Source organism: Brucella thiophenivorans, from assembly GCF_002252445.1.
In the GTDB taxonomy this organism is placed as follows: Bacteria; Pseudomonadota; Alphaproteobacteria; order Rhizobiales; family Rhizobiaceae; genus Brucella; species Brucella thiophenivorans.
Genome location: NZ_NNRJ01000012.1, coordinates 1 through 55,598, shown reverse-complemented (window position 1 = coordinate 55,598; position 55,598 = coordinate 1). Strand labels below are relative to the sequence as shown.

The following is a 55,598-nucleotide window of genomic DNA, read 5'->3' as shown; positions in this document are numbered from 1 at the left end:
GCTCGCCTGAAGTGACTTCCGGTGGCGGTGGTGACGGTGTGGGGCGTGCGGCGGCTGAAAGTGCACGTCGCGCTGTGGCACGCTGCGCACCTTATAATCTGCCAGCAGATAAATATGATTCATGGTCGGAAGTGATCGTTAACTTCGACCCAAGCGAAATGTTCTGATCAGCCTGACTGGTCGCTCCTAACGAATGCCAAGGACAAAAGAGGTCCCAGAAGATATGAAAATAGGCATCATGAAAACAAAGATCCGCGCAGCCTTATCGGCTTTTGCCTGTGTGATCGCTGCAAGTCTTGTTTCCACCATGCCTGCGCATGCGGTGGTGGAAATCAACATCAACAAGGGTGTGGTCGAGCCATTGCCGATTGCGGTCACCGATTTTCTTTCGGGAGATCAGCTCGGGGCAAATATCACGTCGGTGATTGCAGCCGATCTTGAACGTTCGGGCCTTTTTGCGCCGATCAACAAGGCTGCATTCATCGAAACAATTTCCAACCCGGATGCATCGCCGCGCTTTGAAGACTGGAAAGTTATCAATGCACAGGCGCTGGTAACCGGCCGCATCACCAAGCAGCCCGATGGGCGGCTCAAGGCTGAATTCCGTCTTTGGGATACATTTGGTGGTCAACAGCTGATCGGCCAGCAGTTTTTCACCACACCGGATAATTGGCGCCGCGTTGCGCATATTATTGCGGATGCGATTTATGAGCGCCTGACGGGTGAAAAGGGCTATTTCGACACCCGCGTTGTATTTGTCGACGAATCCGGTCCAGCGCAGAAGCGCGTCAAGCGACTTGCGATCATGGATCAGGACGGTGCGAATATTCGTTACCTGTCCGATGGACGCGCTATGTCGCTGACCCCAAGGTTCTCACCGAACCGTCAGGAAGTCACTTACATGTCCTTTGAAGGTGGCTCGCCGCGCGTTTATCTGTTGCAGCTTGAAACCGGACAGCGTGAATTGGTCGGGAATTTTCCCGGCATGACGATTGCACCGCGCTTTTCACCCGATGGTCAGAAGGTTGTTATGAGCCTTTTGCAGGATGATGGGAGCGCCAATATCTACACGATGGATTTGCGCAATCGTTCGACAACACGCCTCACCAGCAGTCAGGCGATTGATACAAGTGCATCCTATTCGCCAGATGGTTCGCAGATTGTCTTCTCGTCGGATCGTGGCGGACGTCCGCAGCTCTATGTCATGGGTGCTGATGGTTCCAATCCACGTCGCATCTCGTCTGGTGATGGTAGCTATTCCACGCCTGTATGGTCGCCACGCGGCGATTTGATTGCCTTCACCAAGCAGTCTCAGGGTCAGTTTTCGATCGGTGTTATGAAAACGGATGGCACAGGTGAGCGTTTGCTGACTTCGGGTTTCCATAATGAAGGTCCAACATGGGCTCCGAATGGTCGCGTGTTGATGTTCTTCCGCAAGGCTGCGGGTGCCGGTGGTCCGAAGCTTTTCACCATTGATTTGACTGGCCGCAATGAACGCCAGATCCAGACTCCGAACTTCGGTTCTGATCCTGCCTGGTCGCCACTGCTTGAGTAATTTGTTCTGTGTCAAAAACAGGTCTGGAGGCACGTAGCATTGGCTGCGTGCCTTTTTCATGGCTTTTTGCCACAATTATAGCCTTTGGGCCGTGTTTCTGCCGCATTTAGCCATCAAGGCCTAAAAGCAGAATTGCAGTTGGAAAAAACCTCTGCATACGGCCGTAAGAAATCGTTAACCATACTTCTTGAGCCTGCCTTAACCTAAATATGATTATTGGTTGGTTACGCAGGAACATCAAATCTTAAGGAGCTCCGGCCCATGCGCCGTATCCAGTCGATTGCACGTAGCCCTATCGCTATTGCCCTTTTCATGTCGCTCGCCGTTGTTGGTTGTGCGTCCAAAAAGAACCTTCCGAACAATGCCGGTGATCTTGGCCTTGCTGGCGGTGCTTCTACACCCGGTTCCGCACAGGACTTCACTGTGAATGTCGGTGACCGCATTCTGTTCGATCTCGATTCTTCGCTGATCCGTGGCGATGCACAGCAGACTTTGTCGAAGCAGGCTCAGTGGCTTCAGCGCTATCCGCAGTATTCCATTACTGTTGAAGGCCATGCTGACGAACGCGGTACACGCGAATACAATCTGGCCCTCGGTCAGCGTCGCGCAGCTGCAACCCGTGACTTCCTGGCAGCGCGTGGTGTTCCTACCAGCCGTATGCGCACGGTTTCTTATGGTAACGAGCGTCCAATCGCTGTTTGCGATAATAACTCGTGCTGGTCACAGAACCGTCGCGCCGTCACCGTGCTCAACGGTGCAGGTAGCTAAGTATAAGCAAATAGCCGAACCTAATCCAGAAAAAGCGGCCTTCGGGTCGCTTTTTTTGTTTCAGGGGCCAACTTATTAGGAGCTTCGACAAATTTTGGACGAACTCACAACTACATAATTCCTCAAATTCAAGAGAATTGAGAAATTATGTAGCCAAATTAAAATGTTAGAGCGTCCTTTGTGCGCCAACAGGCGCACGGCGCACTGATGTGATAGGGAAAGCATCTTTGCTTTTTATGGATTTTCTCTAAAAGCTGAGAAGGGCCGTGAGAAATCGGGTGTTCATTTGATATTCAGGCATCAGATCTCAATATGAGCACGAACATGATCACCGCGGTCGAAAGGTTTTAGGGCACATGAGCGATAGGGGCAAAAGGGAATGAGGAAACCAATGAGAAAAGTGACGCTGGCAATTGCCATGCTGCCGCTTTTGGCAAGTGCCCCGGTTCTGGCGGCACCTGGTTTTTCACAGCAGGGGACTATTCAGCTCGCGCAGGCGGGTGATCCAAGTGGCGGCCAGTTTTCGCAACAGGTCTGTAATCTCGCACATCAAAATGCGCAGTCCTATGCCCGTATCATGCAATTGCGCGATAATATGCTGAAAATTCAGCGCGAGAACGAAACCCGCTTTCAGTCGCTTGAAAAAGGTAAGGGTGGTGCGCAAAATCGCGTTGCGATCGGTTCGACCGCGATCCTTGATGATGCCATGCGTGACAGTGGCGGCACAGGCGGGGAGGGTGGTTATCAAAGCCCCGGGCTTCAGCAGGAACTGATTCGCAATCTCACGGGTAAGGTTGAGGATGTCGATGCGCAGATTTCGTTTACCAACGAGCTGTTGCAAAAGACGCAGGAAGACAATGATTTCCGCTTTGAAGAGCTGGAAAAGAAACAGGGCGTTGCGGCCCCTGCAAAATCAAATATCTCACAGAATGCCGCTGTGACGCCACCACCGGGCAGTGATCTTTGTGCGCAGGGCATGGGCAATCCTGTCAGCATTTCTGATATGCTTGGAAATCGTGCAGAAGCTATGAATTTTCAGGTTCTGGAATTGCAGGACCAAATGCAGAAAATGCAGGAAGAAAACGAACGCCGCTTCCAGAAGTTGGAAGGTAGTGATCGTGCCGATGCAGGCGGTGCAGCCGGTGACACCACGCTCGCAGATGCGACACCAGCCGGAGGCCCCGATGACGGGGTTTCCGGAAGCGCTCTACCAGATGGCCAAAACGGCAATTTCGGTTCTTCTTCACAGACGGCGACCAATGATACATCGGGCGCCGATTCCATGGCTATTGGTTCGGGCACTGCCTCACAAGGTGGCCCACAACGTGGGGAGCCACCAAGAACGCTTGGCTCTATCCAGTTTGATAACAATGGCAATGTAATCGGCGAAACGATGAATGCTCAACCGCGCCCGGTTGAGCAGGGTGCAGCCCTTCCGGCAGGCAGCGATACGGTGGCGTCTCTGCCGACCGATGATAATCCGAATTCGCTTTATCAGGCCGCTTATCAATATTTGATGTCGGGTGATTACAAGGCTGCAGAAACCGGTTTCCGTGAGCATATCAAGCGCTATCCAGCCGATCCGACCACTGCCGAGGCACGTTATTGGCTGGGTGAATCATTGTATGGTCAATCGCGCTATCCTGAGGCCGCAACCGTTTTCATCGATACGCAGCGCGATTATCCCGATTCAAAACGTGCGCCTGAAAACATGTTCAAGCTTGGCCTGACGCTTGAAAAGATGGACAATAACGATGTTGCCTGTGCGACATTCAGACAGATTCCCGAGCGCTATCCGAATGCAGCACCTGCCGTTTTGAAGCGGGTTACGGATGAACGCGCGCGCATTAAATGCTGATTGTGGAGATCATTTGTGGGGCTTTCCCCGATCGATATTTTTAAACCTTTCCAACTAGAGCATGCCAAGGGAATTGTTGCTGCTGTATCAGGTGGCAGTGATTCACTCGCATTGCTCTTTTTGTTGAAAGCCTATCTCGCGACGCTCACGAAACCGCCGCCGCTCACTGTCGTGACCATTGATCATCGCTTGCGGGCCGAATCGGCCAAAGAGGCGCAAGATGTAGGCCAGCTTTGCAAGACGCATGGGCTTTCTCATCGTGTTCTCACATGGGACGAAGCCAAGCCCACAACAGGCATTGCTGCAGCGGCACGCTCTGCGCGGTATCGCCTGCTGGTTCAGGCAGCTCACGAAGTGGGCGCAGATATCATCGCCACTGGCCATACAAGGGACGATCAGATTGAAACATTTTTAATGCGCAAAGAACGCAGTTCGCATGCGGAAGCACGTGGATTGGCTGCCATGGCTTCACACTCGCGATTGGAAAATTCCGTCGAACTGATCCGGCCTCTGCTTGAGCAGTCGCGTTCAGACTTGCGTGATGAGCTTTGCAAAAGGAGCGTTGTCTGGATCGATGATCCCAGCAATGTGAATACGAGTTACGAGCGTCCGCGGGTGCGTGCAACGTCAGCGGCACAGGTTGATCCCGACATAGTCTTGGGAAACATTGCCTTGGCGCGTGCTGCGCGAAAGCGTGACAATGCTATTTTGATCGCTGCTCTCACAAGTTCTGATTGTCTTCACATGGATCCGCTTGGCACGATTTTGGTCGATGCAAATATTTACGCAGCTTTGCCGGAAAATATCCGTCGGCTTTTATCGGGTCTGCTTGCCTCTCTTGCCGGTGGACGCCGCTTTCTTCCGGGTGATGCTGAGCGATCCCGCATTGAGAGGCTTTTGTCAGGGCAGGATAAAAACAGTCGATTGACGGTTTTTGGTACACTTGTGGAACTGGGGATGAGGGGCCACCCCCATCGGTTTCGACGTGAACGGCGCAATCTTCCCGTCATGCGTATCGAGCCGGGACAGACGATTATCTGGGATGGGCGTTTTCGCATTCTGAATGAAGGCAAGGCTTCATTTGACGTCGCGGCGCCTGACCGCAAAGAGCTCGGAGATTTCGCCAAAGACGCCGGATTGGAAATTACTTCTGCACAGCGCGAAGCCTTGCTCGTTTCGCCTGCTTTTTATGAAGAGGGCAAAGTTTTGCGGCTTCCAATGATCGACGGGCAGAAATTGCCTGCGGGAATCAGCGTTGAGAGACACTTCGCGTTGTTTGATCATGTGCTGCCGGGGTATGATTTTGGCTTGGCAAATGCCTTTGAGCAGCGGTTTGGACGAGAATGTCCTAATTTTTATAAACCAGTTTTATAAGAATCGAAGACTGGGGGGCTCTCCCGCCTTGGCAAGGCCTTCCTTCGATCCTATGTTAGGATCAAACATAGTCCCGCTCTCGCGGGCTGGCCGTGGTATCGATTGGACCTGTTATGAATCCGAACTATCGCAACTTCGCCCTCTGGGCGATCATTGCCCTACTGCTGATCGCGCTGTTCAACCTGTTCCAGAGTCCTGGCCAGCGCACAAATTCCCGTGAAGTTTCCTATTCTCAGTTTATAGACGACGTTTCCAACGGGCGTGTGAAGGCGGTTACCATAACTGGTGATCGGATCAGCGGCACGCTTTCTGACAATGGTTCGACATTCCAGACTTATTCACCGGGCGATACCGGACTGGTTTCGCGTCTTGAAGAAAAAGGCGTGGCCATCACCGCGCGTCCTGAAAGTGACGGTTCCGGCTCGCTTCTCGGCATTCTTCTTTCATGGCTCCCCATGATCCTCATTCTCGGTGTGTGGATTTTCTTCATGCGCCAGATGCAGGGCGGTTCGCGCGGCGCGATGGGCTTTGGCAAATCCAAGGCCAAGCTTCTCACCGAAGCGCATGGACGCGTGACGTTTCAAGATGTTGCTGGTGTTGAAGAAGCCAAGCAGGATCTTGAAGAAATCGTCGAATTCCTGCGTGATCCGCAGAAGTTCCAGCGTCTGGGCGGCAAAATTCCACGCGGGGTCCTGCTCGTTGGCCCTCCCGGAACTGGTAAGACCTTGCTGGCGCGTTCTGTTGCAGGCGAGGCCAATGTTCCGTTCTTCACGATTTCTGGCTCTGACTTCGTTGAAATGTTTGTCGGTGTGGGTGCAAGCCGCGTCCGTGACATGTTCGAGCAGGCCAAGAAAAATGCGCCTTGCATTATCTTCATCGACGAAATCGATGCGGTCGGTCGTCATCGTGGTGCAGGCCTCGGCGGCGGTAATGATGAACGCGAACAGACCCTCAACCAGTTGCTGGTCGAGATGGATGGTTTTGAAGCCAACGAATCAATCATTCTGATTGCTGCTACCAACCGTCCTGACGTTCTTGATCCAGCACTGCTGCGTCCGGGCCGTTTCGACCGTCAGGTGGTGGTTCCGAACCCGGATATTGTTGGCCGTGAGCAGATCCTTAAAGTGCATGTGCGCAATGTTCCGCTTGCACCCAATGTCGATCTCAAGGTTGTCGCACGTGGCACGCCGGGCTTCTCCGGTGCCGATCTTGCTAACCTCGTCAACGAATCTGCCTTGATGGCCGCACGTCGCAACAAGCGCCTTGTGACCATGCAGGAATTTGAAGATGCCAAGGATAAGATCATGATGGGTGCGGAACGCCGCTCCGCTATGACGCCGGAAGAAAAGGCCAATACCGCCTATCATGAAGCGGGCCATGCTATCGTTGCAATTAATGTGCCGAGCACGGACCCTGTTCACAAGGCAACAATTATTCCGCGCGGCCGTGCGCTGGGTATGGTGATGCAGTTGCCTGAAGGCGACCGTTATTCGGCAACCTATACCTGGATGGTGTCGCGTCTTGCGATCCTGATGGGTGGGCGCGTTGCTGAAGAACAGAAGTTCGGCAAGGAAAATATTACCTCAGGTGCTTCCTCTGATATTCAGCAGGCCACCAAGCTTGCTCGTTCGATGGTGACGCAGTGGGGTTATTCCGACAAGCTTGGTCGTGTGGCCTATGGCGAAAATCAGGAAGAAGTGTTCCTGGGCCATTCGGTTTCACGTACGCAGAATGTTTCGGAAGCAACAGCGCAAATCATTGATGCCGAAGTACGTCGTCTCGTTGATGAAGCCTATGCGGAAGCAACCCGTATCCTGACCGAAAAACGCGAGGATTGGATTGCGATTGCTGAAGGTCTTCTTGAATATGAAACGCTTAGCGGCGACGAAATCAGGGAGCTGATTGCGGGCAACAAGCCATCGCGCGATCAGGGCAGCGATACGCCATCACGCGGTTCGGGCGTTCCGAAAGCTGGTAGCCCGCGTAAGCGCAAGGGTGACGAACCGGGCAGTGAACCTGGCATGGAGCCTACCCCGCAGCCGCAATAAGCGCTTGGAAAACAATTACAAGAGCCGGGCATATCGTCCGGCTCTTGTCGTTTTAAGATGAGCTTGCCTGAAAGGCTCGGTTAAGGATTTGGGCGCATCATAAGCAAAGTGCATCGGCCTACCGCCCGTGCAGCAGATTTTCCCCGAAAGGTGAAATTGCAATGATGCGTCGTTTTGAGATAATAGCTTGATAACTTCGCCGCTTCATGATGCGGCCCGACGACCATCGCTGTTTCGCATTCTGAATGAACGACACTATTTGATTGCTTCGAGATAGCTCTATGGCGCAACGCAAGGCTAAGAATATGACACGCAAATATTTTGGAACCGATGGCATTCGCGGCAAGGCAAACAGCTTTCCGATGACGCCGGATATTGCCATGAAAGTTGGCATGGCTGTCGGGCATATTTTCCGTCGCAAGGGGCAAGCCTCGCGCGTGGTGATCGGCAAAGATACGCGTCGTTCAGGCTATATGCTGGAAAACGCGCTTGTTGCAGGCTTCACCGCTGCTGGAATGGATGTGTTTCTGCTGGGGCCTATTCCAACACCTGCTGTTGCCATGCTCTGTCGTTCTTTGCGTGCGGATATAGGTGTGATGATTTCCGCTTCGCATAATCCTTTCTACGACAATGGGATCAAGCTTTTCGGCCCTGATGGCTTCAAGCTCTCCGATGAGATTGAGCTTAAGATCGAGAGCCTGATTGACAGCGACTTGTCTTCACATCTTGCAACCCATGGCGAAGTGGGTAAGGCCAAGCGCGTCGATGGCGATATTTATCGCTATATCGAATTTGCTAAGCGCACATTGCCGCGAAATATTTCGCTCAATGGTCTGCGCGTTGTAGTCGATTGCGCCAATGGGGCTGGTTACAAGGTGGCACCGGCGGCTCTGTGGGAGCTTGGCGCCGAAGTCATCACCATCAATGATGAGCCGAACGGCATTAACATCAATGAGGATTGCGGTTCGACGCACCCGATTGGCCTGATGAAGAAGGTGCATGAAGTTCGTGCCGATGTTGGCATTGCGCTGGATGGTGATGCGGATCGTGTTCTGCTGGTCGATGAAAATGGAACCGTAATTGATGGTGATCAGCTTCTGGCGGTAATTGCCGAATCATGGGCGCGCTCTGATCGTTTGCAGGGCGGTGGTATTGTTGCGACGATTATGTCCAATCTCGGCCTGGAGCGCTTTTTGTCCGATCACAATATGACTTTAGCCCGTACCAAGGTCGGAGATCGCTATGTGGTTGAGCATATGCGGGAGCATGGTTTCAATGTGGGTGGTGAACAATCTGGCCATATTGTTTTGTCGGATTTCGCCACGACCGGCGATGGACTGGTGTCTGCGTTGCAGATTCTTGCGGTGGCGCAGGAAGAAAACAAGCCATTGAGTGAACTCTGCCGTAAGTTTGAGCCGGTGCCGCAGCTTCTCAAAAATGTGCGTACCTCTGGCGGCAAGCCACTTGAAAACAAGAAGGTCAAAAGCGCGATTGATGAAGCCACGGACCGTCTTGGTACGCAGGGTCGTCTGGTCATTCGTCCATCAGGAACCGAGCCGCTCATCCGCGTGATGGCAGAAGGCGACGACCGCGTACTCGTAGAAAAAGTCGTTAATGACATCATTAACGTGATTTCTTCGGAAAATGCTGCGGCCTGATCAGATTTCAGTACGATAAACAAAAAAGCGCGGAATTTTCCGCGCTTTTTTATTGCCGGAATCGGCACGTAACTAATTTAGATAACCTTAATAAACACAGTTAAAAAACAAGGTTAAGTTGTATTTAACTTTTCATCTTTAGCGTGCCTCTCAGAATTCGTGTCCGACGCGGTTGCGGCGTGACAGATTGATGGGACAGATGAATGAACAGTCTTATTAAAAGCTTTTGCAGCAGCCTTGCGGTATCGGCAGCGGTGGTGGCATTTGCTCCAGCAGCGATGGCCGCAGATTATGTCGAACCAGTACCGGAAGTGATTATGACTCCGCCTGCGGTTGGTGGCTGGTATCTGCGCGGGGATATTGGATATTCTGCAGCAAAATTCCGTGGTGCGACCTATACTTTGCCGGGTGGTGGCAGTTGCGGCTCATGCAATGGTGGTCAGCCGCAAATTCACGGCGGCAAGCTTAAAGGTTCATTCCTGCTTGGCGGCGGTGTTGGCTATCAGGTTACAGATTATTTCCGCACCGATTTGACGCTCGACTATATGACGCGCTCAAAGTTTACCAGCGACCGTGACGAAAGCCATATGTCGGCCTTGTCGCTTCTGGCCAATGCCTATGTTGATCTTGGTAATTTTGCAGGCGTGACGCCTTATGTGGGTGCCGGTATCGGTGGCACGCGCGTGAAATGGGCTGACCTTGTCGACACGCAAAACGGTGGTGCCCTGCCGGGCGATGCTAACTGGCGTTTCACCTACGCTCTTATGGCGGGTGCTTCGGTTGATCTGACGCATAATCTCAAGCTTGATGCCGGTTATCGCTATCGTCACGTCAATGGCGGGCAGATGTTCAACGCCAAGTATGGTGTTGGCGACGGCTACGACAAGGGCATGCATATTCATGATGTCCGCGTTGGCTTGCGTTACGCTTTCGGCGGCTAATATTCAGATATTAAGATGAAAAGCCTGGGAAACCGGGTTTTTTCGTTTGGAATAAAATATCTTGCGATTCGTCTTGTGAAATTTTTGCTTTTCGATATTTTCATCAGCGGGCCACGCCTCCCCAACGAGGCGCGTGCTATCTGTGAGGATAGGAAACAAAATGACGACGATTGCGAAGCCGGCAGTTCGCCCGGCTAACCCTAATTTTTCATCTGGTCCCTGTGCAAAACGCCCCGGCTGGTCGCTTCAAGCGCTTGCCGATGCGCCGCTTGGCCGTTCGCACCGTGCGAAAATCGGCAAGAACAAGCTCAAAGAAGCCATCGACCTTACCCGCGAAATTCTCGGTGTTCCTGCTGATTACCGCATCGGCATCGTGCCTGCATCCGATACGGGTGCGGTCGAAATGGCCTTGTGGTCGCTGCTCGGTGAGCGCGGCGTTGATATGGTCGCGTGGGAAAGCTTCGGCTCGGGCTGGGTCACAGACGTGATCAAGCAGCTCAAGCTGGAAGATACCCGCAGCTTTGCAGCACCGTATGGCGAACTGGTTGATTTCGATCAGGTCGATTTTGATCGTGACGTGGTGTTCACATGGAATGGCACTACCTCGGGCGTGCGTGTTCCCAATGCTGATTTCATCCCGTCAAACCGTAAAGGCCTGACCATTTGCGATGCAACATCGGCTGCGTTTGCACAGCGTCTCGATTTTGCAAAGCTTGATGTCGTCACTTTCTCCTGGCAGAAAGTGCTGGGCGGTGAAGGTGCGCACGGCATTCTCATTCTTTCCCCGCGCGCGGTTGCGCGTCTGGAAAGCTACAAGCCTGCATGGCCTTTGCCAAAGATTTTCCGCCTCACTTCTGGCGGCAAGCTGATCGAAGGTATATTCCTCGGCGAAACCATCAACACGCCGTCGATGCTTTGCGTTGAAGATTATCTTGATGCGCTGAGCTGGGCGCGTTCGGTCGGTGGTCTTGACGGTTTGGTCGGACGTGCGGATGCAAATTTTGCCGTTCTTGATGCATTTGTCGAGAAAACGCCATGGATTGCCAATCTGGCGCAAAAGCCAGAAACGCGTTCCAATACATCCGTATGTCTGACGATTGTTGATCCAGAAGTGAGTGCACTTTCAGAAGATCAGCAGGCAGCATTTGCCAAGGGTATCGTCTCGGCGCTCGAAAAAGAAGGCGTTGCCTTCGACATCGGTGCGTATCGGGATGCACCGTCGGGCTTGCGTATCTGGGCAGGGGCTACGGTTGAAGCTTCTGATCTTGAAGCACTCACGGCATGGCTCGACTGGGCTTTTGCCGCGCAGAAAGCTGCACTTAAAGCTGCCGCATAAAAGCAAGCGATGACAGCGTTGTGGCCGGAGTTGGGACGGCCATAGCCTGCGTCTTATTATCGTACAATCCGAAGGAGGCCCTTATGGCACCTCGCGTACTCGTATCCGATAAATTGTCGCCTACCGCCGTTCAGATTTTCAAAGACCGCGGCGTTGAAGTTGATTACCTGCCAGATATTGGCAAGGACAAAGAAAAACTGCTCGAAGTCATCGGCCAGTATGATGGTCTTGCTATCCGTTCCGCTACCAAGGCAACGGAAAAGCTGATCGCAGCAGCAACCAAGCTGAAGGTCATCGGTCGCGCCGGTATTGGCGTGGATAATGTTGATATTCCGGCAGCGTCGCGCCGTGGTATCATTGTGATGAATACGCCTTTCGGCAATTCCATCACCACGGCAGAACACGCCATTGCATTGATGTTTGCAGTTGCGCGTCAGTTGCCCGAAGCCGATGTTTCCACCCGCGCTGGCAAGTGGGAAAAGAACCGCTTCATGGGTGTGGAAATTACCGGCAAGACGCTTGGTGTTGTCGGTTGTGGCAATATCGGCGCTGTGGTTGCAGCGCGCGGCATCGGCCTCAAGATGCATGTTGTTGCGTTCGATCCGTTTCTATCGGAAGCGCGGGCGCAGGAACTTGGCGTCGAAAAGCTTGAGCTGGATGAACTTCTGGCGCGTGCCGATTTCATTACCTTGCATACGCCACTGACTGACAAGACACGCGGCATCATCAATGCCGACGCACTGGCTAAGACCAAGCCGGGCGTCCGCATTATCAACTGCGCACGCGGCGGTCTGATCGTTGAAAAGGATCTGGTTGCAGCGCTGAAATCCGGTCATGTTGCCGGTGCTGGTATCGATGTTTTCGAGACTGAGCCAGCAACAGACAACGAACTGTTCAATCTGCCCAACGTGGTCTGCACACCGCATCTTGGTGCTTCGACTTCCGAAGCGCAGGAAAATGTGGCGATCCAGGTGGCCGAGCAAATGTCGGATTATCTGGTCAAGGGTGCTGTTTCCAACGCGATCAACATGCCGTCGATCACGGCTGAGGAAGCGCCGCGTCTCAAGCCTTTCGTCAAGCTCGCAGAAGTTCTGGGTGCCTTTGTCGGTCAGGTGACGGACGAACCTATTCAGGAAGTGGAAGTGCTTTTTGATGGAGCGACTGCCGCCATGAATACGCGCGCTCTGATAAGCGCGGCGCTTGCCGGTCTTATCCGTCCCCAGGTGGCCGATGTGAATATGGTTTCAGCACCGATCATGGTGAAGGAACGCGGAATCATCGTTTCCGAAATCAAGCGTGACAAGTCGGGCATTTTTGACGGTTATATCAAGCTGATCGTGAAGACGACCGAACGCGAGCGATCAATTGCGGGCACGTGTTTTTCGGATGGCAAGGCGCGGTTTATCCAGATCAAGGACATCAACCTTGATGCGGAAGTTGGTCCGCATATGCTTTATGTGACCAATGTCGACATTCCGGGCATGATCGGTCTGCTTGGTACGATCTGCGGTAAACACAATATCAACATCGCAAACTTCGCTCTTGGACGCGATCATCCCGGCGGGAATGCCATTGCGATGCTCTATGTCGATGAAAGGATTCCACAGGCAGCACTTGACGAACTGATTGCTCAAGAGGCAATCAAGGCAGCAAGACCTTTGGAATTCAACATCGAGGAAGCTTGAGCGATATGACAGACGGGATTGAACAGGCAGAATGGCGACGCCTGCAAGCGCAGGACATTGCAGGTGTAACAGCAGTGGCCAATATTGTTCATCCCGACTTCTTCGAGGATGAGGTGGTCTTCCGGGACCGCTTCAAAATTTATCCGGCGGGCTGCTTTGTGTTGGCTAAGGGCGGCGAAATTCTTGGCTATGGCATCAGCCATCCGTGGCAGCTTGATTCTGTTCCGGCGCTTAACTCTGTTTTGGGTCACCTGCCAAAAGAAACCAGCACCTATTATATTCATGACATTGCGCTGCTGCCGACGGTTCGTTCAGGCGGACAAGCGTCGCGCGTTGTCGAACTGATGGCCGCTCAAGCTGAGCGTGATGGTTTTGCGACCATGGCACTTGTTGCTGTTAATGGCTCACAGGGGTTTTGGGAAAAGAAGGGCTTCATCGCTCGCGACGTGCCTGCTCTTGAAGAAAAGCTGAAAGGCTATTCTGACGAGGCGATTTATATGGCGCGCGTCGGCTAGATCATCGATATTCCGGCTATGGCAGACTGCAAATACCGTCATTCTGTGCTTCCGATGCTGATTTACCCAAAAGTACACCCCCGCTTTCGGTTCTCAAAGAACAGCATTTTCGTCGCGCCATAGCTGGAATCTCAAATGATCGGACGCTGTTTTTCCACGTTATCGTGAAAATATTCGCATTTTTTGCATGTAAGGAGTCGCGCAAGCGGAATTCAGTCTGTATAGAGACGAGGGATCAGCACCTCGCGTCAAACAGTCGGGGCTGCTTGCGATCCTTGGGTTATACATTACGGCTGAAATGCCGGACCGAGGAGTTTTCTCAATGGCTAATGTAGTTGTCGTCGGGTCGCAATGGGGCGACGAGGGCAAGGGAAAGATCGTGGACTGGTTGTCCGAGCGCGCCGATGTAATCGTGCGCTATCAGGGCGGTCATAATGCGGGTCATACGCTTGTCATCGATGGCGTCAGCTACAAGCTTTCGCTGCTGCCATCTGGACTTGTGCGTGGCAAGCTGAGCGTGATCGGCAATGGTGTGGTGGTTGATCCGCATCATTTCGTACTGGAAGTCGAAAAACTGCGCGCACAGGGCATCGAAATTACGCCTGACGTGCTGCGCATAGCAGAAAACGCTCCGCTGATTCTCTCGGTTCACCGCGAACTCGACGCGATGCGCGAAGGCGCTACCGAAGGTCTCAAGATTGGCACCACCAAGCGCGGTATTGGCCCTGCTTATGAAGACAAGGTTGGCCGTCGTGCAATCCGCGTTATCGACCTGACCGAGCCGGACACACTTGAGCCAAAGGTTGAGCGTCTGCTCACCCATCACAATCTGCTGCGTCGCGGCATGGGTCTTGAAGAAATCTCGGTTGCGACGATTCTTGAAGAACTGACTTCGGTTGCCGATAAGATTCTTCCTTATATCGATCAGGTCTGGCGCGTTCTCGATGAGCGCCGCAAGGCTGGTGCGCGTATTCTGTTCGAAGGTGCGCAGGGTGCGCTGCTTGATAACGACCACGGTACTTACCCGTTCGTCACTTCGTCGAACACGGTTGCCGGTCAGGCCGCAGCGGGTTCGGGTCTCGGCCCGACAGCCATTGGCTACGTGCTTGGCATTACCAAGGCTTATACAACCCGCGTTGGTGAAGGTCCGTTCCCGACCGAACTCAACGATGAAATCGGTGAATTCCTCGGCACCAAAGGCCATGAATTTGGCGTGGTGACGGGACGTAAGCGTCGTTGTGGCTGGTTTGATGCGGTCATTGTTCGTCAGACGGTCCGCACATCCGGTATCACAGGCATTGCGCTGACCAAGCTCGACGTTCTCGACGGTCTTGACGAAATCAAGATCTGCGTTGCTTACGAGCTTGATGGTAAGCGCATTGATTATCTGCCGTCCTCAATGGGTGCGCAGGCCCGTGTGAAGCCGATCTATGAAACCCTGCCAGGCTGGTCGGAAACGACTGCTGGTGCGCGTTCATGGAACGATCTTCCAGCACAGGCAGTCAAATATGTTCGTCATATTGAAGAACTGATCGGTGCGCCTGTGTCGATGCTGTCGACAAGCCCGGAACGCGAAGACACAATTCTCGTTACGGATCCATTTCAGGATTAATTAAGCTAAACGTTGTTTGTGCTAAGAATAAATCACCCGGTTTGTCATCGTGGCGGACCGGGTATTTTTTTAAGGTTTTTTTGCGATCATTTTGAAAGGGTTCACTTAATCGTGCTGCAGACCTTTGCTTTCTATTGATTATTGTGATTATTGAGACATTTACTGCATTTCGAACTTGCGGAAACTGGGTAAGGCGGCATGGCGGATTTTGTAGCGGTTCTGAAAAAGACAATCGACGCGCAGGCAGACAAATCGCCTGAGCTGCGCCAGCGTGTCTATGCAAAGGCACGCGGAACGATTGAACAGAAGCTTGTGACGGCAAATGCCTCGCAGGCTGTTGCTGTTCGCCAGCGCAAAATTCTTGAAGATGCTATTGAAGAAGTAGAGGCATTTTACGCTCCGCCAGCTCACGCGCCTGTGGTTGAAGAGCCGCAGACCGATGCGCTGGAAGATTTTCTGCACGAATCAACGCGTTCATCCGCGTCACCTTCCTATGATGATGAGGCTCCGGTTTCAACGGACCGCCGCGCCTCCGACAATCATGCTGATGATGAACGTGAGGACGCGCCCGTCTATTCCCGCCGTCATGACGACTGGGCCGTGGAACGTGACCGGGATGGTTCGGATGAGCAGACCTATTCTCGCCGCACAGAATATACCGATGTTGATCGCCCAAAGGCAAAGCGTTCCTACACGGCACCGATCATTGGGCTGATTGCGCTTCTGGCTGTTGGCGCAGGCGGCTATGTCGTCTGGAGTAATAAAGATAAGTTGCAGGAAATGGCGTCCAGCCTTGGCCGCAGCGATGCGCCTGCAACTGGTGATACGACCACCCAGCCGGAGACGCCTCCGGCGGCAACTGAGCAACCGCAGAGCGCGCAACAGCCATCCTCTGAAGAACAAAAGATGACGCAGCGTCTCATGCCGGATGGCAGTGAAGTCGATGATGGCCCATCGGGCGGTGATGCTGGCATTGGCGAAGGCAAGTCGCTCGCGGCTTCCACCCCAACCACTGAGCAGACCAACACGCAAAATCCGACGCAGCAGGCTGTGGCCGTTGGTCAGCAGGCGCTTCTTTACGAAGAGCGTGGCGGCACGGAAACCGGCTCGGTTGAGCGCGGCAATGTGGTTTGGTCCGAGATTGAAGAAAGCCCAAGCGAAGGTGAACCGGCAGCACCTGCCATTCGAGCAACCGTCTCGATGCCCGAGAGCAATCTTGATCTGAAAATGACGATCCGCAAGAATACGGATCAGTCAATTCCAGCCAGTCATCTGATCGAGATGGTGTTTACGGTGCCTGAGAATTTTTCAGGTGGTGTGGTTGATAATGTTCAGCGCATCACGTTCAAGGACACCGAACAGGCTGCAGGCAATCCGCTGATTGCGGTGCCTTCCAAGATTGCGGATAATTTTTTCATCATCTGGCTCAACGATGCGAAGACCGCGCAGGATACCAATCTTTCGCTGATGCGCCGTCTGCAATGGATCGATATTCCGGTTTCTTATCGTAATGGCCGTCGCGCTCTGATCAGCCTTGAAAAAGGCGTGGCTGGCGAAAAGGTCTTTAATGACGTTCTGGGCGCAAGCTAAAACTTTTAAAAACAAGAATCAAAAAAGGCCGCTTCAAGCGGCCTTTTTCGTTTAGAGGCACATGCCTTGATTACTTCTTTTCAGAGAAAGCCTTAATCGCCTTCGCGACTTCGTTCTGCGCTGTTTCAACACTGTCGAAACCGTTTAGCTCTACGACCTTACGGCCTTCTGGAAGCTGCTTGTAAACGCGGAAGAAGGCTTTAAGGCGCTGGAGTTCGATCTTTGGCAGATCGGACAGTTCCTTGATATCGTCATAAGTTGGGTCGATTTTCGAGGTTGGCACAGCAACAATCTTGTCGTCTTGTTCGCCGCCATCGATCATCTTCAGCACGCCGATCGGACGAACCTTGATGATTGCACCTGGAACGATCGGCTCACGGGTATAGACGAGCGCGTCAAGCGGATCGCCGTCGCCAGCAAGCGTGCTGGTGATCGAGCCGTAATTCGCAGGATAGATCACGGGCATCGACTGGTAGCGGTCAACGATGATGTGGCCGGTCTTGTCGTCGATTTCGTATTTGGTGAAGCTGCCCTGAGGAATTTCAATCGCGGTGTAGAATTCTTTGCCGTCTTGCTCCTTCTGAGGATAGTCAAGGTATGAGACATATTCAGACGCAGAAACGGCAGTCGCAGCGGTGAGGGCGAGGGCTGCGGCAAGCAGGAGCTTTTTCATTGGGAGACCTTCAGGTTTTGGTGAAATACGTCCAGTTGCCTAAAGCCATTCCATTACAGTTATTTGACGGATTTTTATCGATTGGATGACAGAAACCAAACTGCCGCAAAATGGTGTGATCCATCTGCGGCAGTAAAATCCAAACATGTAAGATTTAAGCGTGCGCATCCTCGACATGGTTCAACGCTTTCTGCTGTTTGTAGGCAGCAGCCTTCACTGCGGCCTGCACCTTTTCAAAAGCGCGCACTTCAATCTGGCGCACGCGTTCGCGGCTGATACCGAACTCACCGGAAAGGTCTTCCAGCGTCATCGGGTCTTCCGACAAGCGCCTAGCCTGAAAAATGCGACGTTCGCGTTCGTTGAGCGTATCCATCGCCTGTTCAAGCAAAGAGCGACGGCTTTCCAGCTCATCCTGTTCGATCAGAATCTGCTCCTGGCTGCTGCTGTCATCGACAAGCCAGTCCTGCCATTCGCCCGATTCACCTTCGGCTGCGCGCAAAGGCGCGTTCAGTGAGGCGTCGCCAGAAAGTCGGCGGTTCATGGAAACTACTTCGGCTTCACTGACCTGCAGCTTGGTCGCGATCTGCTTGACCTGATCGGGATTGAGATCGCCGTCATCAAGCGCCTGAATCTTGCTCTTCATCTTGCGGAGATTGAAAAACAGGCGCTTTTGATTGGCGGTCGTTCCCATTTTCACAAGGCTCCACGAACGCAGGATATATTCCTGGATCGAAGCCTTGATCCACCACATTGCATAGGTGGCAAGACGGAAACCGCGTTCCGGTTCAAAGCGTTTAACTGCCTGCATCAGGCCGACATTGCCTTCGGAAATGACTTCCCCGATCGGCAGGCCATAACCGCGATAACCCATGGCAATTTTTGCCACGAGACGCAAATGGCTGGTCACAAGCTTATGTGCGGCTTTTGGGTCCGTATGTTCATGATAACGCTTCGCCAGCATGTACTCTTCCTGCGGCTGAAGCATTGGAAAGCGGCGAATTTCTTCCAGATAACGGGTAAGGCCGCCGTCACCGGAAGTAATGCTGGGTAAATTAACGTGGGCCATAGAGCACCCTCCTTTATAGATTCAGGCTCCCTTCTGGCGAACCTGTCGCGCTGGCTGCCTCCTGCACTTCCTGCGCGAACTTACATATATAGGCATGATTTTGGCGAAAACACGATCTTTAAACTCATGAAACAATGTGTCACTAGAATGTGAACGCCAGCGGAGATTTGCATATCTGCTGGCTGTTTCAGAGCCTGTATTATTTACAGTTTCATTTAGAGTGCTGACGGAAATTTTCCAGAAGATGCTCCATATCTTTGGGCATTTCGGCTTCAAAGCGCATGAGTTCTTCGGTTGTGGGGTGCGTGAAGGCGAGCAACCATGCATGCAATGCCTGACGGTGAAAGCCGTTTACGGCGTCTTTCAGCGGTTCTGGCAGCTTGTTGGCTTTGGTCTTGTACGAGCCACCATAATCCATGTCGCCCACCAGTGGGTGGCCGATATGGGCCATATGAACACGAATCTGATGGGTGCGGCCCGTCTCAAGGCGGCATTCAACCAGTGACGCAAGCGATGTGGCATCTTCCTGCGGCGCGAATTTTTCAATCGTCGTATAATGGGTGACGGCGTGACGTGCATCTTCACGCTCTGCTTTTACGACAGCCTGCTTGGTGCGGTCGCGATGCGAGCGGCCAAGATGTGCGTCAATCACGCCTTGTGGACGCTCAGTCATACCCCACACAACTGCGAGATAGGCGCGTTCCAGATCGCCGGTGCGGCCATGGTCAGCAAATTGGTCGCTTAGATGGCGGTGAGAAAGGTCATTCTTCGCAACCACCATCACGCCGCTGGTGTCTTTGTCAAGACGATGGACGATACCCGGACGCCGAACGCCGCCTATCCCTGACAAGCTATCGCCACAATGATGTATGAGGGCATTGACCAGTGTTCCCGTCCAGTTGCCGTTGCCCGGATGGACAACAAGACCTGCGGGTTTGTTGATGACGATGAGATCATCGTCTTCATAGAGAATGTCGAGTGGAATGTTCTCGCCTTGCGGCTCCGCTGGTTCAGGCTCTGGCAGCACGATGGCAATCTTCATGCCCCCGCGCAGCTTTTGCTTAGCACCGCTGGCAGGAACATCATCGATGGTTACATGGCCATCAGCAATCAGGGACTGGACGCGACTGCGGGAGAGTTCCGGCCCCAATGCTGCGGCCAGCCACTGGTCTAATCTTTTGCCTGCAGCATCCGTGTCGGTAATTAGTTCTTTCAATTGTCTCTTCCCTTCGTTATCACGCGCCCACGCGGGTGCATGAACCGGAGTCATTTAATGCAGGATCCACACTATCCGAGATATCAGAATCAACAGGATTCTGGCTATCAGGACTATCAGCAGGGCTATTACCCGGACCAACAACAGCCGGAACCCCCGCTTGATCCAGCGATGGAGAAAGTCCGTCGCAAGATGATCCGTCTGCTTGCGGTTTCCATTGGTGTTATGTTGATTGGTCTTATGGCTGTGCTTGTCGCAGTTGTCTACAAGATCAATCGTGCGCCCGATACAACAGAGACTGAAGCTGCACGTTCAGAGATTCCGGGACTGGTTGCACCACTGCCGGTTAAACCGGAGCCGCCAAAGCTTATTGAATCACAGATTGATCTTGCGCCTGGCACACGTCTGTTATCACAAAGTCTGTCGGGCGATCAGCTCTCGCTGGAAACCCTGCTGCCTGATGGCGGTACGGAACTCATAATTTATGACTATCGTGAATCGCGTATTCTCGGTCGTATAAAGCTCGGCAACGTCGAATAGTTTGTGATGAGGGCGGTTTTTTCCCGCCCTTTTCAGTTGTTATCGCTGCCATTGTGTTTTGGGATTGCCAATCCTATAACAGCATTAGCATTCTGCGCCCATCGTCTAGCGGTTAGGACGGCGCCCTCTCACGGCGCAAACAGGGGTTCGATTCCCCTTGGGCGTACCAATAAAATCAATCACTTAGATCGGTTACGCAGAAAGTTGTCTAATAACCGTCAAATAAGCGGTTTCTAGGAAAGCACTCATTGTCGTCTGATACGGCGGTCTGGAAAAGCTTTCTGCGACAATCTGTCATTAATGCCCAATCGCGAAAGTCTCAGTTTTTAGTGAATGCGCCTTAACTGCGCGTAGGGTTGTCTCCATAATTGGATATACCTTCTCCAGGTTTCTCTCGCGTAGTGATGTCAGATTAATCGGTGAAGCCTCGCGTGCGCGTGCGTATTGGTCCACAAATTCAGCGCTGTGTGATAACCACTTGAAAACCGTAGTGCGAGACGGGAAGCTTTCATATGCGCAAATGGTCCGCAAGCTATCCCCGTCTGCAATACGCTCGCATATCTGATCAGCCAGTTCCTGACGGAATATTGCTGGCCTTCCTACTGACGAGGCTTCATCACTCATCACTTACACCACGTCTTTGTCAGATAATCGTTGAATGAGCAGTGACGCTCGTAAGGTAATGCGCATGAGGCAAGGAGGATACACGCAGAGAGAGCGGGAAACTTTTCGGTCATCCGCGACCCTCTTGATTTAATGTGTGGGTCAAGGTTTACTCCCGAAAAAGGGGAGGCGGGAATGAAGCTATTTACTTTAACTGCGATGACAGCAGCATTATGGTCATTACCAACACTTGCAGCAGTCGACTGTGATAAGGCCGACGATCAAGTCACGATGAACCAATGTGCCAGTGATGAATTAGTTAAAATTGATAAGCTACTAAACGGAACCTACAAAAAAATTGAGCAGCGGCTCGCTGACGATCCAGACACGAAGAAACTCTTGATATCTTCACAGCGTGCATGGATAAAATTTAGAGATGCTGAATGTGATTTTGCGGCATCAGGAACCGCTGGCGGAAGCATATACCCAATGATGGTTGTAATGTGCAGGACCCAACTAACTTCAGAACGCAACAATCAACTATCCGACTATTTGAGATGCGAAGAAGGCGACCTTTCATGTCCGGTGCCATCTGAATAGTCACTCTCTGTCAAAAAATGGATATGAGCACCTGCGCTAAACCTTAATTGGCAGCGCAGGTTTGGCCAGCAATTTAAAACGTCAGGCACGACATAATCATAACTGACTGAGTGGATCTGAAACACGCCTGGACTGCAATCAACAGCCGATGCCGGTGCACTCATGCAAAGAACAGCCGCGAGCATAGCAGCGCAGCCGAAGAACAGACTTCGGAACAGCTTCATGTGATTTCCTCGATTTTGTTGCTGAAAGAGCAAAAAGCCCCGCGTGAGCGAGGCTAAACTGTGGTTTTATTTATTTTTGTATTGCTGTTTAATGGCAGTCTGTCTAAACGCCCCGGATGGATACGTTACTCAAAAGATCAATCTACATTTCATCGGCAGTAGCTGGAATTTACCTAACTTGGGCAATCGCGACAGGCTCGTTAGTACAGTCATTGTGACCGCATTCGATATATTAAACATATATTCACCTCCACAAATGCAAGTTAATCGATAATCCTTGCATCACTGGAGATATGGAGTGCCTAACAGAGCCCCTTCTCGGAAGTTCTTGACCATACTCTGCGTCATATGCGGTGCAATACTACTCGTGGTTCTTTCCAAACGAGCATATGACGCTTACCATGGCATTGACCCTACTTGGGGCAATACCGAACGTGGTTTGCAGCCGGGCAGGAAGACAACCCAATAAAATATGGCTTGATAGCTTGGCTTGACGCATGCCCCGCATATAACCAGTCTTCCCTATGTCATTAGGTGACGATGTGGCTGGCACCGAATTATTTGCTTCCGTCAATCAATTGTGTAGGTTCAGATTCACCAATCACATTAAGGGATAGACAATGTCACACGTCATCAAATCTGAGATTGAGCACATCAAAGCTAAGATCGATGAGGTTAAGGCTAAAATTCATGCACGTTCTGGTCTATCCGACCACGAACGAGAAGAGCAGGATGCGGAGTTGCGCATTCAGCTAAATGATATGGTGACCCAAATTAATGCAATTCTTCCGCATTAAACCGTCACACAAGCGGCTCGAGAGCTGCTGACCTTTGGACATGAAAGACAGTGCTGCACCATGTTCATGTGGCATGGCTGGGTTTGACCGGCTTTCTCCACTGGGGAATGTTTGATCCGTCAGATTTGAGCGATACGTCCGGCCTGCGTCTCTTGTGCGTCCGGCGCTCATGATTGCTGATTTACAACATGGCCCTAACTGCGTCCGCAATACTCAATGCGACTGCATCCTGCCTTTGGCTTTTTAGCTTTTCGATTTATTTGCGTTCTTCCAAAAGCTTGATGAGGCGCTCGTGCGTTTTTTTCATATCGTAGAGATGCTCTATAACGATGCCAAGGCAGATCAACACCAAGCCGGATAAGCACAAGCTAATCCCGCAAGACAGGAGAACAAGCCTGTCAGTGCCAGTTGTCGCGACACCAAATACAAGAATTGTCGCGCCGGGTATCAATGCGAGTATTCCAATTATCTTTATGAAAAGGCCCATCTAACCCCGTACTTTCCCGCAAGTTGTTAAAAGTGTGCATAATAGTGAAAATGTCGCCCTAGTACAGGTCAGTGCGACAGATACAAGTTTCAGCCTAAAAGCGAAATCCAAACATCAAGTAAAGTTAGGGGCAAATAAAAAGCTGTAATTAGTGCATAGTGTTTTCGCTGACGAGTTAAGAACGCCAGCACTGGCAGAACAATCATTGGGATGTCGGTGAGTGCCCATACACCGTTTATTGGACTATTTAGAAAGACAACATTTAATACGAAGGCGAACAGTAAAAAGCCTGTAAATGACAGAAGCGCAAATCGTCCATCTTTCTCGAAATATATCCGAAGGCTTACTGTTTCATCTTCGCTCCGGCTAGGAAGTATCAACGCTGCTGTTAAAAACAGCATTAGCGTCATCAATACGATGAAAACAAAATCGGTGAATCGGTATGTCGGGCGAAGTGTCGGTAGCTGATTAATCGCCCACCAATATTCCAACTGAACAATAAATAAGACACCGCTCCAAGCCAGCGGCACCCAGTCCACAGGTGATGTTCTACGGATACGAAAAACTGTTACCAATCCCAGTAGAAGGCGCGTTACCGATAGGCCTAGCACCAACGATAAAACCGTCGCAACAATCGGAAAGTTATTCATTATCGACACCTAATTGCCACAAGCTGGCAGAGGGGTGCCGGGTGGTCAAGCACAAGTTTATGGGTTTCGGCTTAGATCGAACGTGGGTCTGCATAAAACTATGCGTCCCCCTCCTTAAAATTCAGGAGACCTTTGCTAGCATCTTGCCTGCGGTCCAAATCTAGTTACTACTAACTAGATTGGCGATGAGGGGTTCATATGCAGCCGTTGGATATACTTTGGGTCGGTCTCGGAGGCGGGCTTGGCTCGGTGTTTCGGTGGTGGGTTGGTAAACTGGCTGGCGAAAGCTATCAGGGGAAATTCCCGCTTGGAACATTCTTGATCAACGTGACAGGCGCTTTTGCCATAGGTTTTCTGTCGGTGTTGTTTTCCGTCGAGTGGTATGAGCGATTTGGCGATATCTTGAAAGCTGGCATTCTAACCGGCTTTCTCGGCGGATACACAACATTCAGTTCGATGCAGCTCGATGCAGTGAAGCTGGCGCGGGAGCGATACCAAAGCCTAGCAATCGTGTATCTTTTCGGATCTGTTTTTGCCGGTTTGGCCGCAGCAGCATTCGGTGGCTTGTTAGCAAGCTGGATAGGGTGAGGGTGTCGCGATGATTAATACAATCATATTCGTTTTCGTCGGCGGCGCTGTGGGTGCCATGCTCCGTGAATTTCTAATGTTGGGCGTCCCAAACCTTTCAGACGGCATTCCGATGTCAATCCTCGTCGCTAACGTCGTCGCCTCTTTTCTGCTCGGACTTACGACCAGCCTTTATCAGAAAGGCACGCTCAGCCAAGGCGTCAACACATTGGTAGCGACTGGCATAATGGGCGGGCTTTCGACCTTCTCCAGCTTTGTTTACGGGGCATATGTCCTCATGTCAGGATCGACAGCCGGAATGATGTCAGCGTTGCTCTATTTGGCGCTGAGTATTGTTCTCGGTTATATCGCCGTCGTTCTAGGATTGCGCTTGGGTAATCGTGATTAGGCAATATCGTGCCCAGTGAGGTGAGTTTCCTAAGCGAAGCGGAGTGAAAAATGATTTTGATGTCAACATAAGACAACAGGCATCACCTCGAAACGGCCTTGCCGGTGTATGCCTTCCGGCATTGCTCCTCGCAGAAAGGGCTTCCAGATTATTGCAAATGATTAATCGCTCATGACCACCTTCGAAAAACAAATCGCGATTTTCTCGTTGGCTCCGAGGTCCTTCGCAAATTTCACCAGCTGAGATCCATCGCCGTCATCAGCCATACCGCCCCAGACATCTTTAAACGTCTGCTTGCCGGAGGAGTTGTCAAAGAAAAAATAGCCGGGGTCGGCCACAGGCGTTGAGGCATAAACTACAGTCCAGTCACCCGACTGCATAAAACTGTCAACTTCGACCTTGGCTGGTTTGACCTTTTCTTTGAGGCTTTCAGAGATAAGTTTCGCGTATTCAGTCTTTCGCTCTTTCGTTAGTGCTTGATCTACTCCTGTGCAATCCACTGCTGCGGTAGCCGGGTATATGAACAATGAGCCAGCCAAGACAATTAAAGCGAACCTAGTGATTGTGGACATATTCCGCCCTCCTAAAATTCCTTTAAAGCGAACAGACATGAGCCTAACGCTTGTTAGGTCTGAAGAGCAATTGGAAAACCAAGCCAAAACAAAAAACCCCGGCGATGAGGCCGGGGTCTGGTTTATAAAGGGTATTATAGTTTTCGTCGGTGGTTCATTTAATACCGGATCTCTTTCCAGCCGATAAAAGCTAACACATAAGATAGTGCAGCAAGAATAGCCGCTTCAATTATTAGAAACCAAATCATGATGCGTCTTCAAGCCTGAACTAGGCCGCCTCCTGATTTTTTGCCCTTCATCCATGGAAGCGCGACTTCTGGTTCTTCGAGAATTCCGGTCTTCTTGGCGAAACCTCGAATGGCGCTCTCTACTGCTTCCACTGGTTTGATGCCATCGTGGCTATCGCAGCACGCTTTCCAAGCGGTTTCATAAATGAGGCCACGGTCGTATTCGGGCCATTCATAAAGAAAATCTAAAGCATCCCCGATGCTGGCAATTTCTCGAACAAGGTAAGGGCCGTCCTTCACAAAAACAGGACTGTCAAACAAACGGTCGCTCATCGAAACCTCCATTTGATCGAACGTTAAATGTTGGAATGACGGTTTCGATTTAGTTACCAATCTATCGGTTTCAAGACCTTCACAATCACAATAATCGTAAAACAGAATGGTTCAATGCATTAACGTGGCCGGGCAGCAGCTTGTCGAGCATGGGAAGCACCTCAGAAAGCTGGCTGCGACTTTTCCAGTGTATCGATACGCGCACGAACAAACGCCGGTGTGAGCAAACCATTCATCAGGCGTCTACGGCACCCGTCCAGCACGCGCTCATGCAATCTTCTCAAATCTGAGCCGAACACGGTCGCTAAAAATTTATTGGCCTCCTGCTGTGATGCTGGAACCGCAAAAGGCGTGTTTTCATCTTCGCCGTTTGCTGCGAGTGCATACCCGTTTTTTTTCTTTGCCGGGAAGTCGGGGGAGCTTGCTACAGCGCTTTTTATTTGCGCGCTTCGCTCCCCCTCAACGTCACCCATAACTGGAGAACCGTCGCTCACTTCATAGCCGTTTATTACAGGTAATCCTGTAAGGTATTCCTTAAAGGTAATTGGTGGCATTTTCTGCCCACCTTGGTGGGCATATATTGCCGTCCTTGTCATTTTCAGGGTGGGCAACTTCTGCCACCCTTGCAGGCTCAAGGTGGGCATTATTTGCCATGCTGGATTGCGGCCTATTGCGTACATTCTGATCGGCTTTAATTTCGCGCTGGCGTTCTTCCAATTCCGGAATATGCATCTGAACTCGCTCATGATGCGGGTTGTCGATGCGATAAACCGTGATGCCATTGCTGCGGCCAACCGGAATGAGATAGTTATCCAAGATGAACTTCGGCACTAACACTTCGCCAGTGGTTGCCTATCGGCAATCCCTTACGAGCGTTCGGCGTTGTAAGCGAAGATTCTTGAAGCGTCTTGGACATGTGTTTCCAAAAGTCGTCTAATAACCGTCTAATAAGCAACCGCGCATAGTGACGGTCAACTACGACGTTAAATTATAGATATCCGGAACACAAGAAAAACAAAAAGGGTTCAAACAGGGTAGTGACGGTCAATGGTGAAAAGTGAAATTCTTGACATTCGCCCTCTCACGGCGCAAACAGGGGTTCGATTCCCCTTGGGCGTACCAGAATTCAAAATGCCTTGGGGAGATGTTCTCCTTTCCAGTTGCGAATATTTGCAACTGGGGCGTTGTGGGTGCATAATTGCACCATGAGTGAATCGCACAAGAAACCCGATTATGAGCAGGAATTGAGGCAGGCCGGTATCCGCATCACGCGGCCGCGTCGCATCATCCTCAACATATTGACCGAAACGGAAGATCATCCCGATGCGCTGGAAATTTTTCGGCGTGCGGTTAAAATTGATAATAGCATTTCTCTGTCGACCGTTTATCGGACGATGAAGCTTCTAGAAGAGCTTGGCGCTATCCATCGCCATGCCTTTGCCGGCGGCCCATCGCGCTTTGAGCAGGCAAGCGGTGCACATCACGACCATATTATCGATATGGATTCAGGTGAGGTTGTCGAATTCAGTTCAGAGAAAATTGAAAAACTGCAGGAAGAAATCGCCCGGTCGCTGGGCTATAAGATTGTGCATCACCGTCTCGAACTTTATTGTAAAAAAATTGAAACCTGATGGAACCAAAGTTTTCGATCATCGTTATTGGTTTAGAAGACTGTGATATGCCCCCGCAAATGGTCTTCATCAGCTGACTTCGATCTCCCCGTTCGGAGTTGGTAGCGAGAATGCCGCACAGACGCCCCCGTTATGTCGCTGGCGTTCCGCATTTTCAAGTAAAGCCGTTGTGGTCAAAACCATGACGGCTTTTCTTTTATGATTTTGTTTCAACGAAGTAAGATCAGATCATTTCGGAAGTATAAAGACGGATAGTATCGATTTCATTCGTTCAGAAAGAAGCAAGCTCTAACCGTCAAATTGTTCTGCTGGGACGCGCAGGGAATAGACTGCGCCTGCTCCATCAACGCGATATTCCGCCTTACCATTCACGGCTGACGGCACAATGCGCTGCAAAACTGCACTGCCGAAGCGCGGATCGTGCTGAAAGACTTCCGGCATGGCTGGATTTGTCTCTTCCCAGTGAAAGACCAGCTCATCTTCGCCTGTGTCTGTCTGGAGGATTTTTGCAGAAATGATTACGCGTCCATAGGGGATAGACAGCCCCCCAAAGGATGTCGCGTTGATGATCAGCTCATGCAATGCGAGGCCGACATGAAGGGCTGCCCCCGGAAACAGGTAGGGATTATCGCTTTCAACGGTTAGTCGTTCGTCATTGATGTCGATATATTTTTCTATCTGCGAATGAACGAGGTCCAGAAACAATGCACCGTGCCAGTTGGAATCTGTAACCAGATCCTGTGAATGGGACAGCGACTGGATGCGTCCGCGGAACTTGAGAAGAAAATCATCGACAGAATCAGTGAAGCGCGCTGTTTGCGTTGCGATGCTCTGCACAATGGCGAGAAGATTTTTCGAGCGATGGCTGACCTCGCGCAAAAGCGTCTTTAAAACTTGCTCGCGGCGTTTTAGCTCACTTATTTCGAGTGCTGTCGTAACCAGGCCAATGATCTCGCCACTGGAATCACGGTCGCAGTCGATGTGGAAATCGATCCAACGAAGCTTATCGCCATCATTGATGGCGAGTTCAACATTCTGCGCTGTACCTGTATCAATTGCGGTGCGCTTTGCGTGTTCCAGTCTTGACATCGAAGTGGAGAAAATAAAATCGCAATCGTTTCCGCCCGCTTTCCATTTTTCCTGCCAATAGCTTGGAATATTCTCACCCCATGCATAGAGCATATCGAGCGTCTGATAGAGTACGCAGATATTGCTATTGCGCACAGCACCCAGCAATGCGCGTAGACGTGCTGCATCAGGCTCTGTTTCTTTAAGGGGGGATGGGGTTAACGCGGTCATGAATGCCTCAATTACCATGCGTTGTAGATTGAAAATAGCTGGGTGAATGACAAAAACTTGGCTGATAAAAATGAGAATGGACAGACATTGAGCTCAATGGGTTCTGATTATCTTTAATATAAATAATCGCGCCGTTGGCTGAGGCTATACAACGGCGCGACTTTTCACGATATTTGTCCAAGTCAAAAACTTGCGCTTTTATGCCTTGCGGATGGCCGACGCGATGAGAGATATAACGAGTAGCGCAAGGAATACGAAGAATAGTATCTGCGCAATACCCGCTGATGCACCGGCGATACCACCGAAGCCCAGAGCGCCTGCGACCAGAGCAACTACAAGAAATACGAGAGCATAATAAAGCATTGTGGATCTCCTTTTCATTTATTGAAAGGGAAACGCCTGATTGATGCTTTTGGTTCCTTGAATTAGACAACTTGAAGGTCCAGACCGCAAATAAATCGCGCATTTAAGAGCATAATTATCTTTTGACGCCAACGCCCCCGCAACGAATCGTTCTTTGCGAGGGAGTTAATTTGCGCGATGACTTTTGCCTCAGGCTGCTACCTGAGCGGCTTCTTCAAAGAACAGTGCCTGACTAATGAGCGCCTTGACCATGTCCGGGTTGAACGGTTTGGTTACAAGGAAAGTCGGTTCAGGCCGCTCGCCGGTCAAAAGCCGCTCGGGGAAAGCAGTGATGAAGATCACAGGTATCGTACCATCCTGCAAAATTTCGTTAACAGCATCAATGCCGGAGCTTCCGTCCGCGAGCTGAATATCTGCTAGCACCATGCGAGGCTTTTCTTTTTTATAAAGAGCGAGCGCCTCATCTTTCGTGCGTGCAATTCCAACGACTTCGTGGCCTAGGCTTTCAACCATCTGCTCAATGTCCATCGCGATGAGAGGTTCATCTTCGATGATCATGATGCGGGTCGCAACCTGCTTGGAAATTTCCGTTGAAGCCGATGTCAAAACGCGACCAAATTCATGATCGTCAATTTCGAGAATTTCCGCAGCTTCCTTATCGTTGAAGCCTTCAACAGCGACCAGCAAAAACGCTTGTCTGGGCAGAGGCGAAATGTAGGAAAGATTGCGAGCCGCCTGTTTTTCCCACGCAAACTCAGAAGCAAGTTCTGGAATTTCGACAGAGGCCGTTTTGTAAAGATTACAGAACAGGCGATACAGCGCGATCCGGTCGGCTGACGATGGCGGGAAAATGCTGATGTCCGCGATCAGGGCTTCCAATGTCGCTGCCACATAGGCATCGCCTGATGCCTGCGAGCCGGTCAAGGCGCGCGAAAAACGGCGAAGATAGGGAAGGTGCGGCGCAATACGCGTCGATAACGTCATGGTTCTTAGACTCCTCGCTGCCGCGATTTTTGTTTTTTTACATTAGCCATTCGAGCTAACAGTCTCTTGGTAATGCTATAGAACACGGCATAATGGTACTCAAACGTCGCAGATTGAGAAAAGTTCCGTACAAATGAAAAAATGAAGGGAACTTTTTCAGATCAGCTGCATTTAGACTACTGAGTAATAGCATGATGATATTGAAACACGGCTAGATGCCTGGATTGAATAAGAGATGACAGAGAAGAAAAACCCTCAAGCGAACGGGACCGAAGTGCGGTTCGACGGGCGCGTCCGAAGGGACATTTTGGGGCCGAACTGTGAAGTCGGCCTCAAACTCAAGGCGCTTTATACCTCTATACAAGACGAGACAATTCCAGATCGTTTTCTCGATCTATTGGAAAAACTCGATCAGGCTGAACAGGAGAGTACGCGTGAGCACAGCATCGGTTCCGTCGGCTGAGGAGTTGGCGCAATTCAAGCGTGAGCTTCTGGCGTCTCTGCCGAGTTTGCGTGCGTTTGCGGTATCGTTGATCGGCCAGCATGATCGTGCTGACGATCTTGTTCAGGATACGATTATGAAAGCCTGGGCAAAGCAGGAGTCCTTCGAACTGGGGACTAACATTAAGGCTTGGCTGTTCACCATCCTGCGCAATGAATTCTACACCCAGATGCGAAAGCGTGGCCGTGAGGTTCAGGATACGGATGGTGTATTCAGTGAACAACTCGCTGTGCATCCCTCGCAGTATGGCATGCTTGATTTACAAGATTTCAAGGCAGCACTCGAACAATTGCCTGACGATCAGCGTGAAGCAATCATTTTGATCGGTGCATCAGGGTTTGCCTATGAAGAAGCGGCTGAAATTTGCGGATGTGCTGTCGGCACAATAAAAAGCCGGGTCAGTCGCGCGCGTACACGTCTTCAGGAAATACTGCAAATTGAAGGTGATGCAGACTATGGGCCGGATGCAAATTCATCCCGTGCAACACTGAGAAGCTTTGCCTGAAGCTTTCGATTTTTACGCATGTCTTTCATATCAGAGTAGCGGGAGCAGAAGTCAGTCAAGTGGACTGATTTCCCCGCGAATGCGGTTCCGACTTTTGGAACGCACGCTTTCCCACTTGAAGATTACGTTCTATTAATATTTGCTTGTGAGTTCAGTACGAAAGATCCGAGGAGTCTTTTGTGCTGGTTGGAGCGCGTCCTGTTAAATGGAATCGTTGGAACGGCTCTTTCTTTTTCTTTTACGCATTATCCGACGCAAAAAGCCCACGCACTTTTGCTGGATATGCTCTAGTCACTATGAATTATTGTGGATTTACCGTTGTCATCAGCATTTTCAAATCGCCCTCTCAAAACTTCGATGCGCCCGATTGCTTTCATCGTGTCGCTTAGTCTTGTTTTGTTATCGGCCTTGATAACGCTGTTTCTCTCTTATGGGGTCAACAAGCAGGTTGTCGATATTTCGAGAAACTTTGAGCTGCGCGAGCAGGTCAACAGGGTTACGCGCATTGCGTATAATATCGAGATGAGCCGTCGCGGGTATCTTCTCACGCTGGACCAAGACTATCTTAATCGTTACGAGCAGTCGATTGCCAATATTGACGGGACGCTCTCCAACCTTGCCCTCATGACTGAAAATAACCCTCAGCAACATGCGAGGGTGATCGAACTCCAATCATTGGTTGAGCGCGGGCAGAACGATGTTCGTGAAACGCTGAATTTGGCTAAGCAAGGCAAAATTAGCGAAGCGACTGCACAATTGCGCAGTAACGAAGGTAAAAATCTCAGGGATCAGCTGGCGGCAACTGTAGCGCAGTTTGTTGCCACCGAGGGACAAGAACTTGCACAGCGGAACGCCAATATTGATCGAATGCGTTCTTTGTTAACGGCGACCTCTATTGTTGCGCTCGCTTCTGCCGTCATGCTGGGTTTCTTACTGTTTTCGCGTGTTCAACGTTCCGCACGTCTGCTGTTTGAGGGGCAGTCGGCATTGTTATCGCAGAAAGAGCTTCTGGAACATCGTGTGCAGGAGCGTACTGCTGAACTGGAAAATGAACGAGCTATCGCTGAACGGGAACGCAATCGTGTTGAGATACTTTTACAGGATTCCAATCACCGCATCGGCAATTCGCTGGCCACTGTTTCTTCGCTGCTGGGATTGCAATTGAGACAGACGCGTAGCGAAGAAGCGCGCGCGGCCCTAACTGCGGCGCGGGATCGCGTACAAACAGTTTCAACAGCACATCGCAGGCTGCGTCTCGGCGAGGATATGGAATCGACGCGCATTGACGAATTTCTGGAGACGGTCATTGAGGATATTCGCGAGGGAATCGCTGATGAACGCCAAATTATTTTTAAAACAGATTTTGAGCCGCTCGATCTCAAATCACGCGATGTCACGACAATCGGTATTATTTTAGGCGAACTCATCACCAATGCGATTAAGCATGCTTTCAAGGGTCGGCAGGGCGGCGAGATTTCTGTCAGCTTCAAAACCGACCATGAAAGCGGAAAGCCAGCACTGATTGTGGAAGATAACGGTATTGGCTGGCAGGGGAATGATACAGATAGCACCAAAGAGCAGAATGGCTTGGGTACACTGGTTGTCGAGCAGCTTTGCATGCAGTTTGGTGAAAAGCCAGTCTATGCAACATGTGCGGATGGTTCCGGCACGCGGGTGATCGTTCGCCTGTCGTCACTGGCACATGCGGATGTCGATCAGGAAAGCCAGGCTTAGCAATTTATAACAGCCCCCAACGTTCTATCGGGAGCTGCCAGTACCGTTTGATCAACGTTTTTTCTTGTCTGAAAGCAGGCTTACAAGCGCAATACCTGCCAGTGGCAATGCAACTGCAAGAATCGGACGTTTCAGAATAGAAGGAACCGTTGCGATTGCAGCCGTTGCCATCAATGCCGATTTATCAGCCGCTATGCGCTGTTTGCGTTTTTTTTCTTCTGCTGCCGCCTGAATTTTCAAAACGGCAAGAATAAGCAGCGCAATGATGAGCGAAAGCCCCGCAAGGATAAGCGCCGCAATCGGGCCACCATAATTTTCGGCCAAAGCGAGGAAAGCTGCGACGCAAAGAAATACAACGGCAATCAGACCGAAGACCGCGATTATCGCTCCAAAGATTGCTGCACGTTTGGCTCGACCGGTGAGGAGCTTAAGCTCATCACCAGCAAGGGATGCAACGACTGGCGCCAGAAGTTTCAGCATGGCGCGTATCAGCGGCGCGAGAGAAGGGCTAGCAGATAGCCAACGCCAACTGCTGTGGCGAGCGAAGCAATCGGTCGGGCACGAACAGTTTCAGTCAACTGGGCCTCGACGTCCTGGGCCTTGTTCTTCAGATCGTCGACAACGTCTTCGCCCTGAATATAAGCGCTTCTATAGGTTTCTTTGGCCGTCCGCTTTGCGTCGCGGACGCTCTGGGATCCGAGATTTGCGAGCGTTGCAGCGATCGCGGCAATGTCTTCTTTAAGTTGTTCGACCTGAGACTGAAGATCGTCGGTTGTCGAATCCGTCAACGCTTCTTCGATCTTTTCCTCGATCTTGGTCGTATTGGTTGCTCCGCGCGCCATTTCAGGCCTCCTGTTCGATAACTGGTCTGCAACACGTGTTGCTCGACCGGGATAACGTTGTTGAGGCCCAATGGTTGCATGCTAAGGCGTAAGTCAGCAACTCAATCCATGACTATCTGCAAGTCATGGTAAATATCGGTGGAATCACCTGTGGCAGACGCGCTTAGCCTTAAGCGAAAAAGAGATAGCCTGCACAAACAACAATTAAAAAAGCCAGTCCGCCGTAATAGGATGGCTTTAAAGATTGGGCCTGTATAGGCAATGGATCGTCGTTACCAGCCATAGCCATACGAGCAGCGTTTTCAAGCGCCTGAATGTCTTTAAGCATCATGAGCGTTTCCTCCCGAATTCCCTGCAGTCCTTCGCGATATGTAGGAATGCTTGGGCTGTCCATTCCAGCATATCACGCCTGATTTGAAGGTTTTATGCAAGTGTCAACCGGATAAGCGATTGCGTGATTATTGGTTCCTCCTTTTTTGCGATTTTTTTGTTGGGGCTTAAAAATAGCTGCATTTTCAAAACATGACTTGCATCATCATGTTAATGAGAGTTAAGAAAAGGCCTCAAGCGGCGTGGCAGTCTGCATGATCAACCTGTCATGCGCGCTCGGACCTGAACAATCAAAAGGCGATCAAAATGACTGGTTTCTGGCGAAAGGGCTTCATGGCCGCAGCAATGGGCATGGGGCTGCTGGCATTTGCGGGTTCTGCATCTGCACAGGAGGCAACTCCGCCTGCGACCAATAATCCGGCTGCAACAAGCCCATTGCCAGCTCCTCCTGCGCCTGCTGTAAGCGAGCCAGCCGCGACTAGTCCGGCACCGGCAGCACAGCCTGTCGAGCAGCCAACCGCTGAACCTGTCATAGCTGAGCCCGTGATCGCGACCGAGGCAACGCCTGCTTTTGTCTTGCCGCATGACCTTTCACCATGGGGCATGTTCATGGCTGCCGACTGGGTGGTGAAAGGCGTGATGATTGGTCTTGCTATCGCATCGCTTTTAACCTGGACAATCTGGATTGCGAAATCGCTTGAACTGGCGGGCGCACGCAGCCGCGCCAAGCGCGCATTGAAGGTCATCGGTCATTCGGCGACATTGTCCGAAGCCGTCCGTTCTCTTGAGGGTGCAAAGGGGCCAGCCTCTATTCTGGTGCGCGCTGCCGAAGATGAAGTTCGCCTGTCCGGTCCTGCATTGGCGCGTGCCGGTGGCGAAGGGCTTAAGGAACGTGTCACTTCGCGACTGTCGCGCATTGAAGCAAAAGCTGGGCGCCGCCTTTCAAAAGGTACCGGCATTCTCGCAACCATTGGTTCGGTTGCGCCCTTTGTCGGTCTGTTCGGCACCGTGTGGGGCATCATGAATTCATTTATCGGCATCAGTCAGGCACAGACGACCAACCTTGCCGTCGTTGCTCCCGGTATTGCGGAAGCGCTGCTTGCCACGGCGATCGGCCTCGTCGCCGCTATTCCTGCGGTAGTGATTTATAACGTTTTTGCCCGTGCGATCACTGGCTATCGTTCGCTGCTTGCCGATGCTTCGGCAGGTGTTGAGCGTCTTGTGAGCCGTGATCTCGACTTTAGAACAGCCGGCGTGCGTGAAGGCGCGCTGCACGCAGCGGAGTAGTATCATGGCTGGCAAAGTTCGCGAAGGCGGTGGAGACGATCTGGAACTGAACCACGAAATCAACGTGACGCCGTTCATCGACGTTATGCTGGTTCTGCTGATCATCTTCATGGTTGCAGCACCGCTCGCAACCGTTGATATCAATGTGGATCTGCCTGCGTCGAGTGCAACGCCTGCGCCGCGCCCGGATAAACCGATCTATGTGACGCTTAAGGAAGACCTCTCGATTAACGTTGGTAACGACGTGGTTGCGCGCGAAGGGCTTGGCCCGAAGCTTGACGGTGTATCCGAGCAGAACAAGGACGCGCGCGTGTTTCTGCGTGCTGACAAGGCTGTTGGCTATGGCGAATTGATGCGTGTAATGAACCTGCTGCGTGAAGCGGGTTATCTCAAGATTGCGCTGGTTGGTCTTGAAACAGTGGGTGCCGCTCCTGCTGCTGATGGTTCAGTGCCCGCATCGACACTAGGGCCAGAATCGGCACCGGCTGGTCAGGGAGCTGAATAAATGGACAGACTGCCGCCCGAACATCCCCCAATTAAAAATGTGGCATCGATGGATAGCCATCATCATTCCTTTTGGCATGATGCAGGGCGTTGGATCGGTGCGGGGATTATTGTCTTAAGTGTACATGCCGCGGGTGCTTATGCGGTGAGCCTGAATCAGGACGAAGATCAGCCGGATGGCGCGCAAGTTGCCGCGATGGTGGTGGAGTTTGCGCCTGAGCCGGAAGCTCCGATGGAAGAAATGGTCTCTGAAGCACCACAGCAGGAGACGGCTGCAGAGCCTGTTGAAGAGCCTCAACCGGAACCTGTTGTGGAAGAAATCAAGGAACCAGAACCGGAACCTGAGCCTGAAGTTATCGAAGAACCGGAAGAAGTCATTCCTGATATTGTCGAAGCACCGAAGCCAGAAGTTGCAGTCCCTGCTCCTGTTGAAAAGCCAGAGCCAAAGATTGAGAAGCCTAAGGAAAAGAAGCCGAAGGTAGAAAAGCCAAAGCCGGTCAAGAAAGTCGAAAAGCCGAAGCCTAAGAAGGCGGAAAAGGCTCCCGAAACGCGTGAGGCGAGTGCGCCACGTATGGATGTGGATTCGGGTTCCAAGGCTGTTGCTAATCGCCGTGGCGATAACAATGCCTCTGCTGGTGTCAGTTCCAATAAGTGGCAATCCAAGCTTTATTCGCATCTGCTGCGTCGAACGCGTTCTTTGCAGCGTCAGGCTGGCAGAGGCGTCAAAGGAACCGCACAGGTTGCGTTTGTTGTTGATCAGTCGGGAAATATTCTCTCGGTGAAACTGGCACGCTCATCGGGCAACCCGACTGTTGATGAATTAGCAGTACAGGCCACACGCAATTCTTCGCCTGTGCCTGCTCCTCCAGCAGCGATTGCTAAGCCGCGTATGCCGATCACGGTGCCAATCCAGTTCAAATAGGCGTCGACAATTGATCGAAATAATAAAACCGACCCGTGAAAACGGGTCGGCTTTTTTTGATGTGCGATTTTTTTATTCCGATGAAAGCGCAACGGCGGGAAGCAGCCGTGAAGCTTTGCGGGCTGGCAGGAAGCCAAATACAAGACCAGTGGCAAAGGCACAGGCAAAAGCCAGCAGAACCGGGCCTGCACTATAGCCGATTGTCAATCCGGCCAGACCTGCAAGAGTTGCAGCGCCCAAACCGACAACCACGCCGATAGCACCACCGATTGCCGAGACGGTCAGAGCTTCGGTGATGAATTGCAGAAGAATATCACGTCGGCGTGCACCCGTTGCCATACGAACACCAATCTCGCGTGTGCGTTCGGTGACGCTCACAAGCATGATATTCATCACGCCAATGCCGCCAACCAGAAGTGAGATTGCTGCAACCGACCCGAGAAACACCGTTAGCGTCGAGCCCATGGCCGCAGCATCGTCGCGAATGGACGACATGTTGTTGATCATCGTATCGCGCTGCTTGTGTCGCTGGTCGAGCAAGTCCTGAATCTGATCCTGTGTGGTGTTGATAAGATCCGAATCCTTCACCTGAACCGTGATGGTGCGGACATATTTCTGGCCGAACAGTCGCAGATTGCCCGTTGAAAGCGGCACGATTACAACATCGTCTTGATCAGAGCCGCCAAAGCCTGCACCTTTCGTCTCCATCGTGCCGATCACCTGAAACGGAATTTTCTGGATCAGAATATATTGTCCAATCGGATTTGACCCATCTGGAAACAGCGTTTTTTCGATTGTTTTTCCAATGACTGCAACAGGCGCATAGCTGTCCATGTCATAGTCTGTAATGAAATCGCCGCTTTCGATTTTCCAGGATTTTGCCGTCGAGAAAGCGGGAACCGTTCCATTGGCCTGCGACTGATAATCGACATTTCCACGTCTTAGCGTCACGCTGCCCGTCACTTCCGGCACCGCAGATTTTACATTGGGTAATTGGAGGATAGCATCTGCATCTTCGGGGATAAGTGTTGCTACAGAGCCTGAACCGCGGAAGCCCGGCATGGATGGCCGGATGAGTATGAGATCTGTGCCCATCGCATTGATACGATCAAGGATCGAATTCTGTGCGCCGGTGCCAATCGCAAGCATGGTGACGACCGAACTCACACCAATGATGATGCCGAGCAAAGTCAGCACTGTGCGGAAGATATTGGCGCGCAAGGCACGCATTGCCATTTTCACCGCTTCTGAAATATCGGCCATGCCTGCGGCATTATTTGCCGTTATTTGTTGCAGCTGCTGGGGCGCATCGCTATCCGGCATTTCACGCGTTACCGTGTCGGACAGGATTTGGCCGTCGCGAATCTCGATCAGCCGGTCCGCGCGTTCTGCAACTTCGCGGGCATGGGTAATGACGATGATCGTATGGCCCTGTTCATGCATGGAGCGCAGCAGCGCCATGACGTCTTCGCCGCTCTGGCTATCGAGCGCGCCTGTCGGCTCATCTGCCAGAATAATGCGTCCGCCATTCATCAGCGCGCGGGCAATCGAGACGCGCTGCTGCTGACCACCGGAAAGTTGGTTGGGGCGATGATCCAGCCGATCGCCAAGTTTAAGCGAATTCAGAAGCTCGGCAGCACGCTCATGGCGTTCGGCTGCGGGCACCCCGGCATAGATCGCCGGAACTTCGACATTTTCCTGCGCGGTCGAAGTGGCAATGAGATTATAGCTCTGAAACACGAAGCCGAAAGTCCGGCGGCGCAGAGCGGCCAGTTCATCGGCATCCAGTGTCGATACATCTTCGCCGTCCAACCAATATTCGCCGCCGCTCGGACTGTCTAGGCAGCCTAGAATATTCATGAGCGTCGATTTGCCTGAACCGGAAGCACCTTTGATGGCGACAAACTCACCGGCGCGAATATCCAGCGTAATGCCATGCAGTACTTCGACCGCAAGGTCGCCATTGTGATAGGTCTTGCGAATATCCTGCAATCGGATGAGCGGCGTGTCGTTCATGACTGGTTCCATCAGAAGAACATGCCGCCGGGCCTGCGACCGCGCTGACCTGAGCCTGCGGTATCCGATGCTGAGGTGACGACGACCTTGTCGCCTTGTTCAAGGCCGCTTTTGATTTCGGCCTGTACGCGGTTGCGAACACCGACTTCAACGCTGCGCTCTGCCACCGAACCGTTCTGATCGACAACCTGAACCGTTGTTTGCTGCTTTTCTGAACCTTCGCGCTTTGTATGAAGCGCTGCGGTTGGGACAATCAGCACATTATCGGCCTGATCAATGACGAAATAGACCTGTGCGCTCATATTAATCATCAGTTCGCCGGTTGGGTTTGGAACATCGAACAGCGCATAATAAAGAACGACATTGTTGTCGGTCTGTGGTGTCGGCTTGATCTGGCGCAATGTGCCGGTGAAGCGCTTGTCGGGCTGACCAAGCAGCGTGAAATAGACCGGCATGCCGGGCGTGAGCTTGCTGATGTCGGCTTCTGAAACCTGTGCTTCAACGGTCATGACCTGAAGGTCCGCAACGGTGACAACTGTTGGCGCACTTTGAACTGCGTTGAGCGTTTCGCCTTCCTTGGCCGCCTGATCAACGACCGTGCCAACCATGGGGCTGTATATCTTGGTGTAGCCGAGATCGACTTTGTCGCTCGAAAGCTGTGCTTCTTGCTGGCGGATTTGCGCGTTTAAGGCTTTTACGTCTGCGTCGGCCATGGCAAGGTCTGCATCGGCCTGATCGATTGTCGATTGCGATGCGTTGCGCGTGGCGAGCAAAGTACGCTGGCGGGCCGCGTTGGATTTTTTCAGTGTTAGCTGTGCCTGCTTGTTTAACAATTGCGCTTTGAGATTATCGAGTTGAGCGCTCGCGATTTCCACTTTCTTTTCGAAAGGGGAGGGGTCGATTTCCGCAATCAGATCGTTCTGTTTAACCTGATCGCCAACCTCGACCTTGACAGTTTTTAGCTGGCCTGAAACCTGTGCGCCGACATTGATGCTGCGCAGTGCGCTCAATTTGCCAACGGCAGTGATGGAGTTTTCGATATTCCCGCGTTCCACGGTTTCAGCCAGATAAGCGCTTTGCTGGCTGCCGGTATCGCGGGTGCTTAGAAAGTACCAGCCAGCGCCTAGCATGATCACAGCGAGTGGCACCAAAACCCAAAGACGGCTGCGAGCGCGTTTCGAGCGCTTTGCCTTTGAAGCTGTGGCAAGTGAATCGTTGGATTTGAGCACCCTGCAACCCCTGAAAATCAATATCAAAACAGTCTTGAATGGTTATCTATGTCTCCCTACTCCAGAATTCATCTTAAATATTTGTCATGCGCCCAATAGTCCTAAAGGCCGTGGTTAATATCCAGACATTGAAGACAAAAGAAAAGCCGGGTTTGCCCCGGCTTTTTGTCATCATCACTGTGTCGAACTGATCAGGCCGTTCCGGTTGAACCGAAGCCGCCTGCGCCGCGTTTGGTTTCGCTGATCTCGGTGCGCTCTTCGATTTTCGGCTGAACGACCGGAGCAAAGACGGCCTGTGCGATGCGCATACCGCGTTCAATGCGGAAATCATCGTCGCCAAGATTAACCAGCAGCACTTTCACTTCGCCGCGATAATCTGAATCGATTGTTCCTGGCGTATTGAGGCAGGTGATGCCATGCTTGAAGGCGAGGCCCGAGCGTGGGCGGATTTGCACTTCGTAGCCTTCGGGGATTTCGAAGATGAGGCCAGTTGGAACCAAAGTGCGGCGGCCCGGCAAAAGTACGATCTGACGATCTTCGGCAACAGCGGCACGAAGATCCATGCCAGCAGAGCCAGATGTTTCATAAGCTGGGAGTTCAAGGCCTTCTGCATGTTCGAGGCGAATAATGCCGAGCGTTGGTACGGTCATGACGGAGCCTTTCGTGCGAAAAGTTAGAGCGTTTCCTGTTTTGATTGCATCATAAGAAACGCTCTAATTATTTGTTTTCCGCATTATCCTATGCAAAAGGCTCACGCACTTTTGCTGGAAATGCTAATTTGGCGATGCTCATACGTGAAATTGCATCAAAGGTGTACAGCCTATTTGACGTTTTGCAATGATAGTGCTGCACAGGGTCATGCTTTTACACCATGAGATGCACTCTGAACGGTAGTTCAACCGCGATCCAGTGGGACGGCGGTGGTTTCTTTGATTTCTTCCATCACGAAAGAAGCGGATACATCCGACAGCGGCACGCTTGCAATGAGCCGCTGATAGAGCCGGTCATAGGCTTTGACATCGGCGACACGTGCTTTGAGAACATAGTCAAGATCTCCGGTCATGCGATAAACGCCGACGATTTCTGGAAAGCGTGCCATGGCCGAGCGAAACTTACCGAGCCAGTCCGGATCATGGCTTGATGTGCGCACCAAAATGAAAACGGAGAGGCCGCAGCCTGCCACCTCTGCGTCTACTAGTGCCACGCGTGCCTTGATGATCCCATCATCTTCCATGCGCTTGACGCGTCGCCAGCAGGCATTGCGCGAAAGGTGCACACGCTCGGACAAAGAATCAACTGACAAAGTGCCGTCAATTTGCAGCTCACCCAAGATTTTGCGATCAATTTCATCCAATGAGAGTTTCATGTTGGGATGATTGTCTCATAAAATCTCATTTTTCAAGGACAAATTGAGATTTCATCTCACGTGGCTTTGCTAAAATGATTTTCCAGTAAGGCGCTTTGGTGCCTCAAAAACGGGAACAAATTACTCATTGACGGGAGTATTTCCAATGACAACACGTATTACGCGCCTTTTTACCGAGCACCCTGAATCGGTCGATGAAACCTATTTTCAGCATATGGCCTTTGCGGGTCGTTTTTCATTCAAGCTTTTTGGTGCGGCTTTTGCAGCGCTGATCCATGCAATTTTGCCATTTTTGTTCGAGAAGACTGCGAGCACAGTCGTTCGCCAGCTTTATGAGCGGACGCACAACCGGGGCCGGTAATTTCCGGATCAAATATGTGTCGATGGGCAGCCTATCTCGGACCTGAGACTTATCTGGAAGACATTATTTCGTCTCCCTGTCATTCGCTCGTGGCGCAAAGCCACGATGCGCATGAAGCCAAAACCCGCACCAATGGCGATGGTTTTGGTGTTGCCTGGTATGGCGATCGCGGCGAGCCGGGGCTTTATCGGGATATTCTGCCGGCTTGGTCGGATCAGAATTTGCGCAGTCTGGCGCGGCAGATCAGGTCGCGCCTTTTTCTTGCGCATGTGCGGGCTTCAACCGGCGGGTTGACCAGTCGCTCCAATTGCCATCCCTTCGTTTCAGGTCGCTGGAGCTTCATGCATAACGGACAGATCGGCAATTTCGACCGCTTGCGCCGCAGGCTTGAAAGCCATCTGAGCGACGCGGTCTATGCGCAGAAACATGGTGCAACGGATTCGGAACTGATCTTTCTTCTGATGCTGGAATTTGGCCTTGATAGTGATCCTGTTCTGGCCATGAAGCGCATGGTTTCGACAATCGTGGAAGATGCCGTGTGTGTTGGCGTGCCGCCATTCTTGCGCCTGACGGCAGCCTTCTCCGACGGCAATCAGCTTTACGCGATACGCTATGCAACCGATGCTTTTGCGCCCACACTTTATACGGCAACGCTCGGCAGCGCTTCTGGCATTTGCGTGGTTTCGGAGCCGCTTGATGGGGAGGTCGCAAACTGGATGTCCGTCCCGGCAAACAGTTTTGTTACTGTTTCCAGGCAGGGGCGCATTGCCATTGATGTTTTTGATGGGCCAGTTTCGCTGCCACAAGATGCGGTGGCAGTTTAAGCACTGCCGATCAATATACCGACTGCCAGAACCAGTGCGCCGCCGAACACGACCTGAAGGGCTGCCCGGAAAAATGGCGTTTCCATATAGCGGTTCTGTATGAAGGCGATAGCCCATAATTCGAAAAAGACGAGAATCGCTGCAATGCTTGTCGCGGTCCAGAAGTCCTTGATCAGATAAGGCAGCGTATGGCCGAGACCACCCAGCGTTGTCATCACGCCACAAGAAATGCCGCGTTTGATTGGTGAGCCGCGGCCTGACAATTTACCATCATCATGCACAGCTTCCGTAAAGCCCATTGAAATACCGGCGCCCACTGACGCGGATAGACCCACCAGAAAGGTCTGCCACGTATCCTGCGTCGCAAAGGCGGCTGCGAAAATGGGCGCAAGTGTAGAGACGGAGCCATCCATAAGTCCGGCGAGTCCTGGCTGCACATAGGTCAGGATAAACTGCTTGCGTTCGAGTGTCCGTTCGCCGTCCTGAACATCATGAGGTGTTAATTCATCTTCTAGTAATTCGGCTGTCGCTTCGTGCTTCTTTTCCTGCTGCGCCAGATCGCCAAGAAGCTTGCGGGTTTGTGCATCGGTGACGTGTTTTGATGCTTCGATATAAAAACGATAGGCTTGCTCTTCCATTTGCGTTGCAGCCTCGCGCACTTTGTCGATACCGAGCGGGCGCACGAGCCAGTCAGGCTTGCGCTCAAAATATCCGCTGACATGTTCGCGCCGGATCAGCGGAATATGGTCGCCAAAGCGTGTGCGGTAGCGTTCGATCAGCGCGTCGCGATGCTCGTGTTCTTCCGCTGCCATTTGTTCAAATATTTTTGCTGATTGCGGAAACTCGTCACGCAGCCCATCCGCATAGGCAAGATAGATGCGTGCATCATCTTCTTCGGATGAAATAGCGAGTGCTAGAATTTCCTGTTCTGATAGTGAATTGAAAGGTTTACGATGATTGAGAAAAAAACGGCTCAGCATTCTTAAAAATCCATAATTTAGAATAGTTCTAAAATAGACATAATTAGCCTAAAGTCAAGCCTTGCGGCGGCGGTGCAATTGGCGCATTAAGCCTCGGCCCAATGAAAAGGCTTCATTTCAGGATACCCGATCAAAAGAGAACGAATCGATGGCATCGACAAACTCCCAAACAAGCACCAACTCCCGACCGCTAAACCGGCAGGATTTCCGCACCCTTGGCCTTTCGGCATTGGGTGGCGCGCTGGAGTTTTATGATTTCATCATTTTCGTGTTTTTTGCGAGCGTTATCGGTCATCTGTTTTTTCCGCCCGACATGCCGGAGTGGCTGGTGCTGATCCAGACTTTTGGCATTTTCGCAGCCGGCTATCTGGTGCGTCCAATTGGCGGAATTGTGCTGGCGCATTTTGGCGACAAGTTTGGTCGCAAGCGCGTCTTCGCGTTCTCGGTGTTTTTAATGTCGATTTCGACGCTGGCCATGGCTTGTCTCCCGACATACGCGACGCTCGGAATCGGTGCACCGATCCTTCTTATTATTTTTCGCATGTTGCAGGGTGCTGCCATTGGCGGTGAAGTGCCCGGTGCATGGACATTTGTGGCGGAGCATGTGCCTGCAAATCGTGTCGGCATGGCTTGCGGCTTCCTTTGCTCGGGCCTCACACTAGGCATCATGATAGGCTCACTGATTGCGACCGCTATCAATTGGATTTTCACACCGGAAGATGTGGCAGCCTATGCATGGCGCATTCCTTTCTTCATTGGCGGTATTTTTGGCCTGTTTGCGGTTTATCTGCGCCGCTGGCTCTCGGAAACGCCAGTTTTCACCGAGATGAAGAACAGCCACCTGCTAAAAGACAAGTTGCCGCTGGGTACGGTTCTGCGCGAACATATGCATGGGGTTATTATTTCGATGCTGCTGACCTGGATCTTGTCGGCGGGCATCGTTGTGACTACGCTGATGACCGCCACGTTCCTGCAAAAGCTTTATGGCTATACGCCACTCCAATCACTGGCGGCGACAAGCTTTGGCACATTGTTCTTGATGTTTGGTACGGTCAGCGCCGGCGCAATTGTGGATCGCATTGGTAGCGGTCGGTTCTTTGCCGCAGCAGGCATTTTCTTTGGTGTTGCGACCTTTGTATTCTATACCTATGCGGCGGTTTCGCTGCCTGTCCTCTTTGCGCTTTATGCGGTTATGGGGCTTTCGGTCGGCATGGTCGGTGCCGTTCCTTATGTTATGGTGCGCGCGTTTCCGGCACCGGTGCGCTTTTCGGGCCTGTCGTTCTCCTACAATGTTTCCTATGCGATTTTTGGCGGTCTGACGCCAATCCTTGTGACGTCATTTTTGGCTATCAACCCAATGGCGCATGCTTGGTATCTGGTGTTCATAGCCGTACTGACCTCGGCACTTGGCTTCTATCTGATGGCTCGCGGCGATCAGGTCGAAGGGGCGATCGGCCTTGGTGAACTGCCTGCTGGAAGTACTGTTTCGCAGACAAGTTAAGAAAATAAGGCCGCGAAAGCGGCCTTATTCTTATATATTCAAAGAATTTTCTGCATGAAGATCAGATCAAGCCAGCGGCCGAATTTTTGGCCGACCTGTTTGAGTGTGCCGCATTGCTCAAAGCCCTGCGATTTGTGGAGCGCGATGGATGCGGTGTTGCCTGCTTCAATACCCGCCACCAGCACATGGACTTTACGCTCGCGTGCTTCTTCCACAAGCTCTGCCAGAAGTGCGCGTCCGATACCGCCGCCGCGTGCATCGCTTGCCACATAAACAGAGAGTTCCGATGAGTGGCGGAAACCTTCAAACGGGCGGAATGGGCCATAACTCGCATAGCCGACGACCTGTTCCTCACGTTCGGCCACCAGAACCGGAAAGCCGTCACGGTTGCGGGCTTTGAGCCATTCGCGACGGTTTTCCAGATCGACGAGCGTTTCGTTCCAGATCGCAAGCGTGTTCTCGACTGCATCATTATAGATCGCAAGCAGAGCAGGGAGGTCAGCTTCGTTGGCAAAGCGGATGGTGAGGGTCATTTCAGAGGCCTTTATAGAAAAGTGTGGTCGCGCAGGGGCTCCCGTCAGGATAAAGCGCATAATTCGGGATAACGCCGACCCGTTCCCAGCCAAGATGGGTATAGATTGCTTCCGCCGGACTGCCGGTAGCAGTGTCGAGGCAGATCAGTGTCTTGCGTTTGTTACGTGCTTCTTCTTCAACGGCTTCCATCAGTTTGCGCGCAAGACCAAGGCCGCGCGCCTTGCGATGGATCAGCAGTTTTTTAAGATCTGCACGATGCGGCTGATTGGGCATTTGAGCAAGACCAAGCTGAGCCGTACCGACGATTTCGCCGTTATGTTCTGCAACCAGAAGGGCCGTATCGCCTCGCTCTACTTCATTAAAGACGCGGTTCCAGTAGGGGATGAAGCCCTGCCATTCACATGGCGCCATGAAACCAACTGACGCGCCATCATTAACGCAATCGGTCAGGATTTCTGCCAGTGGGAGAAGCGAGGAGCCAGCGTCTTCGTAGTTAAGGACACGAATCATATTGTACTTTCAGAGACTGCTGCGGCGCTCGAGCACGATTGCATAACGTGCGGTCGAGGTGCCGGGATTATGAAAGGTAATGCCTTCAACGAGCGGCATATAAAGACAGTCGCCGGTATGAAGCTGATAGGTGGTTGCTCCAACGGTGATTTCCATCTGCCCATTCAGGAGCCACAAATGCTGTGTGATGCCTGCATTGGCCGCCTGTGGTGCGAAAGCCACTCTGGCGCCTGCGGGAAATTCGACCTCGATCATGTCGATATTCGACCCCATTGCCGGTGGTGAAACAGACCGCCGGATATAGCCCGTATCCGGATCACGCCAGACTGGTTGGCGATCATGCGTGAGCAAGGGAGAGGCGGGGGCTTCCGCATCGGCAAAGAAGGCTGAGAGCGATGTGCCGAGCGCTGCACAAATGCGCGCCAGAAGCTGTGCGGTCGGGCTGGTTTCGCCACGCTCGATCCGCGAGATCATGGCGCGGCTGACACCTGACGCGTCACCAAGCGCATCCAGCGTCATACCTTGCGCAAGGCGCAGGCGGCGCAGATTTTCGCCAATGGCGTTGTCGAGATGCTCATTCATGTTTTCCATTATCTTAGAATTAATATCTATTATAATGGAGTCAAGCTATTTCGAAAACAGAAACGGCGGGATTTCTCCCGCCGCATTCTTTCTGTCCGAATAATTCCTGATTAACTCTGAGCTTTTAGCTCCAAACGGCGGCGATGCAGGACTGGCTCGGTATAGCCGTTTGGCTGTTCGCGGCCCTTGAAGACCAGATCGCAAGCGGCCTGGAAAGCAATCGACTTGTCAAAATTTGCGGCCATCGGGCGATAAAGCGGATCGCCCTTATTCTGCTTGTCCACGACGGCTGCCATGCGCTTGAGGGTTTCCATAACCTGATCTTGTGTCACCACGCCATGATAGAGCCAGTTCGCAATGTGCTGTGCTGAAATGCGCAGTGTTGCGCGATCTTCCATCAGGCCGACATTATTGATGTCCGGCACTTTCGAGCAGCCAACGCCCTGATCAACCCAGCGCACGACATAGCCGAGGATGCCCTGTGCATTGTTGTCGATCTCGTGCTGGATGTCTTCCGGTGTCCAGTTTGGACGGCTGGCTACCGGCACCGAGAGAATATCGTCGAGCTTTGCACGCGGGCGACTTTTCAGCTTATCCTGAACCGCAGCTACATCAACCTGATGATAATGAGTTGCGTGAAGTGTTGCAGCGGTTGGCGATGGCACCCAGGCAGTGTTCGCACCAGCCTGCGGATGCGCGATTTTCTGTTCCAGCATCGCAGCCATCAGGTCCGGCATGGCCCACATGCCCTTGCCGATCTGCGCATGGCCGGAAAGACCGCATTCAAGACCGATATCGACATTCCACTGTTCATAAGCGCCGATCCATGAAGCCTGCTTCATGTCGCCCTTGCGGATCATCGGGCCAGCTTCCATCGAAGTATGGATTTCGTCGCCGGTGCGATCAAGGAAGCCGGTATTGATGAACACGACGCGTTCCTTGGCAGCGCGGATCGCTTCCTTGAGGTTAACCGTGGTGCGGCGTTCTTCATCCATGATGCCGATTTTCAGCGTGTTCGGCTTCATGCCGAGCAGCTCTTCGGTGCGGGTGAAGATTTCATTGGCGAATGCCACTTCTTCCGGCCCGTGCATCTTTGGCTTGACGATATAGACCGAGCCTTCGCGCGAATTCATGTGGCGACCATTTGGGCCAATATCATGCAGCGCAATCAGGCTGGTGAAAGCTGCATCCATGATACCTTCCGGTACTTCATGGCCGTCGGCATCAATGATCGCTGGATTGGTCATCAGGTGGCCGACATTACGAATGAGCATCAGCGAACGGCCCTTGAGGCTAAGGTCCGAGCCATCGGGCGCTTTGTAGCTTCTGTCGCCATTGAGGCGGCGCGTCATCTGCTTGCCGCCCTTCTCAAATGTGTCTGCGAGCTTGCCATTCATCAGGCCGAGCCAGTTGCGGTAGACGGCAATCTTGTCTTCCGCGTCGACTGCTGCAATCGAATCCTCGCAATCCTGAATCGTGCTGATGGCCGATTCCAGAACCATGTCTGCGATATGCGCCGGGTCGGTCTTGCCGATCGGGCTGTCCGCATTGATCACGATATCAACATGCATGTTGTTCTTGGCCAGCAGCACATTGGTTGGTGCGCTCTCACCGCCATTATATCCCTTGAACTGGCTTTCATCTTTCAAGCTGCTAGCAAAGCCGTCGGTCAGTGTGATGGCCAACTTGCCGTCCTTGACGGAAAGGCCTGACACATCAGCCCATTTGCCGGAAGTCAGTGGTGCGCTTTCGTCGAGAAAATTCTTGGCCCATGCGATAACTTTTTTGCCGCGCTTTGGGTTGTAGCTTTTGCCTTTTTCCGCACCATCATCTTCAGAGATAGCATCGGTGCCGTAAAGCGCATCATAGAGCGAACCCCAGCGTGCATTGGCGGCATTGAGCGCATAGCGGGCATTCATGACCGGAACGACGAGCTGTGGTCCTGCAATATGCATGATTTCCGGATCGACATTGGCTGTTGAGACCTTGAATTCTCCGCCTTCCGGCAGCAGATATCCGATTTCTTTTAGGAACTGCTGATAATCAGCCTGCGAATAGCCTTTGTCGCGATTGTCTTTGTACCAGGCATCGATCTTGGCCTGCAGATCGTCGCGCTTTTTCAGGAGTGCACGGTTTTTGGGTGCCAGATCATGGATGATGGCGGCAAAGCCCTGCCAGAACTTCGTGGGTTCAACGCCAGTGCCGGGTGTAGCCTCGTTTGCCAGAAATTCAACCAGTTCAGGGGCAACGCGCAAGCCTTCAATCTCAACGTAATTCTTCATGGCTCCGGCTCCTTTAAAAATAAAATACCGCCAGCATTTTTCAACGCCAGCTATCATGCTGTCTTTGAACCGCTTTCTCGCGCTCGCGTCAATTGGTGTGCGGGCACATCATCTGTGACGCTGCGGCGAAAATCGATCATAAATTCAAGGTGTTTTTAATCTGGTCGGGAGTCCAGCCCTGTTCACGCAACGATGTGAGTGCTGTGTCCTTGCGGCTTTTGGAGAGTTTCAGACCGTCATCGCCCAGCACGAGATCATGATGGTGATAAAGTGGCTCTGGCAGGCCCAGAAGCTTTTGTAGAAGCCGATGCACGGATGTTGCATGAAACAGATCGCGTCCGCGAACAATATGCGTGATGCCTTGCAGCGCATCATCCACCACGACGGAAAGATGGTAGCTCGTCGGTGTGTCCTTGCGGGCAATCACCACGTCGCCCCATTGCGCAGGATTTGCCTCGACAGGCCCGGTGCCACTTTCGTTCCAGAAAAGCGTTTCGCCAGCCACTTCGAGCGCCTTCTCCATATTGAGCCGCCATGCATAGGGCGCACCGGAGACGATGCGCTCCATCTGCTCTGTTTCGCTCAAGTTTCGTTCGCCCTGTGGATAAAGCGGTGTGCCGTCAGGGTCGGCGGGCCATTCCTGGCCTTTGGCATGTGCTTCGCCGATGATCTCGCGCACCACGGTGCGGCTCAGAAAGGCGGGATAGACGAGCCCCTTGTCGGCAAGCTTGGTCAGTGCATTGCGATATTCGCCAAAATGCTCCGATTGGCGGCGTACCGGCTGTTCCCATTCAAGCCCGAGCCAGCGGAGATCATCATAGATGCCCTGTTCGAGTTGCGGTGTGCAGCGTGCGGTGTCGATGTCTTCCATGCGAAGGAGAAAGCGCCCATTACTGGTATGCGCCATTTGTGCATTGAGAAGTGCGGAATAGGCGTGGCCAAGATGCAATTGCCCATTGGGGCTCGGTGCGAAGCGATATACAGGCTGGGTCATGATCATGTCAGTTGATTGTCATCTGATTGCATTGGTACGTTGTGCCACACCGAAATGAAAGGCTTGACGATGCGGCGGATCGATACATTGGACGATATTGAAGCCGGGCTTGAAGCACTGGGATCAGCCGACGCACGGTTGCTAGATATCCGCAGTCGGTCCCACGCTGTACCGCTTCGCAGGTCTCAGCCGGGCTTTGAAAGTCTTGCCTCGATTATCGTTGCGCAACAGGTTTCAACAGCCAGTGCGACAGCAATATGGGCGCGGTTCAAGCAGGTAATCGATCCGATGACACCCGAGGCTTATATTGCAGGCGGGGAAGAGGCATGGCGTTTTGCCGGGCTTTCGCGACCAAAACAGAGAACGCTGTTTGCTTTGAGTGAAGCTTTGGCAGAAGAGGCAATCGATCTGCATGGGCTGTGCGATCTGCCTGCCGAAGAAGCGATCAAGACACTGACCGCTATCAAGGGCATCGGTCCATGGACGGCTGAAGTCTATCTGCTGTTTGCCGCTGGTCATCCGGATGTGTTTCCGGCGGGCGATGTGGCGTTGCAAACGGCGGTCGGTCACGCTTTTGCGCATGAAACGAGACCCGATACAAAGGCGCTTCGCTTGCTTGCGGAAGACTGGGCGCCATGGCGTGGCGTGGCAGCACGTTTGTTCTGGGCATATTACGCTGCGATCAAGGGACGGGAGGCTGCTCCGCTTCTGTAAATCTTGCGTGTTTCCGGGGGCATAAATGCGTTTCTGCTTCACAATGCTGTCACGTCGGGATTACATTATTCGCATCAGGTGAATGACGGCATTTCGATTCGCAGAAACTTGGTACCCTGCCTATCGCGCTGCCGCCTTACAGCGGTTGCCCCGCTGTAACCATCTGTTTCTACGCATTATCCTACGCAAAACCGCTTCGCACTTTTGCTGGAAATGCTATTACAAGGTTGGAGCGTCGTAGGTTGCGCCCATGGTGGACGCGCGGCGCTCTCGTCAGAAGCGCAATCCCGCATGGAAAGCTATCGCACTTTTCTTTCGGAATTGTTCTGAAGGAGGTGTGCCCTTGAATGTAGCCGTCTCTCCCCGAACGGTGTCGAGCAGCGGTTTGCCTGCTCTGGTTCTTAATGCGGATTATCGCCCGCTCAGCTATTATCCATTGTCGCTCTGGTCTTGGCAGGATGCGATCAAGGCAGTTTTTCTTGAACGTGTGCATATCGTGGCTGAATATGATCATGTCGTATCATCGCCAACATTCTCCATGCGCTTGCCGAGTGTGATTTGCCTCAAGGATTATGTGCAGCCGCCGCGCCATCCGGCATTTACACGCTTCAATCTGTTCCTGCGTGATCGGTTTGAATGTCAGTATTGCGGCTCACCGCATGATCTGACCTTTGATCACGTTACCCCGCGTTGCCATGGCGGTGCGACGACGTGGGAAAATGTGGTCGCCGCCTGTTCTCCATGCAATTTGCGCAAAGGCGGCTTGATGCCAGCGCGCGCACATATGTGGCCGCGCCAGAAGCCGGTTCAGCCCACAATGCATGATCTGCACAATAATGGACGTCTTTTCCCCCCCAACCATCTCCACTACAGCTGGCTCGACTTTCTGTACTGGGATGTCGAACTGGAACCTTAGTATCTTTTCCATAAATCGCCATGCCGGTCTGCAAATGGCAATTTGTCTGCGTTCCGATGCTCATGTACCCAAAAGTACACTCCGCTTCGGTACTCGAAAATCACCATTTTCGCCACGGCCTGCCGCTTTTTGATCAAGGTACCTGAGCGTGTTGCGAAGAAAGAAAAACTCCCTCAGAACCAACTCTTACTTCTCACCTTTTGCAAAAGCGCCGTAGTAGCCGATCGCTGCAAAGAGCAGGCTTGCAACGACGTTCCATCCGGCAAATGACAGGCCGAGGAAGAAGCCCGGCGCGCTGTCACATGCAGGCGGGCGGGTCGCGTTGAGATCGCCAAGCAAATTGCCTGCATCGAGTGTGACCTTCATGGTGGCTGCACTGCAATCAGCCGGGCCCGGCCAGTATTTGAGTTCGACACCGGTGTGATAAATGGCAAGCGCAAGGCCAAAGGTCATGAGTAGCGCGCCGATCAGGATCAGGCTGCGCGTGAGAACCGGGAGCCATTTCAATCCGTAGGAAATCCAGGCTGCGGCAAGAACCGGAACGCCGAAATAATATGGCGTGCGTTCTTCAAGGCACAGCTTGCAGGGCATGAAGCCTGCAAGGTGTTCAAAGCCTAAAGCTGTTCCGACAGTTGCGGCAAGGCCTACTGTCATGATGCCTGCGGTCCAAGCCTGAGTTTTGCCAACCGGTTTGTTAAGGGCAAATGCCATATGAAATTTCCTGCGCCACACTGGCTTTATCAGTAGTCCAAAATACTGCCTTGTCTCCAAGCAATTAAATTTGACTGACTTGAGGCAAAATCAAAAATGAAGATATTTAACCGCTAGGAACAGTGCAATTAGCACGACCGCTACTAGGCCAGCCAGCAGGCCGAGGCGCTTTTCGATAAAGTGACGGATCGGCTCGCCATAACGCTTCAACAGCCATGCGAGGAAGAAGAAACGAGCGCCGCGAGCGATGATTGCTGATGCAATAAACAGCCAGATATTGATGCCCGCTGCACCTGAAAGAATTGTCACCACTTTGATTGGCGGCAAATGCGATAGGCCGGATGTGATGAGCATCAGCAAAATCATGTCTGCGCTGGTCGTTCCGCGCATTTGCTCAAACGTGTCGAGCTTGCCATACATTTCAAGCACAGGTTTGGCGACCTGTTCATAAGCATGATAGCCGAGATACCATCCCGCTATGCCGCCAAGAACGGAAAAGATCGTCGCTACAAGCGCATAGCGATAGGCGCGTTCAGGCCGTGCGAGCGCCATAGGAAGAAACAGCACATCAGCTGGCACCAGAAACACTGAGCTTTCTACAAAAGCGATGAAAGCGAGCCAATATTCGGCAGACTTTCGGGCGGCAAGCGAGATCGTCCAGTCATAGAGTCGGCGCAGCATGATTTTTCCGGATTTTTATAGGTGCAAACATTCGGGGATTATTTGCACTCTCTATAAATAAAAAAGGTGGCACGAACAATGCATGCCACCTTTTAATGTCGCTAAGTGTAATTTCAGCGCTTGTAGGCGCTGCAGATGTACTTGGTTTCGAGATATTCCTCGATGCCATATTTCGAGCCTTCGCGACCGAGGCCCGACTGCTTCACGCCGCCGAATGGTGCGACTTCGTTGGAGATCAGGCCGGTATTGTGTCCGACCATGCCATATTCCAGGCCTTCGCTGACGCGGATCGCGCGGCTGAAGTTCTCAGTATAGAAGTAGGCAGCCAGACCGAAGATCGTGTCGTTGGCAGCAGCGATCACTTCTTCTTCTGTGTCGAAGGCAAAGAGTGGTGCGAGCGGGCCAAAGGTTTCTTCCTTGGCAACAAGCATATCCGAGGTGACGCCGGTCAGAATGCCCGGTTCAAAGAACAGGCCACCCAGTTCCTTGCCGCCTGCGATGAGCTTTGCGCCTTTGGACACAGCGTCATCAATATGCGCTTTGACCTTAGTGATGGCTTTTTCTTCGATCATCGGGCCGATGACGACACCCGGCTCGGTGCCGTTACCGACTTTCAGCTCTTTGACTTTGGCCGCCAGCTTTTCAGCGAACTTGTCGTAAACACCGCGCTGAACATAGATGCGATTGGCGCAAACACAGGTCTGACCGGCATTGCGATACTTAGAAAGCATCGCGCCGTCCACAGCGGCATCGATGTCTGCATCATCGAACACGATGAAAGGTGCATTGCCGCCAAGTTCAAGCGAGATGCGCTTGATGGTCGGTGCGCACTGCGCCATCAGCAGGCGACCAACTTCTGTCGAGCCGGTGAAAGAAAGCTTGCGGACAATATCGTTGCTGGTGAGTTCGGCACCGATTTCGCGGGCCTTACCGGTCACGATCTGGAGAACGCCTCCAGGAATACCAGCCTTTTCAGCCAGAACGCCAAGCGCCAGTGCGGTTAGCGGGGTGAGATCGGCGGGACGCACGATCATCGTGCAGCCAGCAGCCAGTGCGGGTGCTGCCTTACGGGTGATCATTGCCGCCGGGAAGTTCCATGGCGTAATTGCAGCGGTCACACCGACTGGCTGACGGATCACAGTCAAACGCTGGCCGGGCTGTGTTGCCGGAATCGTATCGCCATAGGCGCGTTTGGCTTCTTCTGCGAACCATTCGATGAAAGAGGCTGCATAAAGAACTTCGCCACGTGCCTCTGTGAGCGGCTTGCCCTGTTCCGATGTCATGATAAGGGCAATGTCGTCTGCATTAGCAACGATCAGATCAAACCATTTGCGCAGGATTCCGGCGCGTTCTTTGGCGGTCTTCGCAGCCCATGCCGGAAGTGCCTTGTTTGACGCGTCGATTGTCTCTTTAATAATAGCAACGGAGAGGGATGGAACGGTGCCAATCACGGAGCCGTCTGCCGGGTTGGTCACGTCAATCGTTTTGCCGTCTGCTGCGTTTATCCAGTTTCCATCAACGAGGCATTGCGATTTAAGCAGTGAGGGGTCTTTTAAAGCGAGCATATCTGATATTCCATCCCGATGTTGCGCTAGATGGCCGTTCATTATATTGAACGACATGCGATATACTGAATAAATCAGCCGACAGAGCGAAAGTCAATTCGCCTGTCGCTTGGTCAAAGAGGGCATATGGACAAAACCATACTCGATGAAGAAAGTTCCCTAAAACTGGTTCCTGCAGTTATGCGGGCATCGCAGATTCTTGATTGTGTCGCCGAGTACCGCGATGGGGTGAAGCTATCAGATATCGTCCGCAAGACCGGGCTACCGAAAAGCAGTGTTCACGGCCTTTGCCAGACATTGACGCATCTTAAGCTGCTGAAGCTTAATGGCGACGGATGTTTTACGATGGGGCCGCAGTCGGTTCGCTGGGCCAACGTCTTTCTGGCAAGCAGCGATATTGTCGATGCTTTTCATGATGTCGTGGCTGAAGCCGAAGAACTCGGCGCTTATACATTGACGCTTTCACATCTTGAGGGCGCGGAAGTCATCTATCTTTCCTGCCGCAACTCATCCGCGCCGCTTGGTATTACGTTCCGCATCGGTATGCGTGTACCAGCCGTCTTTACTGCAACGGGCAAGGCAATGTTGGCGGCAATGTCTGAGCAGGAACTGGCTCGGCACCTTCCTTCTGAATGGCCGCATCCAATCACCCCATCAAGTGTCCAGTCGCTGAGGAACCTCGAAGCGGAAATGGCTGAGGTGAGGGCTAAAGGCTATTCGGTTGATGATGGTCAGTTGCGTGAGGGGATGTTTTGTATTGGCGCTTCGATCTGTGACCGTCCTCATCATCCGACCGCAGGTATTGCTCTTTCGATGATGGCTGCGGAGGCGCGGCCTGAAACGGTGGCAGCAATCGGTACACGTGTGCGGGCTTTGGCGGATAGTCTTGGTGAGCGCATGGGCTGGGTTAGTTCGCCGTCGCATTGAGTGCTATTATATAGTGATTGATCTGTGTGAGGGCGCTTTAAGCGCCCTTGATGTTTTTGAATAAGAATCGTGCTGTTTGTTTGGTTAAGATTTGTTAA

General features: G+C 52.1%; 58 protein-coding genes, 1 tRNA gene and 1 pseudogene (1 of these 60 running past the window's edge). 32 read left to right on the top strand and 28 right to left on the bottom strand.

What is annotated here, in order from left to right; all coding sequences use genetic code 11:
- From CEV31_RS03285 to CEV31_RS03225, 13 genes are all read left to right on the top strand, one after another.
- Positions 1 to 167: the 3' end of a hypothetical protein gene (locus CEV31_RS03285; RefSeq protein ID WP_094505465.1), read on the top strand. Its footprint begins 904 nt before the window's first position; the window shows 167 of its 1,071 coding nt (coding positions 905-1,071); the start codon falls outside the window, past its left edge; it ends in the stop codon at positions 165 to 167.
- Positions 168 to 223: 56 nt separating this feature from the next.
- Positions 224 to 1,555, top strand: a complete 1,332-nt coding sequence (gene tolB / locus CEV31_RS03280; RefSeq protein ID WP_094505606.1) for a Tol-Pal system beta propeller repeat protein TolB — start codon at positions 224 to 226, stop codon at positions 1,553 to 1,555.
- Between the two features lie 261 nt (positions 1,556 to 1,816).
- Positions 1,817 to 2,323, top strand: coding sequence for a peptidoglycan-associated lipoprotein Pal (pal, locus tag CEV31_RS03275; RefSeq protein ID WP_094505464.1), 507 nt, complete (start codon positions 1,817 to 1,819; stop codon positions 2,321 to 2,323).
- 379 nt (positions 2,324 to 2,702) lie between these two features.
- Positions 2,703 to 4,181: a tol-pal system protein YbgF gene (gene ybgF, locus CEV31_RS03270; protein ID WP_094505463.1), complete on the top strand. Its 1,479-nt coding sequence runs from the start codon at positions 2,703 to 2,705 to the stop codon at positions 4,179 to 4,181.
- Positions 4,182 to 4,196: 15 nt separating this feature from the next.
- Positions 4,197 to 5,555, top strand: coding sequence for a tRNA lysidine(34) synthetase TilS (tilS, locus tag CEV31_RS03265; RefSeq protein WP_094505462.1), 1,359 nt, complete (start codon positions 4,197 to 4,199; stop codon positions 5,553 to 5,555).
- A 113-nt stretch (positions 5,556 to 5,668) separates the two neighbouring features.
- Positions 5,669 to 7,603 carry an ATP-dependent zinc metalloprotease FtsH gene (gene ftsH / locus CEV31_RS03260; protein ID WP_094505461.1) on the top strand — a complete coding sequence of 645 codons (1,935 nt, stop codon included), beginning with the start codon at positions 5,669 to 5,671 and terminating at the stop codon, positions 7,601 to 7,603.
- 305 nt (positions 7,604 to 7,908) lie between these two features.
- Entirely contained in the window at positions 7,909 to 9,261 is a 1,353-nt protein-coding gene (glmM, locus tag CEV31_RS03255; RefSeq protein WP_210190873.1) for a phosphoglucosamine mutase, read from the top strand.
- Between the two features lie 203 nt (positions 9,262 to 9,464).
- Positions 9,465 to 10,202, top strand: a complete 738-nt coding sequence (locus CEV31_RS03250) for an outer membrane protein (RefSeq protein WP_094505459.1) — start codon at positions 9,465 to 9,467, stop codon at positions 10,200 to 10,202.
- Positions 10,203 to 10,362: 160 nt separating this feature from the next.
- Positions 10,363 to 11,538, top strand: coding sequence for a phosphoserine transaminase (locus CEV31_RS03245; RefSeq protein WP_094505458.1), 1,176 nt, complete (start codon positions 10,363 to 10,365; stop codon positions 11,536 to 11,538).
- Positions 11,539 to 11,621: 83 nt separating this feature from the next.
- Positions 11,622 to 13,223, top strand: coding sequence for a phosphoglycerate dehydrogenase (serA, locus tag CEV31_RS03240; RefSeq protein ID WP_094505457.1), 1,602 nt, complete (start codon positions 11,622 to 11,624; stop codon positions 13,221 to 13,223).
- Between the two features lie 5 nt (positions 13,224 to 13,228).
- A complete protein-coding gene (locus tag CEV31_RS03235; protein ID WP_094505456.1) occupies positions 13,229 to 13,738 on the top strand; it encodes a GNAT family N-acetyltransferase in 510 nt (169 codons plus the stop codon).
- 322 nt (positions 13,739 to 14,060) lie between these two features.
- The gene (locus CEV31_RS03230) at positions 14,061 to 15,350 is read left to right on the top strand and encodes an adenylosuccinate synthase (RefSeq protein WP_094505455.1); all 1,290 of its coding nucleotides are present in this window, start codon (positions 14,061 to 14,063) and stop codon (positions 15,348 to 15,350) included.
- Positions 15,351 to 15,548: 198 nt separating this feature from the next.
- Positions 15,549 to 16,940: a transcriptional regulator gene (locus CEV31_RS03225; RefSeq protein WP_094505454.1), complete on the top strand. Its 1,392-nt coding sequence runs from the start codon at positions 15,549 to 15,551 to the stop codon at positions 16,938 to 16,940.
- A 70-nt stretch (positions 16,941 to 17,010) separates the two neighbouring features.
- On the opposite strand, the gene CEV31_RS03220 is transcribed toward CEV31_RS03225, so the two are convergent.
- The 3 genes from CEV31_RS03220 to CEV31_RS03210 all read right to left on the bottom strand — a co-directional run bounded on the left by CEV31_RS03220 (position 17,011) and on the right by CEV31_RS03210 (position 19,949).
- Entirely contained in the window at positions 17,011 to 17,613 is a 603-nt protein-coding gene (locus CEV31_RS03220; RefSeq protein ID WP_094505453.1) for an inorganic diphosphatase, read from the bottom strand.
- A gap of 154 nt (positions 17,614 to 17,767) precedes the next feature.
- Positions 17,768 to 18,679, bottom strand: a complete 912-nt coding sequence (gene rpoH, locus CEV31_RS03215) for an RNA polymerase sigma factor RpoH (RefSeq protein ID WP_094505452.1) — start codon at positions 18,677 to 18,679, stop codon at positions 17,768 to 17,770.
- Positions 18,680 to 18,890: 211 nt separating this feature from the next.
- Positions 18,891 to 19,949, bottom strand: coding sequence for an RluA family pseudouridine synthase (locus tag CEV31_RS03210; RefSeq protein WP_210190872.1), 1,059 nt, complete (start codon positions 19,947 to 19,949; stop codon positions 18,891 to 18,893).
- 3 nt (positions 19,950 to 19,952) lie between these two features.
- On the opposite strand from CEV31_RS03210, the gene CEV31_RS03205 reads away from it, so the two are divergent.
- Positions 19,953 to 20,435 carry a hypothetical protein gene (locus CEV31_RS03205; RefSeq protein ID WP_094505451.1) on the top strand — a complete coding sequence of 161 codons (483 nt, stop codon included), beginning with the start codon at positions 19,953 to 19,955 and terminating at the stop codon, positions 20,433 to 20,435.
- A 94-nt stretch (positions 20,436 to 20,529) separates the two neighbouring features.
- Positions 20,530 to 20,604, top strand: a tRNA-Glu gene (locus tag CEV31_RS03200).
- 128 nt (positions 20,605 to 20,732) lie between these two features.
- Here the strand turns inward: CEV31_RS03200 and CEV31_RS21480 are convergent.
- Complete coding sequence (locus tag CEV31_RS21480) at positions 20,733 to 21,059, bottom strand: terminase small subunit-like protein (RefSeq protein ID WP_094505450.1); 327 nt, start codon at positions 21,057 to 21,059, stop codon at positions 20,733 to 20,735.
- Positions 21,060 to 21,233: 174 nt separating this feature from the next.
- Between CEV31_RS21480 and CEV31_RS03190 the strand changes: the two genes are divergently transcribed.
- Both CEV31_RS03190 and CEV31_RS21030 read left to right on the top strand, forming a co-directional pair.
- Positions 21,234 to 21,638, top strand: coding sequence for a lysozyme inhibitor LprI family protein (locus tag CEV31_RS03190; protein ID WP_094505604.1), 405 nt, complete (start codon positions 21,234 to 21,236; stop codon positions 21,636 to 21,638).
- Positions 21,639 to 22,482: 844 nt separating this feature from the next.
- A complete protein-coding gene (locus CEV31_RS21030) occupies positions 22,483 to 22,659 on the top strand; it encodes a hypothetical protein (protein ID WP_169717304.1) in 177 nt (58 codons plus the stop codon).
- Between the two features lie 576 nt (positions 22,660 to 23,235).
- On the opposite strand, the gene CEV31_RS03180 is transcribed toward CEV31_RS21030, so the two are convergent.
- Positions 23,236 to 23,796 (bottom strand): hypothetical protein, encoded by a 561-nt coding sequence (locus CEV31_RS03180; RefSeq protein ID WP_094505448.1) that lies wholly within the window; start codon positions 23,794 to 23,796, stop codon positions 23,236 to 23,238.
- Between the two features lie 198 nt (positions 23,797 to 23,994).
- On the opposite strand from CEV31_RS03180, the gene crcB reads away from it, so the two are divergent.
- Both crcB and CEV31_RS03170 read left to right on the top strand, forming a co-directional pair.
- Positions 23,995 to 24,384: a fluoride efflux transporter CrcB gene (gene crcB / locus CEV31_RS03175; protein WP_094505447.1), complete on the top strand. Its 390-nt coding sequence runs from the start codon at positions 23,995 to 23,997 to the stop codon at positions 24,382 to 24,384.
- Positions 24,385 to 24,394: 10 nt separating this feature from the next.
- Complete coding sequence (locus CEV31_RS03170) at positions 24,395 to 24,772, top strand: CrcB family protein (RefSeq protein WP_094505446.1); 378 nt, start codon at positions 24,395 to 24,397, stop codon at positions 24,770 to 24,772.
- Between the two features lie 161 nt (positions 24,773 to 24,933).
- Here the strand turns inward: CEV31_RS03170 and CEV31_RS03165 are convergent, their stop codons facing one another.
- The 4 genes and pseudogenes from CEV31_RS03165 to CEV31_RS03150 all read right to left on the bottom strand — a co-directional run.
- On the bottom strand, positions 24,934 to 25,344 hold the full coding sequence (locus CEV31_RS03165; RefSeq protein ID WP_094505603.1) for a hypothetical protein: 411 nt from the start codon (positions 25,342 to 25,344) through the stop codon (positions 24,934 to 24,936).
- A 257-nt stretch (positions 25,345 to 25,601) separates the two neighbouring features.
- Positions 25,602 to 25,904, bottom strand: coding sequence for a DUF982 domain-containing protein (locus tag CEV31_RS03160; RefSeq protein WP_094505602.1), 303 nt, complete (start codon positions 25,902 to 25,904; stop codon positions 25,602 to 25,604).
- A gap of 161 nt (positions 25,905 to 26,065) precedes the next feature.
- Entirely contained in the window at positions 26,066 to 26,458 is a 393-nt protein-coding gene (locus tag CEV31_RS03155) for a hypothetical protein (RefSeq protein ID WP_094505445.1), read from the bottom strand.
- Positions 26,413 to 26,711, bottom strand: a pseudogene (locus CEV31_RS03150) (hypothetical protein); the annotation flags it as partial. The gene CEV31_RS03155 and the pseudogene CEV31_RS03150, both read right to left, overlap by 46 nt.
- A gap of 398 nt (positions 26,712 to 27,109) precedes the next feature.
- Between CEV31_RS03150 and CEV31_RS03145 the strand changes: the two are divergent.
- Positions 27,110 to 27,535, top strand: a complete 426-nt coding sequence (locus CEV31_RS03145) for a transcriptional repressor (RefSeq protein WP_094505444.1) — start codon at positions 27,110 to 27,112, stop codon at positions 27,533 to 27,535.
- A gap of 288 nt (positions 27,536 to 27,823) precedes the next feature.
- On the opposite strand, the gene CEV31_RS03140 is transcribed toward CEV31_RS03145, so the two are convergent.
- From CEV31_RS03140 to CEV31_RS03130, 3 genes are all read right to left on the bottom strand, one after another.
- A complete protein-coding gene (locus CEV31_RS03140) occupies positions 27,824 to 28,834 on the bottom strand; it encodes a sensor histidine kinase (protein ID WP_094505601.1) in 1,011 nt (336 codons plus the stop codon).
- A 198-nt stretch (positions 28,835 to 29,032) separates the two neighbouring features.
- Positions 29,033 to 29,197, bottom strand: coding sequence for a DUF1328 domain-containing protein (locus CEV31_RS03135; RefSeq protein ID WP_006473348.1), 165 nt, complete (start codon positions 29,195 to 29,197; stop codon positions 29,033 to 29,035).
- Positions 29,198 to 29,386: 189 nt separating this feature from the next.
- A complete protein-coding gene (locus tag CEV31_RS03130) occupies positions 29,387 to 30,181 on the bottom strand; it encodes a response regulator (RefSeq protein WP_094505443.1) in 795 nt (264 codons plus the stop codon).
- Between the two features lie 235 nt (positions 30,182 to 30,416).
- On the opposite strand from CEV31_RS03130, the gene CEV31_RS03125 reads away from it, so the two are divergent.
- The 3 genes from CEV31_RS03125 (at position 30,417) to CEV31_RS03115 (ending at position 32,922) form a co-directional block, all read left to right on the top strand.
- Complete coding sequence (locus CEV31_RS03125) at positions 30,417 to 30,644, top strand: NepR family anti-sigma factor (protein WP_094505442.1); 228 nt, start codon at positions 30,417 to 30,419, stop codon at positions 30,642 to 30,644.
- Complete coding sequence (locus tag CEV31_RS03120; protein ID WP_094505441.1) at positions 30,616 to 31,188, top strand: RNA polymerase sigma factor; 573 nt, start codon at positions 30,616 to 30,618, stop codon at positions 31,186 to 31,188. Before CEV31_RS03125 ends, CEV31_RS03120 begins: the two co-directional genes overlap by 29 nt.
- 318 nt (positions 31,189 to 31,506) lie before the next feature.
- Entirely contained in the window at positions 31,507 to 32,922 is a 1,416-nt protein-coding gene (locus CEV31_RS03115) for a sensor histidine kinase (protein ID WP_094505440.1), read from the top strand.
- Between the two features lie 51 nt (positions 32,923 to 32,973).
- Here CEV31_RS03115 and CEV31_RS03110 read toward each other — a convergent pair whose 3' ends face one another.
- The 3 genes from CEV31_RS03110 to CEV31_RS21025 form a co-directional block, all read right to left on the bottom strand.
- Positions 32,974 to 33,402 carry a phage holin family protein gene (locus CEV31_RS03110; RefSeq protein ID WP_094505439.1) on the bottom strand — a complete coding sequence of 143 codons (429 nt, stop codon included), beginning with the start codon at positions 33,400 to 33,402 and terminating at the stop codon, positions 32,974 to 32,976.
- 8 nt (positions 33,403 to 33,410) lie between these two features.
- Positions 33,411 to 33,764, bottom strand: a complete 354-nt coding sequence (locus CEV31_RS03105; protein WP_094505438.1) for a DUF883 family protein — start codon at positions 33,762 to 33,764, stop codon at positions 33,411 to 33,413.
- A 169-nt stretch (positions 33,765 to 33,933) separates the two neighbouring features.
- Positions 33,934 to 34,095: a hypothetical protein gene (locus CEV31_RS21025; RefSeq protein ID WP_169717303.1), complete on the bottom strand. Its 162-nt coding sequence runs from the start codon at positions 34,093 to 34,095 to the stop codon at positions 33,934 to 33,936.
- 305 nt (positions 34,096 to 34,400) lie between these two features.
- Between CEV31_RS21025 and exbB the strand changes: the two genes are divergently transcribed.
- From exbB to CEV31_RS03085, 3 genes are read left to right on the top strand one after another with little or no spacing between them, the layout of a single operon-like run.
- Positions 34,401 to 35,381, top strand: a complete 981-nt coding sequence (gene exbB / locus CEV31_RS03095) for a tonB-system energizer ExbB (RefSeq protein ID WP_094505436.1) — start codon at positions 34,401 to 34,403, stop codon at positions 35,379 to 35,381.
- 4 nt (positions 35,382 to 35,385) lie between these two features.
- The gene (exbD, locus tag CEV31_RS03090) at positions 35,386 to 35,886 is read left to right on the top strand and encodes a TonB system transport protein ExbD (RefSeq protein WP_094505435.1); all 501 of its coding nucleotides are present in this window, start codon (positions 35,386 to 35,388) and stop codon (positions 35,884 to 35,886) included.
- The gene (locus tag CEV31_RS03085; RefSeq protein WP_094505434.1) at positions 35,887 to 36,807 is read left to right on the top strand and encodes an energy transducer TonB family protein; all 921 of its coding nucleotides are present in this window, start codon (positions 35,887 to 35,889) and stop codon (positions 36,805 to 36,807) included.
- A 72-nt stretch (positions 36,808 to 36,879) separates the two neighbouring features.
- Here the strand turns inward: CEV31_RS03085 and CEV31_RS03080 are convergent, their stop codons facing one another.
- The 4 genes from CEV31_RS03080 to CEV31_RS03065 form a co-directional block, all read right to left on the bottom strand.
- Complete coding sequence (locus CEV31_RS03080; RefSeq protein WP_094505600.1) at positions 36,880 to 38,823, bottom strand: MacB family efflux pump subunit; 1,944 nt, start codon at positions 38,821 to 38,823, stop codon at positions 36,880 to 36,882.
- A gap of 11 nt (positions 38,824 to 38,834) precedes the next feature.
- Complete coding sequence (locus CEV31_RS03075) at positions 38,835 to 40,052, bottom strand: efflux RND transporter periplasmic adaptor subunit (RefSeq protein ID WP_094505433.1); 1,218 nt, start codon at positions 40,050 to 40,052, stop codon at positions 38,835 to 38,837.
- Positions 40,053 to 40,243: 191 nt separating this feature from the next.
- A complete protein-coding gene (gene dut / locus CEV31_RS03070) occupies positions 40,244 to 40,702 on the bottom strand; it encodes a dUTP diphosphatase (protein WP_094505432.1) in 459 nt (152 codons plus the stop codon).
- A 245-nt stretch (positions 40,703 to 40,947) separates the two neighbouring features.
- Positions 40,948 to 41,418, bottom strand: a complete 471-nt coding sequence (locus tag CEV31_RS03065; protein WP_094505431.1) for an Lrp/AsnC family transcriptional regulator — start codon at positions 41,416 to 41,418, stop codon at positions 40,948 to 40,950.
- Between the two features lie 145 nt (positions 41,419 to 41,563).
- Here CEV31_RS03065 and CEV31_RS03060 point away from each other — a divergent pair, with 145 nt between their 5' ends.
- On the top strand, positions 41,564 to 41,779 hold the full coding sequence (locus tag CEV31_RS03060; RefSeq protein WP_094505430.1) for a DUF6356 family protein: 216 nt from the start codon (positions 41,564 to 41,566) through the stop codon (positions 41,777 to 41,779).
- 14 nt (positions 41,780 to 41,793) lie between these two features.
- On the top strand, positions 41,794 to 42,603 hold the full coding sequence (locus tag CEV31_RS03055) for a class II glutamine amidotransferase (RefSeq protein WP_094505429.1): 810 nt from the start codon (positions 41,794 to 41,796) through the stop codon (positions 42,601 to 42,603).
- Here the strand turns inward: CEV31_RS03055 and mbfA are convergent.
- Complete coding sequence (mbfA, locus tag CEV31_RS03050) at positions 42,600 to 43,583, bottom strand: iron exporter MbfA (RefSeq protein ID WP_094505428.1); 984 nt, start codon at positions 43,581 to 43,583, stop codon at positions 42,600 to 42,602. The two genes, CEV31_RS03055 and mbfA, sit on opposite strands and share 4 nt — an antisense overlap.
- A gap of 148 nt (positions 43,584 to 43,731) precedes the next feature.
- Here mbfA and CEV31_RS03045 point away from each other — a divergent pair, with 148 nt between their 5' ends.
- Positions 43,732 to 45,084: an MFS transporter gene (locus CEV31_RS03045; RefSeq protein ID WP_094505427.1), complete on the top strand. Its 1,353-nt coding sequence runs from the start codon at positions 43,732 to 43,734 to the stop codon at positions 45,082 to 45,084.
- 38 nt (positions 45,085 to 45,122) lie between these two features.
- Here the strand turns inward: CEV31_RS03045 and CEV31_RS03040 are convergent, their stop codons facing one another.
- The 5 genes from CEV31_RS03040 to gluQRS form a co-directional block, all read right to left on the bottom strand.
- Complete coding sequence (locus CEV31_RS03040; RefSeq protein ID WP_094505426.1) at positions 45,123 to 45,617, bottom strand: GNAT family N-acetyltransferase; 495 nt, start codon at positions 45,615 to 45,617, stop codon at positions 45,123 to 45,125.
- 1 nt (position 45,618) lies between these two features.
- Positions 45,619 to 46,128 (bottom strand): GNAT family N-acetyltransferase, encoded by a 510-nt coding sequence (locus CEV31_RS03035; protein WP_094505425.1) that lies wholly within the window; start codon positions 46,126 to 46,128, stop codon positions 45,619 to 45,621.
- A gap of 9 nt (positions 46,129 to 46,137) precedes the next feature.
- Positions 46,138 to 46,710: a helix-turn-helix domain-containing protein gene (locus CEV31_RS03030; RefSeq protein WP_094505599.1), complete on the bottom strand. Its 573-nt coding sequence runs from the start codon at positions 46,708 to 46,710 to the stop codon at positions 46,138 to 46,140.
- A 110-nt stretch (positions 46,711 to 46,820) separates the two neighbouring features.
- Positions 46,821 to 48,992, bottom strand: a complete 2,172-nt coding sequence (locus tag CEV31_RS03025) for a malate synthase G (protein WP_094505598.1) — start codon at positions 48,990 to 48,992, stop codon at positions 46,821 to 46,823.
- Between the two features lie 136 nt (positions 48,993 to 49,128).
- Positions 49,129 to 49,986: a tRNA glutamyl-Q(34) synthetase GluQRS gene (gene gluQRS / locus CEV31_RS03020; protein ID WP_094505596.1), complete on the bottom strand. Its 858-nt coding sequence runs from the start codon at positions 49,984 to 49,986 to the stop codon at positions 49,129 to 49,131.
- 69 nt (positions 49,987 to 50,055) lie between these two features.
- Here gluQRS and CEV31_RS03015 point away from each other — a divergent pair, with 69 nt between their 5' ends.
- Together CEV31_RS03015 and CEV31_RS03010 are read left to right on the top strand one after the other, a co-directional pair.
- Complete coding sequence (locus tag CEV31_RS03015) at positions 50,056 to 50,700, top strand: DNA-3-methyladenine glycosylase family protein (protein ID WP_094505597.1); 645 nt, start codon at positions 50,056 to 50,058, stop codon at positions 50,698 to 50,700.
- 343 nt (positions 50,701 to 51,043) lie between these two features.
- Positions 51,044 to 51,616, top strand: a complete 573-nt coding sequence (locus tag CEV31_RS03010; RefSeq protein ID WP_094505595.1) for an HNH endonuclease — start codon at positions 51,044 to 51,046, stop codon at positions 51,614 to 51,616.
- Positions 51,617 to 51,802: 186 nt separating this feature from the next.
- Here the strand turns inward: CEV31_RS03010 and CEV31_RS03005 are convergent, their stop codons facing one another.
- The 3 genes from CEV31_RS03005 to CEV31_RS02995 all read right to left on the bottom strand — a co-directional run bounded on the left by CEV31_RS03005 (position 51,803) and on the right by CEV31_RS02995 (position 54,573).
- Positions 51,803 to 52,327 carry a disulfide bond formation protein B gene (locus tag CEV31_RS03005; protein ID WP_094505424.1) on the bottom strand — a complete coding sequence of 175 codons (525 nt, stop codon included), beginning with the start codon at positions 52,325 to 52,327 and terminating at the stop codon, positions 51,803 to 51,805.
- 90 nt (positions 52,328 to 52,417) lie between these two features.
- Positions 52,418 to 53,008, bottom strand: a complete 591-nt coding sequence (locus tag CEV31_RS03000) for a YqaA family protein (protein WP_094505423.1) — start codon at positions 53,006 to 53,008, stop codon at positions 52,418 to 52,420.
- A gap of 113 nt (positions 53,009 to 53,121) precedes the next feature.
- Complete coding sequence (locus tag CEV31_RS02995) at positions 53,122 to 54,573, bottom strand: NAD-dependent succinate-semialdehyde dehydrogenase (protein WP_094505422.1); 1,452 nt, start codon at positions 54,571 to 54,573, stop codon at positions 53,122 to 53,124.
- A 126-nt stretch (positions 54,574 to 54,699) separates the two neighbouring features.
- Between CEV31_RS02995 and CEV31_RS02990 the strand changes: the two genes are divergently transcribed.
- The gene (locus CEV31_RS02990; RefSeq protein ID WP_094505421.1) at positions 54,700 to 55,500 is read left to right on the top strand and encodes an IclR family transcriptional regulator; all 801 of its coding nucleotides are present in this window, start codon (positions 54,700 to 54,702) and stop codon (positions 55,498 to 55,500) included.
- Positions 55,501 to 55,598: the final 98 nt, after the last annotated feature.

Excerpts from the sequence above, each read along its gene's own strand:
- tolB (WP_094505606.1), top strand. The coding sequence starts at position 224 with ATGAAAATAGGCATCATGAAAACAAAGATCCGCGCAGCCTTATCGGCT.
- pal (WP_094505464.1), top strand. The coding sequence starts at position 1,817 with ATGCGCCGTATCCAGTCGATTGCACGTAGCCCTATCGCTATTGCCCTT.
- ybgF (WP_094505463.1), top strand. The coding sequence starts at position 2,703 with ATGAGGAAACCAATGAGAAAAGTGACGCTGGCAATTGCCATGCTGCCG.
- ftsH (WP_094505461.1), top strand. The coding sequence starts at position 5,669 with ATGAATCCGAACTATCGCAACTTCGCCCTCTGGGCGATCATTGCCCTA.
- glmM (WP_210190873.1), top strand. The coding sequence starts at position 7,909 with ATGACACGCAAATATTTTGGAACCGATGGCATTCGCGGCAAGGCAAAC.
- CEV31_RS03250 (WP_094505459.1), top strand. The coding sequence starts at position 9,465 with ATGAACAGTCTTATTAAAAGCTTTTGCAGCAGCCTTGCGGTATCGGCA.
- CEV31_RS03245 (WP_094505458.1), top strand. The coding sequence starts at position 10,363 with ATGACGACGATTGCGAAGCCGGCAGTTCGCCCGGCTAACCCTAATTTT.
- serA (WP_094505457.1), top strand. The coding sequence starts at position 11,622 with ATGGCACCTCGCGTACTCGTATCCGATAAATTGTCGCCTACCGCCGTT.
- CEV31_RS03235 (WP_094505456.1), top strand. The coding sequence starts at position 13,229 with ATGACAGACGGGATTGAACAGGCAGAATGGCGACGCCTGCAAGCGCAG.
- CEV31_RS03230 (WP_094505455.1), top strand. The coding sequence starts at position 14,061 with ATGGCTAATGTAGTTGTCGTCGGGTCGCAATGGGGCGACGAGGGCAAG.
- CEV31_RS03225 (WP_094505454.1), top strand. The coding sequence starts at position 15,549 with ATGGCGGATTTTGTAGCGGTTCTGAAAAAGACAATCGACGCGCAGGCA.
- CEV31_RS03220 (WP_094505453.1), bottom strand. The coding sequence starts at position 17,613 with ATGAAAAAGCTCCTGCTTGCCGCAGCCCTCGCCCTCACCGCTGCGACT.
- rpoH (WP_094505452.1), bottom strand. The coding sequence starts at position 18,679 with ATGGCCCACGTTAATTTACCCAGCATTACTTCCGGTGACGGCGGCCTT.
- CEV31_RS03210 (WP_210190872.1), bottom strand. The coding sequence starts at position 19,949 with ATGACTCCGGTTCATGCACCCGCGTGGGCGCGTGATAACGAAGGGAAG.
- CEV31_RS03205 (WP_094505451.1), top strand. The coding sequence starts at position 19,953 with ATGCAGGATCCACACTATCCGAGATATCAGAATCAACAGGATTCTGGC.
- CEV31_RS21480 (WP_094505450.1), bottom strand. The coding sequence starts at position 21,059 with ATGAGTGATGAAGCCTCGTCAGTAGGAAGGCCAGCAATATTCCGTCAG.
- CEV31_RS03190 (WP_094505604.1), top strand. The coding sequence starts at position 21,234 with ATGAAGCTATTTACTTTAACTGCGATGACAGCAGCATTATGGTCATTA.
- CEV31_RS21030 (WP_169717304.1), top strand. The coding sequence starts at position 22,483 with ATGTCACACGTCATCAAATCTGAGATTGAGCACATCAAAGCTAAGATC.
- CEV31_RS03180 (WP_094505448.1), bottom strand. The coding sequence starts at position 23,796 with ATGAATAACTTTCCGATTGTTGCGACGGTTTTATCGTTGGTGCTAGGC.
- crcB (WP_094505447.1), top strand. The coding sequence starts at position 23,995 with ATGCAGCCGTTGGATATACTTTGGGTCGGTCTCGGAGGCGGGCTTGGC.
- CEV31_RS03170 (WP_094505446.1), top strand. The coding sequence starts at position 24,395 with ATGATTAATACAATCATATTCGTTTTCGTCGGCGGCGCTGTGGGTGCC.
- CEV31_RS03165 (WP_094505603.1), bottom strand. The coding sequence starts at position 25,344 with ATGTCCACAATCACTAGGTTCGCTTTAATTGTCTTGGCTGGCTCATTG.
- CEV31_RS03160 (WP_094505602.1), bottom strand. The coding sequence starts at position 25,904 with ATGAGCGACCGTTTGTTTGACAGTCCTGTTTTTGTGAAGGACGGCCCT.
- CEV31_RS03155 (WP_094505445.1), bottom strand. The coding sequence starts at position 26,458 with ATGCCACCAATTACCTTTAAGGAATACCTTACAGGATTACCTGTAATA.
- CEV31_RS03145 (WP_094505444.1), top strand. The coding sequence starts at position 27,110 with ATGAGTGAATCGCACAAGAAACCCGATTATGAGCAGGAATTGAGGCAG.
- CEV31_RS03140 (WP_094505601.1), bottom strand. The coding sequence starts at position 28,834 with ATGACCGCGTTAACCCCATCCCCCCTTAAAGAAACAGAGCCTGATGCA.
- CEV31_RS03135 (WP_006473348.1), bottom strand. The coding sequence starts at position 29,197 with ATGCTTTATTATGCTCTCGTATTTCTTGTAGTTGCTCTGGTCGCAGGC.
- CEV31_RS03130 (WP_094505443.1), bottom strand. The coding sequence starts at position 30,181 with ATGACGTTATCGACGCGTATTGCGCCGCACCTTCCCTATCTTCGCCGT.
- CEV31_RS03125 (WP_094505442.1), top strand. The coding sequence starts at position 30,417 with ATGACAGAGAAGAAAAACCCTCAAGCGAACGGGACCGAAGTGCGGTTC.
- CEV31_RS03110 (WP_094505439.1), bottom strand. The coding sequence starts at position 33,402 with ATGCTGAAACTTCTGGCGCCAGTCGTTGCATCCCTTGCTGGTGATGAG.
- CEV31_RS03105 (WP_094505438.1), bottom strand. The coding sequence starts at position 33,764 with ATGGCGCGCGGAGCAACCAATACGACCAAGATCGAGGAAAAGATCGAA.
- CEV31_RS21025 (WP_169717303.1), bottom strand. The coding sequence starts at position 34,095 with ATGATGCTTAAAGACATTCAGGCGCTTGAAAACGCTGCTCGTATGGCT.
- exbB (WP_094505436.1), top strand. The coding sequence starts at position 34,401 with ATGACTGGTTTCTGGCGAAAGGGCTTCATGGCCGCAGCAATGGGCATG.
- exbD (WP_094505435.1), top strand. The coding sequence starts at position 35,386 with ATGGCTGGCAAAGTTCGCGAAGGCGGTGGAGACGATCTGGAACTGAAC.
- CEV31_RS03085 (WP_094505434.1), top strand. The coding sequence starts at position 35,887 with ATGGACAGACTGCCGCCCGAACATCCCCCAATTAAAAATGTGGCATCG.
- CEV31_RS03080 (WP_094505600.1), bottom strand. The coding sequence starts at position 38,823 with ATGAACGACACGCCGCTCATCCGATTGCAGGATATTCGCAAGACCTAT.
- dut (WP_094505432.1), bottom strand. The coding sequence starts at position 40,702 with ATGACCGTACCAACGCTCGGCATTATTCGCCTCGAACATGCAGAAGGC.
- CEV31_RS03065 (WP_094505431.1), bottom strand. The coding sequence starts at position 41,418 with ATGAAACTCTCATTGGATGAAATTGATCGCAAAATCTTGGGTGAGCTG.
- CEV31_RS03060 (WP_094505430.1), top strand. The coding sequence starts at position 41,564 with ATGACAACACGTATTACGCGCCTTTTTACCGAGCACCCTGAATCGGTC.
- CEV31_RS03055 (WP_094505429.1), top strand. The coding sequence starts at position 41,794 with ATGTGTCGATGGGCAGCCTATCTCGGACCTGAGACTTATCTGGAAGAC.
- mbfA (WP_094505428.1), bottom strand. The coding sequence starts at position 43,583 with ATGCTGAGCCGTTTTTTTCTCAATCATCGTAAACCTTTCAATTCACTA.
- CEV31_RS03045 (WP_094505427.1), top strand. The coding sequence starts at position 43,732 with ATGGCATCGACAAACTCCCAAACAAGCACCAACTCCCGACCGCTAAAC.
- CEV31_RS03040 (WP_094505426.1), bottom strand. The coding sequence starts at position 45,617 with ATGACCCTCACCATCCGCTTTGCCAACGAAGCTGACCTCCCTGCTCTG.
- CEV31_RS03035 (WP_094505425.1), bottom strand. The coding sequence starts at position 46,128 with ATGATTCGTGTCCTTAACTACGAAGACGCTGGCTCCTCGCTTCTCCCA.
- CEV31_RS03030 (WP_094505599.1), bottom strand. The coding sequence starts at position 46,710 with ATGAATGAGCATCTCGACAACGCCATTGGCGAAAATCTGCGCCGCCTG.
- CEV31_RS03025 (WP_094505598.1), bottom strand. The coding sequence starts at position 48,992 with ATGAAGAATTACGTTGAGATTGAAGGCTTGCGCGTTGCCCCTGAACTG.
- gluQRS (WP_094505596.1), bottom strand. The coding sequence starts at position 49,986 with ATGACCCAGCCTGTATATCGCTTCGCACCGAGCCCCAATGGGCAATTG.
- CEV31_RS03015 (WP_094505597.1), top strand. The coding sequence starts at position 50,056 with ATGCGGCGGATCGATACATTGGACGATATTGAAGCCGGGCTTGAAGCA.
- CEV31_RS03005 (WP_094505424.1), bottom strand. The coding sequence starts at position 52,327 with ATGGCATTTGCCCTTAACAAACCGGTTGGCAAAACTCAGGCTTGGACC.
- CEV31_RS03000 (WP_094505423.1), bottom strand. The coding sequence starts at position 53,008 with ATGCTGCGCCGACTCTATGACTGGACGATCTCGCTTGCCGCCCGAAAG.
- CEV31_RS02995 (WP_094505422.1), bottom strand. The coding sequence starts at position 54,573 with ATGCTCGCTTTAAAAGACCCCTCACTGCTTAAATCGCAATGCCTCGTT.
- CEV31_RS02990 (WP_094505421.1), top strand. The coding sequence starts at position 54,700 with ATGGACAAAACCATACTCGATGAAGAAAGTTCCCTAAAACTGGTTCCT.